Source organism: Saccharothrix sp. ST-888, assembly GCF_000955975.1.
Taxonomy (GTDB): Bacteria; Actinomycetota; Actinomycetes; order Streptomycetales; family Streptomycetaceae; genus Kitasatospora.
The window spans coordinates 1-57671 of sequence record NZ_JYJF01000026.1; the positions used below are offsets into that span (position 1 = coordinate 1).

42 protein-coding genes (1 of these 42 running past the window's edge) are annotated in these 57671 nt (G+C 70.9%); 24 read left to right on the forward strand and 18 right to left on the reverse strand.

The features are described from left to right. Positions 1–731: 731 nt before the first annotated feature. Together UK12_RS41165 and UK12_RS11740 are read right to left on the reverse strand one after the other, a co-directional pair. Positions 732–1568, reverse strand: a complete 837-nt coding sequence (locus UK12_RS41165) for a phytanoyl-CoA dioxygenase family protein (protein ID WP_045302633.1) — start codon at positions 1566–1568, stop codon at positions 732–734. Continuing rightward, entirely contained in the window at positions 1565–3565 is a 2001-nt protein-coding gene (locus tag UK12_RS11740; protein ID WP_045302634.1) for a DegT/DnrJ/EryC1/StrS family aminotransferase, read from the reverse strand. The genes UK12_RS41165 and UK12_RS11740 overlap by 4 nt, the downstream gene beginning before the upstream one ends. 229 nt (positions 3566–3794) lie before the next feature. Here UK12_RS11740 and UK12_RS36520 point away from each other — a divergent pair, with 229 nt between their 5' ends. Both UK12_RS36520 and UK12_RS11750 read left to right on the forward strand, forming a co-directional pair. Then, positions 3795–4736, forward strand: coding sequence for a Gfo/Idh/MocA family protein (locus UK12_RS36520; protein WP_052681811.1), 942 nt, complete (start codon positions 3795–3797; stop codon positions 4734–4736). A gap of 159 nt (positions 4737–4895) precedes the next feature. Continuing rightward, a complete protein-coding gene (locus UK12_RS11750; RefSeq protein ID WP_052681812.1) occupies positions 4896–6860 on the forward strand; it encodes an AfsR/SARP family transcriptional regulator in 1965 nt (654 codons plus the stop codon). Positions 6861–6940: 80 nt separating this feature from the next. Here the strand turns inward: UK12_RS11750 and UK12_RS11755 are convergent, their stop codons facing one another. The 6 genes from UK12_RS11755 to UK12_RS11780 all read right to left on the reverse strand — a co-directional run bounded on the left by UK12_RS11755 (position 6941) and on the right by UK12_RS11780 (position 14603). Then, the gene (locus tag UK12_RS11755; protein WP_045302636.1) at positions 6941–7924 is read right to left on the reverse strand and encodes an NAD-dependent epimerase/dehydratase family protein; all 984 of its coding nucleotides are present in this window, start codon (positions 7922–7924) and stop codon (positions 6941–6943) included. Next, positions 7921–9345 carry a glycosyltransferase family 2 protein gene (locus UK12_RS11760; RefSeq protein ID WP_045302648.1) on the reverse strand — a complete coding sequence of 475 codons (1425 nt, stop codon included), beginning with the start codon at positions 9343–9345 and terminating at the stop codon, positions 7921–7923. The genes UK12_RS11755 and UK12_RS11760 overlap by 4 nt, the downstream gene beginning before the upstream one ends. A 114-nt stretch (positions 9346–9459) precedes the next feature. Beyond that, positions 9460–10149, reverse strand: a complete 690-nt coding sequence (locus tag UK12_RS11765) for a PIG-L deacetylase family protein (RefSeq protein WP_197084767.1) — start codon at positions 10147–10149, stop codon at positions 9460–9462. After that, positions 10133–12097 (reverse strand): hypothetical protein, encoded by a 1965-nt coding sequence (locus UK12_RS41170; RefSeq protein ID WP_197084768.1) that lies wholly within the window; start codon positions 12095–12097, stop codon positions 10133–10135. Before UK12_RS41170 ends, UK12_RS11765 begins: the two co-directional genes overlap by 17 nt. 38 nt (positions 12098–12135) lie before the next feature. Continuing rightward, positions 12136–13449: a hypothetical protein gene (locus tag UK12_RS11775; protein ID WP_045302654.1), complete on the reverse strand. Its 1314-nt coding sequence runs from the start codon at positions 13447–13449 to the stop codon at positions 12136–12138. Beyond that, positions 13446–14603 (reverse strand): DegT/DnrJ/EryC1/StrS family aminotransferase, encoded by a 1158-nt coding sequence (locus UK12_RS11780; protein WP_045302655.1) that lies wholly within the window; start codon positions 14601–14603, stop codon positions 13446–13448. The genes UK12_RS11775 and UK12_RS11780 overlap by 4 nt, the downstream gene beginning before the upstream one ends. Positions 14604–14814: 211 nt before the next feature. Here UK12_RS11780 and UK12_RS11785 point away from each other — a divergent pair, with 211 nt between their 5' ends. From UK12_RS11785 to UK12_RS11860, 16 genes are all read left to right on the forward strand, one after another. Next, positions 14815–15849: a thioesterase domain-containing protein gene (locus UK12_RS11785; protein ID WP_045302656.1), complete on the forward strand. Its 1035-nt coding sequence runs from the start codon at positions 14815–14817 to the stop codon at positions 15847–15849. 5 nt (positions 15850–15854) lie between these two features. Beyond that, positions 15855–17084 (forward strand): radical SAM protein, encoded by a 1230-nt coding sequence (locus tag UK12_RS11790; RefSeq protein WP_045302658.1) that lies wholly within the window; start codon positions 15855–15857, stop codon positions 17082–17084. Beyond that, positions 17081–19399 carry a lantibiotic dehydratase gene (locus tag UK12_RS11795; RefSeq protein ID WP_045302660.1) on the forward strand — a complete coding sequence of 773 codons (2319 nt, stop codon included), beginning with the start codon at positions 17081–17083 and terminating at the stop codon, positions 19397–19399. The genes UK12_RS11790 and UK12_RS11795 overlap by 4 nt, the downstream gene beginning before the upstream one ends. Then, the gene (locus UK12_RS11800) at positions 19396–20418 is read left to right on the forward strand and encodes an ABC transporter ATP-binding protein (RefSeq protein WP_045302662.1); all 1023 of its coding nucleotides are present in this window, start codon (positions 19396–19398) and stop codon (positions 20416–20418) included. Before UK12_RS11795 ends, UK12_RS11800 begins: the two co-directional genes overlap by 4 nt. 11 nt (positions 20419–20429) lie before the next feature. Next, entirely contained in the window at positions 20430–21245 is an 816-nt protein-coding gene (locus UK12_RS11805; RefSeq protein ID WP_197084769.1) for an ABC transporter permease, read from the forward strand. Further along, positions 21242–22021, forward strand: a complete 780-nt coding sequence (locus tag UK12_RS11810) for an ABC transporter permease (RefSeq protein WP_045302664.1) — start codon at positions 21242–21244, stop codon at positions 22019–22021. The genes UK12_RS11805 and UK12_RS11810 overlap by 4 nt, the downstream gene beginning before the upstream one ends. A 19-nt stretch (positions 22022–22040) precedes the next feature. After that, positions 22041–23084: a MupA/Atu3671 family FMN-dependent luciferase-like monooxygenase gene (locus tag UK12_RS11815; protein WP_045302666.1), complete on the forward strand. Its 1044-nt coding sequence runs from the start codon at positions 22041–22043 to the stop codon at positions 23082–23084. 27 nt (positions 23085–23111) lie between these two features. Beyond that, positions 23112–28004 carry a non-ribosomal peptide synthetase gene (locus UK12_RS11820; protein WP_052681813.1) on the forward strand — a complete coding sequence of 1631 codons (4893 nt, stop codon included), beginning with the start codon at positions 23112–23114 and terminating at the stop codon, positions 28002–28004. After that, on the forward strand, positions 28001–29029 hold the full coding sequence (locus UK12_RS11825) for a phosphotransferase enzyme family protein (protein WP_045302668.1): 1029 nt from the start codon (positions 28001–28003) through the stop codon (positions 29027–29029). Before UK12_RS11820 ends, UK12_RS11825 begins: the two co-directional genes overlap by 4 nt. A gap of 13 nt (positions 29030–29042) precedes the next feature. Then, positions 29043–29960, forward strand: coding sequence for an aldo/keto reductase (locus tag UK12_RS11830; protein ID WP_052681814.1), 918 nt, complete (start codon positions 29043–29045; stop codon positions 29958–29960). A 28-nt stretch (positions 29961–29988) separates the two neighbouring features. Next, entirely contained in the window at positions 29989–30939 is a 951-nt protein-coding gene (locus UK12_RS11835) for a JmjC domain-containing protein (protein ID WP_045302670.1), read from the forward strand. A gap of 872 nt (positions 30940–31811) precedes the next feature. Further along, on the forward strand, positions 31812–33059 hold the full coding sequence (locus tag UK12_RS11840; protein ID WP_231591157.1) for a nucleotide sugar dehydrogenase: 1248 nt from the start codon (positions 31812–31814) through the stop codon (positions 33057–33059). A 19-nt stretch (positions 33060–33078) separates the two neighbouring features. Then, positions 33079–33777, forward strand: a complete 699-nt coding sequence (locus UK12_RS11845; RefSeq protein WP_197084770.1) for a DDE-type integrase/transposase/recombinase — start codon at positions 33079–33081, stop codon at positions 33775–33777. Positions 33778–34555: 778 nt separating this feature from the next. Further along, positions 34556–35347, forward strand: a complete 792-nt coding sequence (locus UK12_RS11850; protein ID WP_045302675.1) for a hypothetical protein — start codon at positions 34556–34558, stop codon at positions 35345–35347. Beyond that, positions 35287–36966 (forward strand): Ig-like domain-containing protein, encoded by a 1680-nt coding sequence (locus UK12_RS11855; protein WP_045302677.1) that lies wholly within the window; start codon positions 35287–35289, stop codon positions 36964–36966. The genes UK12_RS11850 and UK12_RS11855 overlap by 61 nt, the downstream gene beginning before the upstream one ends. A 712-nt stretch (positions 36967–37678) precedes the next feature. Then, a complete protein-coding gene (locus tag UK12_RS11860; RefSeq protein ID WP_045302678.1) occupies positions 37679–38743 on the forward strand; it encodes a cobalamin-independent methionine synthase II family protein in 1065 nt (354 codons plus the stop codon). Between the two features lie 423 nt (positions 38744–39166). On the opposite strand, the gene UK12_RS11865 is transcribed toward UK12_RS11860, so the two are convergent. The 8 genes from UK12_RS11865 to UK12_RS37275 all read right to left on the reverse strand — a co-directional run bounded on the left by UK12_RS11865 (position 39167) and on the right by UK12_RS37275 (position 46219). Next, complete coding sequence (locus tag UK12_RS11865; protein ID WP_045302680.1) at positions 39167–39598, reverse strand: hypothetical protein; 432 nt, start codon at positions 39596–39598, stop codon at positions 39167–39169. A gap of 51 nt (positions 39599–39649) precedes the next feature. Further along, entirely contained in the window at positions 39650–40651 is a 1002-nt protein-coding gene (locus tag UK12_RS44360; protein ID WP_082119529.1) for a polymorphic toxin-type HINT domain-containing protein, read from the reverse strand. Positions 40652–40890: 239 nt separating this feature from the next. Further along, a complete protein-coding gene (locus UK12_RS39605; protein WP_156178671.1) occupies positions 40891–41271 on the reverse strand; it encodes a hypothetical protein in 381 nt (126 codons plus the stop codon). A gap of 552 nt (positions 41272–41823) precedes the next feature. Continuing rightward, a complete protein-coding gene (locus UK12_RS11870; RefSeq protein ID WP_045302681.1) occupies positions 41824–42174 on the reverse strand; it encodes a hypothetical protein in 351 nt (116 codons plus the stop codon). Between the two features lie 604 nt (positions 42175–42778). Further along, positions 42779–43030 carry a DUF7848 domain-containing protein gene (locus tag UK12_RS11875; RefSeq protein WP_045302682.1) on the reverse strand — a complete coding sequence of 84 codons (252 nt, stop codon included), beginning with the start codon at positions 43028–43030 and terminating at the stop codon, positions 42779–42781. A gap of 90 nt (positions 43031–43120) precedes the next feature. Continuing rightward, entirely contained in the window at positions 43121–43483 is a 363-nt protein-coding gene (locus UK12_RS11880) for a hypothetical protein (RefSeq protein WP_045302715.1), read from the reverse strand. A 134-nt stretch (positions 43484–43617) separates the two neighbouring features. Continuing rightward, on the reverse strand, positions 43618–44865 hold the full coding sequence (locus tag UK12_RS11885; RefSeq protein WP_045302717.1) for a helix-turn-helix domain-containing protein: 1248 nt from the start codon (positions 44863–44865) through the stop codon (positions 43618–43620). A gap of 715 nt (positions 44866–45580) precedes the next feature. Continuing rightward, the gene (locus tag UK12_RS37275; RefSeq protein ID WP_197084771.1) at positions 45581–46219 is read right to left on the reverse strand and encodes a GntR family transcriptional regulator; all 639 of its coding nucleotides are present in this window, start codon (positions 46217–46219) and stop codon (positions 45581–45583) included. A gap of 174 nt (positions 46220–46393) precedes the next feature. Here UK12_RS37275 and UK12_RS11895 point away from each other — a divergent pair, with 174 nt between their 5' ends. The 6 genes from UK12_RS11895 (at position 46394) to UK12_RS11920 (ending at position 52149) form a co-directional block, all read left to right on the forward strand. Next, on the forward strand, positions 46394–46726 hold the full coding sequence (locus UK12_RS11895) for an SCO3933 family regulatory protein (protein WP_442973789.1): 333 nt from the start codon (positions 46394–46396) through the stop codon (positions 46724–46726). A 97-nt stretch (positions 46727–46823) separates the two neighbouring features. Next, a complete protein-coding gene (locus tag UK12_RS11900; protein ID WP_045302685.1) occupies positions 46824–48233 on the forward strand; it encodes an FtsK/SpoIIIE domain-containing protein in 1410 nt (469 codons plus the stop codon). A gap of 41 nt (positions 48234–48274) precedes the next feature. Beyond that, on the forward strand, positions 48275–49033 hold the full coding sequence (locus UK12_RS11905; RefSeq protein WP_045302687.1) for a DUF2637 domain-containing protein: 759 nt from the start codon (positions 48275–48277) through the stop codon (positions 49031–49033). Between the two features lie 139 nt (positions 49034–49172). Next, on the forward strand, positions 49173–50618 hold the full coding sequence (locus tag UK12_RS11910) for a replication initiator (protein WP_045302689.1): 1446 nt from the start codon (positions 49173–49175) through the stop codon (positions 50616–50618). Further along, a complete protein-coding gene (locus UK12_RS11915) occupies positions 50615–50842 on the forward strand; it encodes a helix-turn-helix domain-containing protein (protein ID WP_197084773.1) in 228 nt (75 codons plus the stop codon). The genes UK12_RS11910 and UK12_RS11915 overlap by 4 nt, the downstream gene beginning before the upstream one ends. Then, on the forward strand, positions 50842–52149 hold the full coding sequence (locus UK12_RS11920; RefSeq protein WP_045302691.1) for a tyrosine-type recombinase/integrase: 1308 nt from the start codon (positions 50842–50844) through the stop codon (positions 52147–52149). The genes UK12_RS11915 and UK12_RS11920 overlap by 1 nt, the downstream gene beginning before the upstream one ends. Positions 52150–52323: 174 nt before the next feature. Here UK12_RS11920 and UK12_RS11925 read toward each other — a convergent pair whose 3' ends face one another. Together UK12_RS11925 and UK12_RS11930 are read right to left on the reverse strand one after the other, a co-directional pair. Continuing rightward, on the reverse strand, positions 52324–52773 hold the full coding sequence (locus tag UK12_RS11925; RefSeq protein WP_156178672.1) for a hypothetical protein: 450 nt from the start codon (positions 52771–52773) through the stop codon (positions 52324–52326). Then, positions 52751–57671 carry the 3' portion of a polymorphic toxin-type HINT domain-containing protein gene (locus UK12_RS11930; protein WP_052681815.1) on the reverse strand. Its footprint extends 2117 nt past the window's final position, so 4921 of the gene's 7038 nt are visible here — the last part of the coding sequence; the start codon falls outside the window, past its right edge; the stop codon is at positions 52751–52753. The genes UK12_RS11925 and UK12_RS11930 overlap by 23 nt, the downstream gene beginning before the upstream one ends.

A 57671-nucleotide genomic window follows, 5' to 3' on the forward strand; every position in this document is an offset into this window, starting at 1 on the left:
CGCCCCCAGTGACACGGCGGCGCTCCGCACCGCCGGGACTCAGGAAGCGATTCCTCCCGGGCGTGAACGCCCGGGGTTCCTCGCTAGATCATGCTGAACGAGGTCCCACCGGCGGTCCCGAAGGCCGCCGCCAGGGATGAACCCTGGCCGCGTCTCGGGGACGCTCGCGTTTCGCGGAGAGGCGGGCCCAGCCGTCAGCGGCTGGACCCGCCCTGACCGGCCGGCCCAAGGATGCCCGCACACCGGCTCAACGACACCCCGACCGGCCGGTTCCGCGCCGTTCGGCCGCCGGGGGTTACTGCTCGTCCTGGTCGTCGTCCACCGCGGCCGGGTCGCGCAGCGGACGCAGGGCCCCCTCGGGCTGGGAGGGAGTGAAGGCGTACCGGCCCAGGCCAGCGCGGGCACGGCCGCCAGCCCGGCCGAGGCCAGCGCCTCGACATCCTCGCCCGCCCGCGGGCTCTCCGCCACGTCGCCCGGCTGATGCCAAGGTCAGCGGCGAGGTCGTGGACCTCTACCTCGCCGCCGCTCTCGTCACGCTCCGCATGCTGATCCGACGCTCAAGGTCATCGCGCACCTCCCTGACGAACTCGCCGTTCCGTTCAGAGAGTTGCGCGATGGCTGCCCGATGACCCGGGGCTACTCCAGGATCCCTGCTGCACCACTCCACCGGACGCCATCCAGACCTACCGTCCGGGCCGACACCCAGCAGCTCGGCAGCGCTCGGGCCCTCGTCAGTCGGCCGCCGCGGCGCCGTCCACCCGGATCAGGCCGAGATCGGCCATGGCCTCCGCAAAAGCCGGGCCGTCCGTCTTGCTCCAGTCGGGGTCGTAGTAGGGGAACCGCTCGGCATCGTACTCGTGGCCGGCCTGCAGGAAGAGGTCGATGTAGTCGTGGGCGGCCCGCCGCTCGGCTTCGGTCTCCGGGACGGCGACGTACGAGACGCTCCACTGGGCCCGGAGCCTTCCGAACAGGGACGCGTGCCAGAGTCGCACGTCGAACACGATGAGGTCGCCCGGACGGCAGTCCAGGCTCGTCCCCGGCCACCAGTCGGCCTCACCGGCTTCGTCCAGGGGGCTGTCCAACGGCCAGGCCGCCCGGTAGTCGGTGAGCCGGTCGCTGAACTCGCCGCGGTGGGAGCCCGGAATCACCCGGAGCGCGCCGGAGTCCGCGGTCAGCGCACTGAAGTAGGTGACCATCTTCACCGCGCGCAGCGCGGGAGCAGCGGCGTCCCGATGCCACGGGGAGGCGTCGTTGTAGAGCATCCCCTTGGCCGGCTTGGGCATGACCGGGCCGTCGAGCAGGGCCTCGCCGAGCTCGACCAGACGCGGGCCGGCGACGAGGCGCCGGCTCGTGGCGCTGCCCTCCCCCATCAGCGGCAGGTAGTAGCCCATGGAGCCGGTGACCACGTCGGGGATCTCGGTGGGCAGGTCGTAGGCACTGGCGAGCTGCGCCCTCACCTCCGCTTCGAGGGAGGCGACGGTTCCGGCGTCGAAGAAGCCTTCCAGCCTGAGGAAGCCGAACTGCCGGAAGGAGGAGAGCTGGCGGGGGGAGAGGACGTACTGGGTCACGATGCCACCTCTGCTGTCACGACCGATGCGGCCGACGTGGACGGTGCGGCCGACGTCGCGCCCGGCACGGGCGATTCCGGCGTTCGGTACTCCGGGGTGGACATGCCGCCCAGCCGGTACCGCAGGGTCGGCATCCCGGTGCATCCGACGGGGATGTCCAGCCGGTGGATCTGCTCCAGCAGGATGTCGTCCTCGCCGACCCGGGCCTGTATCTCCGCTTCGCTCCGGGTGCGCCGGAAGGTCAGCAGGCGCAGCAGATCGCGGCGCAGCAGCCACGCCCCCATGTCGACCATGCCGTTCAGGCCCGCCCCGGGGATCACGGCGCGGTCCCGGACGACCGGGCTGCCGGGTTCCAGCACCCGGACCGCGGACAGGTGCTCGAACAGCTCGGCGGCGGCCTCCGAGGGCGGCAGCCAGGGGAAGCGGTCCACGGTGGCGGGCGAGCCGGAACGGTCGATCAAGGTCCGCCAGGAATGCGCCGCCGGATAGCCCGCGTCGGCGACGGCCAGCAGGGTGGACAGGTGGTCGGGCTCCCATTCGTTGTCGTCGTCGAGGAAGGCGACGAAGTCCCCGGTGCACCCGGCGGCCGCCAGCTCCCGGAGCGCCGCGATCCGCGCGAAGGGCTCGTCCGGCAGCACGCCGTCGGCGCCCAGGGTGACCACGGCACAGCCCGTGTCCGCGACGGCCGCCGGGACCTGGTCCGCGTCCACCCACACCGTCAGCCTGACGTCGGCTTCGACGTCCTGCTTCGCCACGCCGGCCAGGGCGGCTTCCAGGGTGTCCCGCTCTCCCCTGGTGACCATGACGACCTCGATGGTCGGACGGTCCTGCGGCAGTGCGGGCCTACCAGCGGCCGGTTCCCGGTCGAGTGCCCGGAGCGTGGCCGCCAGATCGACCAGCCGGGACTCGTCGGCGAGGAAGGCGTGGTGCGGCACCACCACGTATTCACGGTGCCAGGTCCGGGAGTGGGGCAGCGCTGCGTCGGGGGCCCGCAGGGCGGCGTACTGCTTGATGGTCTCCGGCAGGTACAGCGGCCCTTCGACGACCGGCGGGTACACCGAGTCGAGGATCAGGCCGGTCTGCGCCTCCACGGCCGCGATCACCTCGGCCGGGCTGCCGACACCGGCCGGGACGCGCACCGCGACGCCGTAGAACGATCCGCCGGCGACGGCGCTCCGGTCGGCGGCCATCGACCACCGGCTCCCGTCTAGGGCCCCGGCCAGGATCGCGGCTCCCTCCGCACGGCGCCGCGCCTGCCGGTCGAACCTGGCCAGCTGGTCGACGAGCAGCGCCGCGGCGAACTCGGGCGGCGAGTGGTTGGCCCCGTGGAGCAGGTGCGCCGGTTCCAGCTCGTTGGCAGCGGTGCGCGACACCACGTCGGTGCGCCGGCGCGAGTCCATGACCAGCGACTCCAGCCGGGCGGCCGTCTCCGGGTCGTCGGTGAGGACCGCGCCGCCCTCGCCGCTGGTGATGATCTTCGTGGCCTGGAGACTCAGGATGGAGACGTCGCCCAGCGAGCCGATCCTGCGTCCGTCGGCGGTCGTCCCGAACTGGGTGTGGGAGGCGTCCTCGACCACCGGCACCCCGGGGAACCGGGCCCGGGCCGCATCCACGTCGAAGTGCTGCGCGTACAGATGGATGCCGAGGATCGCCGACGGCGCCTCGGTCAGGGTCGCGAGGTCGCCGCACGGCGATTCGGGGGTGGCGTCGAAGAACACCGGCGTGGCTCCGACCCGCAACACCGAGGTGGCGCAGCTGACCCAGGTGGTCGCGGTCATGGCCACGGTGTCACCGGGCCCGATGCCCAGGGCGTGCAGCGCGGTCACGATCGCGCTCGATCCGCTGGTGACCAGGACGCAGTGCCGGCGGCCGGACATCCGCGCCACGGTGGCCGCGGCGGCGACGTTCTGCGACTTCCAGATGGTCTTGCTGCCGCTGACGGCCAGCCGTCCGCTCTGCAGCGCCCTGATCACCGCCCGCTCGGTGTCCTCGTCCATTTCGGGCCAGCGCGGCCAGCCGGAAACCGTCCGCCCGGGTGACGGAGATGGTGCATTGTTCATCGGCGTCAGGTCCTATCCGTCCGGTGGTGAGCGGAGCCAGTGCACCAGCCACGGATCAACGCCAGATCTACACCGTGTACGCAGGCTGTCGATCCGGCATAGAGATCGCATCCATCGGCGGCTGATTGGCTACGGGAAAAGCCGATTCAGTTTTGGAGTCCTCACGATGAGCACCCAGACCGGCCGACCCCGCATCGCCGTCGTCGGCGGCGGAAGGATCGGCAGCACCCACGCCCGCAATCTCGTCGAGCTCGGAGCCGACGTCACCGTGGTCGAACCCGACCCGGCGCGCGCCGCGGCGCTCTCGGCCGGACTCGGCTGCCGCGTCGTCCCGGACGCGGCCGGGCTGCCCGGTGCGGACGGGGCCGTGGTGTGCACGCCGACCGACACCCATGCAGCCGTGGTCACCGGCCTGCTGCCCCTCGGGATCCCGGTGTTGCTGGAGAAGCCGTGCACGGCGCAGCCGGAGGCCAGCGCACGCCTCGGCGCGCTCGCCGACGCGGCCGGGGTGCCCCTGCGGATCGGCTTCCAACGCCGGTTCTCCCCGGAGTACGCCGCGCTGCGACGGGAGTGCCGCGCCCGGCCCGGCCAGTTCGAATTCGCCGTGTTCACCAGCTTGGACGGGGCCGCGCCGCCCCAGGGGTACCAGGTCGCCGGCGGCAGCCTCGCCTTCGACCTGCAGATCCACGACATCGACCTGGTCCTGTGGCTCTTCGGGTCCGAGGTCGTCGAGGTCTCGGCGTCGCAGAGTGCCGCCGGCGCGGCGGCCGACCTCCTGGTGACCACGTTGACGCTGGCCTGCGGGACGGTGTGCTCCGTGGTGAGCAAGCGGGCCAGTCCGGGCGGCTGCCAGGCCTATGCCGAGCTCATCGGCTCCCGCACGCTGCTGGACACCCGGCCGCTCACCGCTCCGGGCCCGCACCCCGACTTCCGGTCCCGGTTCGCCGCGGCGTACCGCGCCGAGATGGCGGCGTTCCTCGCGTTCGTCCAGGGCGGGCCGGACGAACTGCCGCACTGGCGGGACGCGGTGGCCGCGGAGACGGTCTGCGCCCGGATCGACGAGGCGCTCAGTCCGGCGGGCGCCTACGCCGGGGCGTCCGTTGGCTGAGCGCGGATCGGGCCGCCGCGAGGGCCCCTGCGGCCGCGCGGCCCGGCTCGCGCCGACCGATCCGCCGCACACCCGCTCGCAGGCCGGCGCGGGTGCCGGATGACAGCACCGGGTAGCGCCGCGGAATCCCGCGGCTTGGACGCACGACCGGGACGGGACATGTCCGAGGGCCCCTTCACGTACGACATCATGGGACCGATCCGCGCCGGTCTGGACGGCGCCCCGCTCCCCCTGGGCGGCCCGCAGCAGTGCGCCGTGCTCACGCTGCTGCTGATCCGGGCCGGCGAGTCGGTCCCGCTCCACGAGATCAGCGACCTGCTCTGGCAGGACGACCCGCCGGCCACCGCGGCGAACGTCGTCCACCACCACATCAGCGCGCTGCGGCGCATGCTCGAACCGGAGCTGGGCCGGCGCGACGCCGGACGCTGGCTGCTGCGCAGCAGCGTCGGCTACCGGCTGGACGTCGATCCGGGCTCCGTCGACCTGCACGTGTTCCGCCGGCTCGTCGAACGCGGCCGCGACCGCGCCGCCCGGTCCGACTGGGAGCAGGCGGCGAGCCTGTACAGCGAGGCGCTCGCGCTGCGGCGGGGCGCCGTGGGCACCGGCTGCCCGCAGAGCGTCGTCGACACCCCCTTGTTCCAGGCCGCCGAGAACGAGTACGCCAAGGCGGTGGTGGAGGCCGCGCGGATCCACCACCGGATCGGCCGCGGGCACTGGATGCTCCCCCTGCTCCGGCTCACCGCGGAGCGCTATCCGCTGGACGAACGGCTCCAGGCCGCCCTGGTCCGCGCGCTCGGGGCGGCCGGCCGCCAGGTCGAGGCGCTCGACATCTACCGGCGGATCCGGACCACGCTCTCGGAGGAGCTGGGCATCGAGCCCGGCGACGCGCTGCGCGCCGCCCAGACCGCGGTGCTGCGGCAGAGCGCTCGCCCGGACACCACCGCGGATCCGGAGGACACCGCGCCCGCGCCGACCACCGCGGACCCGCACCCGGCCCCGGCCCCGGCCCCGGCCCCGGCCCAGCTTCCGCCCGGCCTGCCGGTGTTCGTCGGCCGGGACGAGGGGCTGGCCCGGATCCTGGCCCTCGCAGCCGACGCCTCCGGCCCGGTCGTCGCGACGATGAACGGCATGGCCGGCATCGGGAAGACCGCGCTGGCCGTGCGCGCGGCCCACCTGCTGGCCGAGCGCTTCCCCGACGGGCAGCTCTTCGTGAACCTGCACGGCTTCGACGACTCGGCCGCGCCCCTCGCGCCCGCCGACGCGCTGCGCTGCCTGCTCGAATGCCTCGGCCAGCCGGCCGGGGACCTGCCCTCGACCCTTCCGGGTCTGACCGGCAGGTACCGCAGCCTGCTGGCCGACCGCAGGGTCCTGATCGTGCTCGACAACGCCAGGGACGCGCAGCAGGTCCAGCCGTTGCTGCCGTCGGCGCCCGGCTGCATGGCCCTCGTCACGAGCCGCAACGTGCTCGAACAGCTGCTGGTCACCCACCACGCCCATCCGGTGTCCGTGCCGCCGTTCAGCGTGGGAGAGGGCCGTGCCGTCCTCGAGCGGCACCTCGGGCCGTCCCGGACGGCCGGTCGGGCGCGGGCCCTGGAGGCGATCGTCGAGTCCTGCGGCGGGGTGCCGATCGCCCTGGCGGTCGCGGCCGCGCGCGCGTCGTTGAACCCGGGCCGGCCGCTGGAGTCGATCGCGGGAGAGCTGCGGACGGCGGCGAACAGCCTCGACGCCTTCTTCTCCCCCGACCCCGACCTCGACCTGCGCCGCGCCCTGACCTGCTCGTACCGGGTGCTCGACGACGCGACGGCCCGGCTCTTCCGGCGCCTGGGCGAGGGCGCGGTCCGCCGCATCCGGGTCGAGGCCGCGGCCGCGCTCGCCGGGTTGCCGCTGGGCCGCTGCCGGCAGCTGCTGGCCGGCCTGGTCGCCGAGTCCCTGGTCTCCGAGCCGTCGCCGGGCTGCTTCGAGCTGCACCGGTTCGTCGCCGACTACGCGCTCGAAGCCGAGCACCGCGTCGATCCGCCCGCGGCACGGGCCGCGCCGGCGGACTGCGCGGGCGGCCGCGCCTGGCACCGCGCCGCGCCCGCCCGCCGCCCGGCCCACCGGCTGGCGGCCCCGTCGGCCGGTTGACGCCCTACGGCAACCGCCTCTCCCGCGCCCGGCGCCGGCTCGTCCCGGCGCCGGGCGCGGCCGCACGTCGCGCCGGTCCCCTACACGAGCGCCGGCACCGCGCGCTGGTACGCCGCCACGTCGGCGATGATCGTGGCCAGATCGTGGCGCGGCCGGTAGCCGATCTGCGCGAAGGCCTTGGCGCAGTCGGGCGCGCGGCTGGGCACCTCCTCGAAGCCGGGACCGTAGGTCTCGTAGGCCTCCTGGTACTCGACATGCACGATCTCGCTCGACGACCGCGTGACGGCGACGACCCGCCGGGCCAGCTCGGCGATGTCCACCTGTTCGAGGCCGCCCAGGTTGAACGTCCCGCCGTGGGCGGTCCCGTCCTCCAGCAGCGCGACGAGCGCCGGGACGATGTCGAGCACGTGGCAGAAGCAGCGCCGCTGCCCCCCGCCGCCGTAGACCGTCAGCGGCTCGCCCGCCAGCGCCTGGCCGACGAACCGCGGTACGACCATGCCGTAGCGCCCGGTCTGCCGCGGCCCGACCGTGTTGAACAGCCGCACCGTGACCGCCCGCAGCGCGTGCTTGGCCACGTAGCCGTGGGTCAGCGACTCCGCGACCGCCTTGGCCTCCGCATACGTCCAGCGGCTCAGCTGGGGCGGGCCCAGGATCTGGTCGTCCTGCTCGGTCAGCCGCGGCTTGCTGTTCTTGCCGTACACCTCGCTGCTCGACGCCATCAGGATCGGCACGTCGTGTTCGTGCGCGGCGGCGAGGACGTTCTCGGCGCCGCGGATGTTGGTCCGCAGTCCGCCGAGCGGGTCCTCCAGGATGTTGAACACCCCGACCAGGGCGCCGAGGTGGAACACCCGGTCGACCGTGGCGACCTCGCGTCGCACCAGTGCCTCGTCGCAGACGGAGCCGGTGACGGTGCGCAGGCGCGGGTGCCTGCGCACCGACGCCAGATTGTCCAGGCTCCCGGTGGTCAGGTTGTCGAGGACGACGACTTCGTCCCCGGCCGCCAGCAGGTGTTCGGTCAGGTGGGAGCCGATAAATCCGGCTCCTCCGGTCACGAGGCTTCTCATCGCGGTACGCCTTCCTCACCCGCGGGCATGCCCACATCGGTCAGTTCGGTCATCGGCCAGGGAACCGGTGTGCAGCGGAACGCCGCCGGCCCGGGAGTGCCGGCCTCGTCCTCGGTCAGGTCGAACTGGTGCAGTTCCCGGCGCAGCGGTGTGGTGAACTCCCAGTACGGGCGGTCGTACGCCGCCAGCGCCTCGCTCAGTTCGGGGTCCGGCGCGGCCACCGGCGCGGTGCTCACGCCGGACAGCACGAACACCTCCCGGCAGACCCGGTCCAGCTCGGCCAGCACCCGGCTGAAGGTGCCGTCCGGGAAGTGGCGCCAGTAGTCGGTGATCACGCCGAGCGCGTAGTGCTTCCCGGCGCCCGGGAGCCTGGTCCCGAGCAGCCGCAGCTGGTGGCCCGGGCCGCCGGGCGGCAGGTCGGCCGGGTAGCACACGGTGTCCGGGGCGGGCAGGCCCGCCGGCCAGCCCTGCGGCGCGCCGACCAGCAGGACGGGGCCGTCCGCGTCCGTGATCCGGCGGGTCAGCCCGTCCAGGGCGGCCAGGCGGCCGCAGTCCGCGGTCGCGGCGTCCAGGTGGTCGGAGAACCGTTCCAGCGCGGGGATCAGGTCGCGGGAGTGGGCGATGTCGTAGCTGCACACCGCCTCGACGTCCAGGCTCGGGTATGCGCGCACCAGGATGTGTTCGTTGCGCCGGTCGCGCACCACCTCGCGATTGCGGTCGCGCTCGTGCGGCTGGTGCAGGGTGATCGCCGCGGGGGCGAAGACCGTGGGCAGGCCGGCCCGGGCGAGCCGGCAGCCGAGTTCGATGTCCTCGATGCCCTTGACCTCGAACCGGGTGTCGAATCCGCCGACGAGGTCGAAGAACGACTTGGGCACGCCGGTGTTGAGCGTCCAGAAGAACGCCCAGTCGGCCGGGCGGGGCCGGGCCAGCAGCTCGGTGAGGGGATCGTGCAGCGAAGGGGTCCGGGCCAGCCGGGCGAAGACGGCGTCCGGATCGGCGAAGTCCCAGTCCGCTCCGTGCTTCAGCCGCCACTGAGCCGGGGTCAGTTCGCGCCCGGCGCCGTATCCGCAGACCGCGACCGGGCCGTCGGCCTGGGCGTCGAGGTGGGCGCGCAGCAGGTCCGGGTGGCACAGGCAGTCGGCGTCGAGCAGGACCAGCAGCCCGCCGCGCGCCGCCGCCGCGCCCGTGTTGCGGGCCGCGCCCGCGCCCCGGGCGCGCTCGTGCCGCAACAGCCTGATCCGGTCGCCGTCGGCGAACTGCGCGACGGTCTCGCCGACCGGCTCGGTGGAGCCGTCGTCCACCACGATGATCTCGAACGCGCCCGGGTCCAGGGTCTGCCGCTGCAGGCTGGCGAGGCAGTGCTGCAGGGCTCGCGTCCGGTTGTGGGCGGGGATGACGACGGTGAGTTCGGGTTCTGCCATGCCTGGGGTTCCTTCCGGTCGGGGCCGTCGGCTCCTCTCGGAGCCGGTCGGCGGCGTGGGCCGGGCCGTGCGTGCTGGGCACGGCACCGGCCCGGGCGCGGATGGGGACAGCCCCTAGAGGACGGTCCGGTGGACTTCGAACGCCTCCGCGTGCCGCACGCCGATCGCGGCGCCGCGCAGGGTGGCGAGCGCTGCGATCGACTCCTCGCTGCGGATGTGCGGGGCGGGCCGGTGCTGGGACCGGTAGGCCCGCATCGCCGCCAGTTTGGCGTCGAGACGGCCGGTGATGTCGGCGTACGCGGTGGACAGCGGCAGCGGCTCGGACGACCACTGGATCTTGGACGACTCGTAGCTCATCACGTGCGGGACGAGCCACTTGCCGAACTGGGAGCCGATCGGCCGGGCCGCGGCGAAGCCGGCGGCGAAGGTGGCCGCGTGGTCCTGGTCGTAGTCCCGGCCGCTGGGCAGCAGCAGCAGGTCCGGGCGGCGCCGGTCCAGCTGCTCCTGGAACTCGTCGACCAGCTCCCGGCGGGGGAGCGTGTCGAGCCGCTCGTTGAGCTGCCGGTCACCGTGGACGACGGTGTAGCTGAAGCCGAGCAGCGCACTGACCTGTTCGATCTCGGCCAGCCGCGCCTGGTAGGTGACCGGCTCGTCCAGCCCGTAGTGCGCCATCCCGTCCACCGACAGGTACACCACGTGCACCTCGCCGCCCGCCGCGGACACCGAGGACAGCAGCCCTCCGCAGCCGAGCACCTCGTCGTCCGCGTGCGGCGAGAGCACCAGCACGCTATCGAAATTCCTCAAAGTTCCGGCTCCTTTCCTTGTCGCTGTCAGGGCCCCCGCTGCCGTCGGCGGCGTCGGCGAGCAGCGTTCTGATCGATGTGGTCGACACGAACGGGAGGCCGGCCAGCGCGGCGAGGGGCTCGGGCCCCACGGCGGCGAGCGCAGCCAGGTCCTCGGAGGTGGGCGGCGTGTCCGGCTCGTCGGTCAGCGCGTCCCAGGCGCGCAGCCGGCGCCCGAGCTCGACCACCGGCTCCGGGCCGGGGCCGACCGCCGCGACGGCGTGGGCCCGCAGGGCCGCGGGCGTCTCGGGCGCCCCGGCGGAGAGCGCCCCGACGGCGTGCAGGTGGTCGAGCACGGCAACCAGCTGCCGCCGTGACTCCTCGTCGACCCGCGCGCCGGGGGGCCGGCCGAGCAGCGCGGCCACGTCGTACGGCTCCGGCAGCGCGGCCGGAGCCGCTGCCGGCCGGCGCCGCCAGTACGGCGGGGTGAGGTGGTAGAGCTCCGCGAGGTGCCGGCGCAGGCGCGGCCAGGGGTACTCGTCGAGCACGCTCCGGACCTCGACGGTGTCACCGGGCGGCTCGGGCCGGTGCACCTGGACCTCGTCGCGGGCGGCCAGCACCGTCTGGCCGCTCACCGTGCGGCCGTCGCCGGCCGGCGCCCACGCCCGGGGCGGCGGGTGCCGGTCGGCGGTGACGGTGAGCACGACGTCGGCGGCGAACGCCGCGGCGCGGGTCCACCACTCCGCCGCGTCCAGGCTCGCGTCACCGTGCCGGTACTCGATCGAGTCGCCGGCCCGGCCGACCGACCTGGCGATCTTGAGCGCCGGGTGCGCCAGGCGGCGCTTGAGGTCGTCCCGCAGCTGTCTGATCCGCGTCGCGCCCACGGGCGGCGGCCCGGGCAGCGGCTGGCAGAACCGCGTGCCCCGGTGCGCCTCGGCCCGGATCGAGGTGCCCAGGCGGAAGTGCAGCCACTGCCGGGCCTGGAAGTGGGCCAGGTGGGCGGCGTGCAGGGCGGTGTCGGTGCCGAAGGGCACCCCGACGTGGACGTGGCCACCGGCGCGGGTGCTGGTCCAGCCGCCGCAGCCGCGGATGATCGCGCACACCGCGACGAGGTCCTCGTACGCCTGCGGGGTGTCCCGCAGGATCGGCGAGACGACTTCGCCGTCTCCCTCGGCCTCCTCCAGCTCGACCCGCCAGGTACGGCGGTCCTCGCTGTAGGGCTCGGCGCCGTCGGGCCCGCGCTCGGCGCCGTGCTGCCGCACCCGGGCGTCGCGGGCGAGCCCGCGCTCCCGCAGCAGTGCGGCGATCGCGTCGATCTCCGGGGTGCTGAGCAGCGTTCCGTCCGCCGCCCGGGCGCCCTGGCCGGCGTGGAACTCGATCTCGACGCCGCGGGTGACCAGCCTCCCGACGCCGCCGAGCAGCCGCCGGTACTCGGTCTCCAGCGGCGGCAGCCCGGCCCGCAGCCGGCGGGCCACCCGGTGCGCCGCCTCGTCGAACAGCCGGTGGTCGCCCAGGTAGGAGCAGGCCGGCCGGGCGGGCAGCAGCCGGCGCAGCTGATCGCGCACCTCTGCCGTCGTCATCACGGCCGGCCGGCCCTCGGCCGGCTCCAGATGCGGCGGCAGACCGCGGGGCAGCAGCCGGTCCTGGTGGTCGGCGAACCTGGGGACGGCGCTGGCGTGCGGCGGGTGGGACCGCCACGCGTCGGCCCGTTCGTCGGCGCCGTCCGCCCACTTGAGCCGGACGCCGCCGCGCAGGTCGGCGACGACGTAGCCGGGCGCTGGCACGTGCACGGCTTCACCCAGCCGCGCCGCCAGTTCGGAGGCCCACCCCGGCTCCACACCGGGGGCGACCAGACACACCTCCAGGCCCGCACAGCCGTGCTCGCGGAGCAGCGCGGCCACCTCGTCCGGGGCCGGCAGCGGTGCGCCGTCCCGCAGGGCGACCGTGCACAGGCCTTCGGGCCCGGTCACACCGTGCACCTCGACAGCGGACACCGGGCGCGCCACCGTCACTCCGATCCGCGCAGCACGCCCCAGGTGTGGTGGACACACCTGACTCCGCCGTGGATCCGGACGGTGAACCCGCGCTCCCGGGCCCCCGTGCACAGCAGCCCGTCCCAGCCCATCGTCTCCTCCCAGTCGAACAGCACCGGTGTCTGAGAGACGACGGCGTTGGCCCACACGGTGCAGGCGCCGCCGACGCAGCCCACGTCGAGCGGCTCGTGCGGCAGTTCCTCCCACGGGATCGGCGCGCCCCAGCCGCCCTCGGGCACGGCCTTGCCCCCGCAGACGTAGCGCCCCTCGACCCGGTCCCAGGCCGCGGAGACCGCCGCGAGCGGCGTGCCGCCCGGGCGCGAGTACTCCTCGACGAGCCGGCGCACGGCGTCGGCCGGCGGGTCGATGTCGTCCTCGAGCGTCAGGATCAGGTCCTCCTTGATCCTCGGCAGGACCGAGGCGTAGAGGCGGGCCACGTGCAGGTTCCGCTCCCGCTTCAGGTACCACTCGTCCGGCGACGGCTGGTAGACGGTGCCGTCGACGGTGAAGTCGAGGTGTTCGAGCCCGCGGGCGGCCTGGATCCCGACGCTCGCGGCCCGCAGCCGCTCGGTGAACTCCGGGTCGCGGCTGTTGTCCACCACGTAGAGCGAGGTCCGGGCGGGCAGCTCGGCCTTCAGCAGCACCTCCTCCCACTTGGAAAAGGTGCTCTCACGCCCGGCGTGCAGCGAGACGACGGCCAGCGACCGCTTCTGCCAGGCGTCGGCCGTGGCGTCGGCCTCCGGCCGCGGCAGCTGCGGTGCCGCGAAGCTGACGGCGCGCCAGCCGGCGGCGGTCAGATCCAGGCAGAGCGCGTGGTCGAGCGAGGCGGGCCCGTCGCACCGCTCCGGCCACCAGCCCACCAGCTCGGCGGCGGCACGCCGCCAGACCGAGGCCGGCTCGATGCCGTCGGCCACCCGCAGCGCCCAGAAGTCCCGCTCAGCGTCCTCGCCGCCGGGCGACAGCACCGCGACGTCGGACGGTGCGGAGCGCACAGCCTGCTGAGCGGCCGCGAGCAGACCCGCCGGGACGACCGCGTCGACGAACACCGCCCAGCGGGCGTCGGTCGCGGCCCAGCCCGCGGTGCGGGCCTGCGCCCGGCCCGGCCAGTCGCCGGCCAGCACCGTCCAGCCTTCGGGCGCCTCGCGGGGGGCGGCCGCGCCGAAGCCGAGCAGGACCCGCTCGGCGGGCGCCGGGACCTGGGCGTCGACCGAGGCCAGCACCGCGCCGAGCCCGCCGGGACCGCCGGCGTCCGCCGTGACGATGACGGCGATCTCGGGGGCCGTGGTCACGCCGCGCTCACCCCGTGGTCGGAGAGCACCTTGGCCAGGGCGTCGATGCAGTCCTGGATGTCCTCGGGCTCGGCCGCCGGGTGGACGGGCAGGCAGAACGCCGTGCTCGCGCACAGGTCGGAGTTCGGGCAGGTCTCGTTGGAGGGGTTGCCCGCGAAGATGGGCTGGCGGGTGAGCGGGATCGGGTAGCGGCGCTGCGCGGGGATCCCCGCCTGCTGCAGCTCGGAGACCAGCGTGACGACGTCGAGGACGGACGGGTCGGTGGTGAGCCGCAGGGTGTACTTCCACGGCGCGGCCACCCCGCCGGGCACGACCTTCGGCAGCGAGAGGCCGGGCAGCTGCGCGAGGCCTTCGTCGAGCAGGGCGCCGTTGCGGCGGCGCGCGGCGACGAAGTCGTCGAGCCGGCCCAGCTGCACGAGACCGACGGCCGCCTGCGGCGAGGTCAGCCGGTAGTTGTAGCCGACCACGGCGTGGTGGAACAGCCCGGGGCCGGCCGGCACCAGGCCGTGGTCCCGCAGCGTGCGCAGCGAGGCGGCCAGCTCCGCGTCCGCCGTCAGCAGGGCTCCGCCCTCGCCTCCGGTCGTCATCGTCTTGTCCTGCCAGAAGCTGAAGCAGCCGACGTCGCCGACCGAGCCGACCCGGCGGCCGTCGATCTCGGCGCCGTGGCCCTGGGCGGTGTCCTCGATGAGCTTGATCCCGTGTCGGCGCGCCATCTCCGCCAGCTGCCCGACCGGCGCCGGGTAGCCGTTGAGGTGCACGGCGATGACGGCCCGGGTGCGCTCACTGAGCTTGGCCTCGGCGTCGGCCGGGTCGATGCAGTAGGTGTCCGGGTCGATGTCCACGAAGACGGGGGTGGCGCCGAGGTAGGCCAGGGGCGAGGCGGACCCCACGAAGGTGTAGGCCGGCACCAGGACCTCGTCGCCCGGGCCGATGCCCAGGGCCGCGAGCGCGAGGTGGATGGCGCTGGTGCCGTTGTTCACGGCGATCGCGTGCGGCACCGAATGCCACTGCGCGTATGCCTCTTCGAACTCGGCGACGTGACGGCCGGAGTTCTGCGAGAGCTCGTTGGTCAGCAGGACGGCGGCGGCGGCGTCGACCTCCTGCGGGCCCAGCTGAGGCCAGGACGGGAAGTTCTTCGTACGTACGGCGGACACGTCTCTCCCAGCGGGTTCGAAGGTGAGGAGGGGCCGGTTCGCAGTCGGCTCCGTCCCGGCCGCTGAGCTTAGGCACGGGCACTGGTGACGGAGTGAATGCCGTCTGTCGGCGGCATTCAGAACACGGTCAGAGCTTGATCACTGGACTTCCCTAACGTTCTCGCCAGACATCCGAGAGATTGGCGGCTTCGTGGAGCAGGGACTTGCGCCGGTGCCGGAGGGCCCGCGGCGGCCTTACCGGGACCAGTGGGAAGCGGCGGTCGCCGAGGCCTACGCGGACGAGCTCGGCCTCGCCGACGTCTCGATCGACACCGCGTTCAGCACATCCGGCGACGACGGGGCGGCCGACCGCATCGCCGACCGGCTGTTCGAGACGACCCGAACCCGGCTGCCCCGGGCCGAACTCACCGCCCGCGACACCGTCGAACGGGTCGCCGCGTACCTGCGCGAGCGCGCGCCGTCCGACCGCTGCCTCCAACTGCCGGCCGACTTCGATCCGCACGCTCCCTCGCTGTTCTACTTCCACTCCGCCTCCGGCACGGCGATGGCCGTCAGGACGCTGCGCTCGGTCCTGCCGGTGCAGTCGGTCGGCGTGCGCGCCGCCGGGCTGGAGGGCGAACGCGAGGTGCCCCGCAGCATCGAGGAGTTCGCCTCGATCTACCTGGAGGAGCTGCTGCGGCTGCCGGCGGAGCAGCCGTACCTGCTGTGCGGCTTCTCGACCGGTGGCGCGATCGCGTTCGAGGTCGCCTGCCGACTGCTGGCGGCGGGCCGGCGCGTCGCGATGCTCGCCCTCATCGACAGCCAGCCGCCGGACCCCTCGCTCGCCGCGGGGGTGTCCTCGGAGGAGGTGCTGATCGGCGGCAGGCTGCAGGAGCTGCTCCGCCGGATCGGCGTCGACGTGCCCTACACCATCACGGTCGGGGACGCGGGCGTCGTCAGCAGCCTCAAGGAGGCCCGCGTGCTCGCGGAGACGGTCGGACCGGAGGTCCTGCGGCGCCAGCTGGAGGTCTTCGCCCGCACCCTGCGCGCCGACCGGTTCTACCACCCCGGCTACTACGCCGGAGACCTGCACTACTTCAACGCCCACATCGCCGACGACCTGGTCGGCAACTGGGAGCCCCACGCCCGGCGCGTCATCCGCCACCGCGTCGAGGCCGACCACCACGAGTACTCGATCTTCCCCGACCCGGGATTCCGCACCGCGTTCGTGGACGCGGTCCGCGGCGCCTTGACAGAGAGGCCGTGACAGGCATGAGCGAGAGCACTCTGCCCGCGCAGCAGCGGCTGAGCAGCCACGTCGAGTGGACCGAGGCCCGCGTGGAGAACCGCGAGCTGAACCTCCGTGAGTTCGAGCAGCGGGCGACCCTCCTGCGCAGCCTGCCCCGGGTGCTGTTCGTCGAGCTGACCGAGAACTGCAACCTCTCCTGCCCGATGTGCCGCTCGGCCGGCAAGTTCGACCGCTCCCGCAACATGAGCCAGGAGCTGTTCGACCGGATCGCGGGCGAGCTGTTCCCCACCGCCGAGATCGTGGACCTGCGCGGCTGGGGCGAGAGCACGATTCTCAAGAACTTCCCCCGGTTCGTCGACCAGACCCTCGACTACGGCTGCCGGGTCCGCATGGTGACCAACCTGACGGCGTTCCACGAGGCGACCTGGCGCAAGCTCGTGCGTTCCGGCGCCCTGATCTCGGTGTCCTTCGACGCCGGCGAGCGCGAGACGTTCGGGCAGGTCCGCCGCGGCGCTGACATGGACGTGGTGCTGCGCAACCTGGAGGTGCTGGTCGACGAGGCACACGCCAGCGGGGTGGGCACCGGCAACATCCACCTCAACGTGACCGTGCAGCCCGCGGCGCTCGACGAGCTGACCACCATCGCCAAGCACGCGGCCCGGCTCGGCATCGGCATGCACCTCAGCCCGATCACCCTCCCGGACGGGCATCCGGACCAGCTGGTGCACCACCGTCCCGAGGTGGTCCGCGCGCTCGCCGAACTGGCGGAGGTGGCCGAGGCGACCGCGGTGGACGTGCAGCTCAACACGGCGCTGGACGAGCTGTGGGCCGACGACGGCGCGGCGAACAAGACCTGCACGCACCCGTGGATGTACCTGTACGTCAACTACCGCGGCGGCGTGGGCTTCTGCGACCACCTGATCGGCTCGCCCGCGGAGCACCACCTGGTGGGCGATCTGAACACCGCCGGCCCGCGCGAGATCTGGAACAACGAGCAGTACCTGTCGTTGCGCGCCCAGCACGCCGCCGGCCGCGAGCACATCGACCCGAAGTTCGAGGACTGCCGGTGGTGCTACCGCAACCGCTACCTGGACTTCGACCACGAGTCGTACCAACCGTACGAGCAGCACCGGACGCGGCTGACCCGCTCCCTGTGCGCGTCCTTCGTGCCCGGTCCGGCGATCGCGCCGCCGACGAGCCGGCTGCTGCCGTTGTCCGTCCGCCCGGCGCCCGCCGCCGAGGGGGACCGGTGACGGCGCCTCGGGACACGGACGAGCGCTCCCACCTGCTTCCGCTGGAGGGCTCCGACTGGGCCGTGTGGCGGGACGTCGTGCTGCGCGGCGCCGGCTTCCCGGTGACCGAGGCGGGCCGGCTCTCGGCGCCCGGCCTGGCGCAGGCCGCCGGTCTGCCGGACCAGGAGTTCGACGAGCTGTGGAAGGCGGAGCTCGAACGGCTGGCGGACTCGCTGCGCGAGGTGGCGGCCGACCCGCGCTTCCGCGAGGCCGTCGCCTGGCAGAACCCCGCCGCGGTGCGCAGCGCCGTGGACAAGGTCGGCCGGCCGGCCGAGCCGGGCCGCACCACGGAGCTCAAGCACCTGCAGCTCGTCGCCAACTACCTGCAGCGGTACACGGTCAAGAACGACACCATCGGCTTCTTCGGCCCGGCCGCCTGGGGCCGGCTGACCGAGTCCGACCGGCCGATGGACTGTGCCGGCGGGCCCGGCCTGCTCGCCGACCGCACGGTCTACTTCGAGAACTGGGCGATCGACACGCTCGCCCGGCGGCTGTCCGACCGGCCCGGCATGCGTCCGTGGCTGCGGCCGGTGCTCTCCGGCGGGGTGTTCGTGGACGACGACCGGCTGCTGCGCCCCTACCGGGACCCCGTCGAGCCGCCGCCCGGCGTCCTCGCCCTGCTCCGGCTGTGCGACGGATCGCGGACCCTCGCCGAGCTGGCCGCGCAGCGCGGCACCTCGACGGTCGACTCGGTCGTCGAGGAGCTGCGGCCGTGGCTGGACGACGGCGTGGTGCGGATGGACCTGAGCGGTCCGGTCGAGGCGCGTCCCGAACGGACGCTGCGGGAGCGGCTCGCCCTGGTCGGCGACCGGGAGCCGCGCGAGAGCGCGCTCGCCGCGCTCGACGAGCTGGAGCGCGGCCGGGACGCGGTCACCGCGGCGGCCGGCCGGCCGGACCGGCTGATGGCCGCCACCGCGGCGCTGGACGAGGCGTTCCGGCGGATCACCGGCAGCGACGCCGTACGCCGGCACGGCGAGATGTACGCCGGGCGGACCCTGGTCTACGAGGACACCAGGCGCGACGTGGAACTGGAGATCGGACGGCCGGTGCAGGCGGCGATCGGCGGGCCGCTCGGCCTGATGGCCGACAGCGCCCGGTGGTTCGCCGCCCGCGCCGGCCACAACTACCTGGACCTGTTCGGCTCCCTGCTCGACCGGCACAGCCGCGCCACCGGCCGCGACCGCCTTCCGCTGTCCCAGTTGCTGGGGATGGCCACCCGGCAGCTGACCACCCGCAGCGGGCCGCCGGAGCCGGTGGCGGACGCGGTGTCCCGGTTGCAGGCCAAGTGGGCGCGGATCCTCGACGTACCGGACGGCGCGCGGCGCCACGAACCGACCGTCGAGTCGATCCGGGACGCCGTCCGCCGGGAGTTCCCCGCGACCGCCCCGCTGTGGTCCGCGGCGCGGCACCACTCCCCCGACCTGATGATCGCCGCGGCCGGGCTGGGCGCGGTGCGCCGTGGGGAGTTCACGGCGGTGATGGGCGAGCTGCACCTGGCCACGAACACGCTGGAGGCCCGCCCCTTCGTGGAGCGGCACGCGGACGTCGGCCGGCTGCTCGAAGCCGCGGAGCGCGACCACGCCGGCCGCCGCTGGTACTCGGTGCCCAGCAAGGACTCGCCGCTGGTCAACTCCCGCAGCTACCCGGCCGCGCTGCTCTCGCCGCACTTCCGGTACTGGTGCCTGCACGACAGCGACACCGGCGCGCCCGGCCCGGTGCTCCCGTCCGCCGCCCTGGAGGTGTGCCGCGAGGACGGGCGCCTGGTGGTGGTCTCAAAGACCGGCGAGGGCCCGTGGGACCTGCTGGAGGTGCTCGCCGAGCAGGTATCCGCCGCGATCGTGGGCGCGTTCCGCCCGATGGCGCCGGCCCGGCACCTGCCGCGGATCTCGATCGGCCGGCTGGTGGTTCAGCGGGAGACCTGGAGCTTCGAGCCGGCCGAGCTGGAGTGGGCGTTCGCCAGGACCGCGGCCCGGCGGTTCCGGGCGGCGCAGGAGTTCCGGGCGGCGCACGACATGCCGGTGCGGACGTTCTCCCGCGTGCACACCGAGCGCAAGCCGACCCTGACCGACTTCAGCAGCGTCCTGATGCTCGAACAGACCGCGCGCGCGGTGCGCCGGGCGGCGGCGGACACCGCCGGACGCCGGAGCGTGACGATCTCGGAGATGCTGCCGGACCTCGGGCAGACCTGGCTGACCGACGCCGCCGGCGCGCCGTACACGGCCGAGCTCCGGATGGTGCTCGTCGACCCGCTCGCCGCCGAGGGGGCCCGGCTGTGACCCCGGCGGCCATCGAGGCCTCCGGGCTCGGCCGGTCGTTCACCGTGGCGGAACGGGACGCCGGGCTGCGCTCGGCGGTCGGCGTCCTGGTCCGCCGGCGCAAGCAGCAGGTGCACGCCCTCCAGGGCGTGGACATCCGCGTCGAGCCGGGAGAGATCGTCGGCGTCCTCGGCGCGAACGGAGCGGGCAAGACCACCCTGCTCAAACTGCTCTCCGGCCTGCTCCACCCCTCGGCGGGGTCGGTGCGCGTGCTCGGCCACGACCCGGCCCGGCGCGAGCCGGCCTACCTGCGCCGCATGGCGCTGGTCATGGGTAACCGGTACCAGCTGCAGTGGGATCTGCCCGCCGTCGACTCCTTCGAGCTCAACCGGGCGATCTACCGGATCCCGCGCGAGCGGTTCCGGCGGACCAGGGACGAACTGGTCGAACTGCTGGACCTCCGCGACCTGGTGCGCAAGCCGGTACGCAACCTCTCACTGGGCGAGCGGATGAAGATGGAGCTGGTCGGCTCGCTGCTGCACCGGCCGGAGATGCTGTTCCTGGACGAGCCGACCCTCGGCCTGGACGTCGCCATGCAGCGGCGGATCCGGTCATTCGTCGCCGAGTACAACCGGACCGGGTCCGCGACCGTGCTGCTGACCAGCCACTACATGGCCGACATCGAGGCGCTCTGCCGACGGGTCGTGGTGGTGCACTGCGGCCGGGTGCTCTACGACGGAGACCTGTCGCGGCTCGGCGAGCGCTTCGCCGCGCACCGCGACATCGAGGTGACGCCGACCGGTCCCGGCGTGGACCTGAGCGGGTTCGGCGAGTGCCGGCCCGCCTCCGCCGGGCGGCTGCGGGTTCGGGTCGAGGCGGCGCGGGTGCCGGAGGTGACGACCCGACTGCTGGCCGGAGGCGAGGTCACCGACCTCACGGTGACGCGGCCCGCGATCGAGGACGTCATCGAGCACATCTTCACCTCCGACGCGGTCGACCTGCGGGCCGACGGCGCCCCGGCCCCGGCGGCAGCGCCGTGACGGCCGGGGAGGTGGCGGGCCGCGTGCGGGCGCTGGGCGCCTTCTACGCGGCCGCAGGCCGGCAGTCGATGACCCAGCAGCTGACCTACCGCGCCAGCAGCCTGCTGCTGATGACCGGCATGCTCGTCGAGCCGGTGATCTACCTGGTCGTGTGGTCGGCGATCGCCCGCTCCCAGGGCGGATCCGTCGACGGGTACACGCCCGGCACCCTGGCGGCCTACTACATCACCTGGACCCTGGTGCGGAACATGAACGTCGGCTACGCACCGGCCGGGTTCGAGCACCGGATCACCACCGGCCGGATGTCGGGCCGGATGCTGCTGCCGATCCATCCGATCCACTACGACCTGGCCGGCTTCGGCGGGGCCAAGATCGTCTGGATCGCCCAGTGGCTCCCCGTCGCCGCCGTGCTCGTGCTGCTGTTCCACCCGACGGCGCATCCGACCCCGGCCGGCGTGCTGGTGTTCCTGGTGTCGATCTGGGCGGCGTTCGTGATCCGCTCGCTGTTCCTGTGGCTGATCGGGCTGATCACGTTCTGGACCACCAGGGCGAGCGCGCTGTTCGAGCTCTACCTCCTGTTCGAGCTGCTGCTGTCCGGGCGGCTGGTGCCGCTCGCACTGCTGCCGGGGTGGATGCGGAGCGCGGCCGGGTGGTTCCCGTTCGAGTGGACGTTCAGCTTCCCGATCGACGCGCTGATCGCCCCCGGCCCGGCCCCGCGGCTGCTGGCAGGGCTGGGCGTCCAGGCGCTGTGGATCGGCGTCGGAGCGCTGCTCGTGGCGGTGGTCTGGCGGCGCGCCGTGCGCCGGTTCACGGGGGTGGGCGCGTGAACCTGCGACTGGCCGCGCTCTACCTGCGCCTGCTGCTGCTCAACGAGCTGCAGTACCGGGCGAACTTCCTGCTGCGCATCGTCACCTCCGTGCTGTCCCTGGGCACCGCGGTGATCACCCTGGCCCTGGTCTTCCGCCAGGTCCAGCGGCTGGACGGCTGGGACCTGGACCAGCTGGTGGTCCTGGCCGGCGTCTACACCACGCTCAGCGGCTTCACCCAGATGCTGGTGATGCCCAACGCACTGGCCCTGCTGACGGACATTCAGGAGGGCACCCTCGACGCGGTGCTGCTCAAGCCCGCCGGCGCCCTGCTGACCGTCAGCGTCCGCTCGTCGAAGGTGTGGCAGGGGCTGGACGTGGCGATCGGCCTGGCCACGACGGCGACCGGTGCGGCGCTCTCCGGCGGTGTGAGCCTGTCGGCGGTCCCGGTCTTCGCCGTCACGCTGCTGTGCGGGGCCGCGCTGATCTACAGCTTCCTGATGTCGATCGCCATCAGCGCGTTCTGGTTCGTGAAGCTGGACAACGTCGCCGAGCTGTTCTCGGGCCTGTTCCAGGCGGCCCGCTGGCCGGTCGGCCTCTACCCCGGGTGGATGCGGATCGGACTCACCGTCCTGATCCCGATCGGCCTGGCCGTCACCCTGCCCGCCGAAGTCCTCACCTCCCGGGCCACCGGGGCGGGCCCGGCCGCGCTGGCCGCCTTCGCCGCCGCCGGCCTCGCCTTCACCCGGTTCCTGTGGCGGCGCGGTCTGCGGCACTACTCGGGTGCCTCAGCCTAAAACCTCGTACGGAGATCCTGTGGACATCAGCCTCTTCTATTTCGCCGACGATGCGTCGCGCACCGACCAGGGACGCTACGACCTGCTGCTCGACGGGGCCCGGCTGGCCGACGACGCGGGTCTGCACGCGGTGTGGACACCGGAGCGGCACTTCCATCCCTTCGGGGGTCTCTACGCCAACCCGGCGGTCACCGGCGCGGCGGTCGCAGCCGTCACCCGCCGGGTCGGGGTGCGGGCCGGGAGCGTCGTGCTGCCGCTGCACGATCCGATCCGCGTCGCGGAGGAGTGGGCCATGGTGGACAACCTCTCGAACGGGCGCGCCGCGATCGCCTTCGCGTCCGGCTGGCACGCGGTGGACTTCGCCCTGACCCCCGAACCCGAGACCGCCTACCGGGAGCGCAAGACCACGCTGGCGCAGCACATCGAGGTGGTGCGCAGGCTGTGGGCCGGCGAGGAGGTCAGCCGGCTGGACGGCGGCGGCGAGCGGGTCGGCGTCCGGATCTACCCCGCACCCGTGCAGCCGGAGCTGCCGTTCTGGATCACCAGCTCCGGCCGCCCGGACACCTTCCGGCTGGCCGGCGAACTGGGCGGCAACCTGCTGACCCACCTGCTCGGCCAGCGCCCGGACGTGCTGCGGCGGAACATCGCGCTCTACCGGGAGACGCTGGCCGCCCGGCACGGAAGCCCGGCGCGCGGCCGGGTCACGCTGATGCTGCACACCCTGCTCGGCCGCTCCGACGCCGAGGTGCTGGAGCTGATCCGGGAGCCGTTCAGCGGCTACCTGGCCAGCTCCCTGGACCTGACCGGCACGTCCGGGCCGACCGTCGAAGGCATCGACGAGTTGACCGAGGCGGACCGCCAAGCCCTGCTGCGCCGGGCCTTCGACCGCTACTCGCGCGACAGCGGCCTGTTCGGGTCCCCGGACACCGCGCGCCGCACCCTGCGCTCCTTCGAGGACATGGGGGTCGACGAGGTGGCCTGCCTGATCGACTTCGGCGTCGAGCCCGAGGCCGTGCTGAGCGGCCTGCACCGGATCGCCGACCTGGCCCGTGAGAACGCCTGAGTTCCCGAACGAGAAACGAGAAGACCGATGACACTGCACGAACTCGTCGCCGCCGCGGCGCGGCGCGACCCGCAGGCGCCGGCGGTGATCACCTCGCACCGCACGCTCAGCTACGCCGAGCTGGACGGCCTGGCCGAGGCCGTGGCCGGACGGCTGCGCGGATCGGTGCGCCCCGAAGAACTGGTCGCCGTGGCCCTGGACAAGGGCTGGGAGCAGATCGTCGCGGTCCTGGGCGTCCTTAAGGCCGGGGCGGCCTACCTGCCGCTCTCCACCGACCTGCCCGAAGCCCGGCTCCGGCAACTGGTGGAGCTCGGCCGCTGCTCCCACGTGCTCACGCAGGCCTCGCTGCTGACCTCCGCGGCCTGGCCGGCGGACGCGGCCGTCTCCACCCTGGAGGGCCTCGTCCCCGCGCCGGCCGGACCGGCCGCGGGCACCCGGGACAGCCTGGCCTACGTCATGTTCACCTCGGGCTCGACCGGCACGCCCAAGGGCGTGATGGTGGAGCACGGCGGCGTCGCGGACACCGTGCTGGAGATCAACCGGCGCTTCGGCGTCGGGCCACGGGACAGGTCCCTCGCGCTGACCTCGCTCAGCTTCGACCTGTCGGTCTACGAGATCTTCGGCCCGCTGGCCGCCGGCGGCGCGGTCGTCGTACCGGACCCGGAGCGTGCGGGCGACCCGGCGCACTGGGCCGAGCTGATGGAGCGGCACGGGGTCAGCCTCTGGCACACGGTGCCGGCGCTGCTGGAGATGCTCGTGTCCTGGCTGGGCGAATCCGGCACGCCGGCGCCCGGGCCGCTGCGCCTCGCGGTGCTCAGCGGCGACTGGATCCCGGTGGGCCTGCCGGACCGGGTGCGCGACCGGTACCCCGCGGCCCGCGTGGTGAGCATGGGCGGCGCGACCGAGACCTCGATCAACTCCCTCGTCTACGAGATCGGCGACGTCGACCCGTCCTGGACCAGCATCCCCTATGGCGACCCGCTGCCGGGCGAGGGCTTCCTCCTGCTCGACGACGCGCTCGCGCCGGTCCCGGCCGGGACGGCCGGCGAGCTCTGCATCACCGGCACCGGCCTCGCCCGGGGCTACTGGGACGACCCGCGGCAGACCGAGGCCGCCTTCGTCCGGCACCCCGGGCTCGGCGTGCGCATGTACCGCACCGGTGACCGGGCCCGGGTCCGCCCCGACGGCACGCTGGAGTTCCTCGGGCGGAGCGACCTGCAGGTCAAGATCCACGGATTCCGGGTCGAGCTCGGCGAGATCGAGGCCGCGCTGCGCGGCGCCGCCGGCGTCGACCAGGCGGTCGCCGTCGCGCTCGGCCCGAGGACGGCGCGCGACCGCGTCGTCGCCTTCGTCACCCCCGGCCCGCACGCCGCGCCCGACGAGGCGGCGGTCACCGCCGAGCTCGCCGCACGGCTGCCCGGCCACCTCGTCCCGCAGCGGATCCACGTGGTCGCGGACCTCCCGCTGACCACGAACGGGAAGGTCGACCGGGCCGCGCTCGCCGCGACGGCCGCCGCGACGGGCGGCCCGGACGCCGAGCCGCCGCGGCCCGGTACCGAACAGCAGCTCGCCGGCATCCTCACCGAACTGCTCGGCCGCCCCGTCGCGGACCGCTCGGCCGACTTCTTCGCGCTCGGCGGCAACTCGCTGCTGTCCGTCCAGTTCGTCACGCGGCTGCGCCGGCGGCTCGGGCTCGACGTCCCGCTGGGCCTGCCGCTGCGGCGGCGCACGATCGCCGGGATGGCCGAGGCGCTCGCGGACCTGCCCGCCGTGCGCGAGGCCGCGGAGCCGAGGCTGGCGCCGCGCGCCGGCGCCGGGGCGGCACCGGTCTCCTTCGGCCAGGAACAGGTGATCTTCCTCGACCAGCTGGCCGGGGGCGACCGCGCCTACCACTTCCAGTGCGTCATCCGCTTCCGCGGCGAGCTCCGGCCGGACCTCGTCCAGCGGGCCCTGACCGAGGTCACCCGGCGGCACGAGATCCTGCGCACCACCTTCCACCTCACCGAGAGCGGCCCGATCCAGGTGGTGCACGATCCGGCCGAGGTGCCGCTGCACGAGCTCGATCTGCGCGGCGTCCCGGACGCCGACCGCGAAGCGGCGCTGACCGCCGCGCTCCGCGCCGAGTTCGACCGCGACTTCGACCTCGCCACCGGCCCGCTGGCCGTGTGGACCCTGATCCGGCTGGCGCAGGACGACTGGGCCCTGGTCGAGACCGAGCACCACCTGGTGCACGACGGCTGGTCGGTCTCGGTGTTCTGGCGGGAGATCGGCGAGCTCTACTCGGCGTGGGCGGACGGGCGCGAACCCGAACTCGCCGACCTGCCGGTCCAGTTCTCCGACTACGCCGCCTGGCAGCGGGAGCGCTACGCCGTCCGGCGCGGGCAGGTGCTTCCGTACTGGACGAGCCGGCTGGCCGGCTCGGGCACCTTCGACCTGGCCGTGAGCCGGCCGCGCCCGCCCAAGCAGACCTTCCGCGGCGCGGCGATCCGGGTCGCGGTGCCCGACGACCTCTACGCCCGGCTGCGCGCGTGCGGGCGGGCGGAGGGCGTGTCGCTGTTCGTCGTCATGTTCGCCGGGTTCGCCGTGCTGATGAACCGTTACAGCGGGGCCCGCGACCTGACCATCGGCTCCTGGCTGGCCAACCGCGACACCCCGGAGACCGAGAACCTGCTCGGCATGCTGGTCAACATGGTCGGCATGCGGCTGAAGCTGGACGAGGAGCTGTCCTTCCAGGAGCTGCTCGGCCGGACCCGCGACGCCGTGCTGGAGGCGCTGGCGCACGGCGAGGCCCCCTTCGAGGACGTCGTCCGCTCGTTGGACCTGCCGCGCGACCCGAGCCGGAACGCGCTGGTGCAGACCTGCTTCAGCTTCCACGACTCGCCGGTGCCGTCGTTCGACTGGCCAGGGGCTCGGGGCGCGCTGGTCGAGCACAACAACGGCAGCGCCAAGTTCGACCTCAACATCGTCGTCATCCCCCGGGCCGAGCAGCTGCGCCGGGCGGGCGACCCGCGCGAGCGGGAGAAGCTCGCCCTGATGTGGGAGTTCAACACCGACCTGATCGACCAGGACGCGGCGCAGCGCATGGTCGACCACTACCTGCGGCTGCTGACTTCGGCGGTGGAGGATCCGGGCGCGGCGGTCGACGCCCTGGACATGCTCGTGCCCGAGGACCGCACGGCCATCGCCGCCTCGGGCGGTGCCGCGCGGGACTTCCCGGCCGAGGACGACGCCGTCGCGCTCATCGCGCGCCAGGCCGCCGCGCGCCCGGAGGCCCCGGCGGTCACGGCGGGCGGGCGGACGCTGACCTACGCCGAACTCCGGGCGCGGGCCGGCGGGCTGGCCGGCCGGCTGGCCGCGCTCGGCATCGGCCCCGGCCACCGGGTCGGCCTGTGCGTCGACCGCTCCGTCGCCGCCGTGGTCGGACTGCTGGGCGTGCTGCAGACCGGCGCCGCCTTCGTGCCGCTGGACCACCGGCACCCCGCGGCCCGAAACGAATATGTGCTGGACGACGCGGACGTCAAGGTCATCGTGACCACTCCGGAGCTCGGCGGCCTGTTCCCCGGCCGTCACCGGGAGTTCGTCAACGGCACACCCGGACCGGCACCCGAGTACGCCGCCGACCCCGGGAGCGAGGCGTACGTGCTCTACACCTCGGGCTCGACCGGCCGGCCCAAGGGCGTACGAGTCCCGCGGCGCGCGCTGGCCGGGCTGCTGGCCTCGATGCGGGACCGGATCGGCTTCACCGAGGCCGACACGCTGCTGGCCGTGACCACGCTGGCCTTCGACATCTCGCTGCTGGAACTGCTGCTCCCGCTCGTGTCCGGCGGCCAGGTGGTCATCGCCGACGAGAGGCCGGCCTCGGACGGGGAGGCGCTGGTCGGCCTGCTGGCCCGGCACTCGGCGACGGTCATGCAGGCGACCCCGCTGACCTGGCGCATGCTGGTGGCCGCGAAGTGGTGGCCGGCCAACCGGTTCACCGCGCTGTGCGGCGGCGAGGCGATGCCCGCGGACCTGGCGGCGGAGCTGGTCGAACGGGCCGCCGTGTGCTGGAACCTGTACGGCCCCACCGAGACCACCATCTGGTCGACGGCGTACCGGCTCGACGGCGGCGAGTCGCCGGTGCCGATCGGCACGCCGCTGGCCAACACCCTGGCCCGGGTCCTCGACGACCGGCTGCGGCCGGTGCCGCCGGGCCTGCCGGGCCAGCTCTACCTGGGCGGTACCGGCGTCGCCGACGGCTACACCGCCGCCGGACTCACCGAGGAGCGCTTCACCGCCCTGCCCGGCGAGGACGGCCGGTTCTACCGGACCGGCGACGTGGTGCGGTTGCGGAGCGACGGCGGGCTCGAGTTCCTGCACCGCGCGGACCGGCAGCTGAAGCTGCGGGGCTACCGGATCGAGCCGACCGAGATCGAGCAGGTGCTGCTCGCCCACCCTGCCGTGGCGGATTGCGCCGTCGAGCCGAAGGGCGACCCGGCCAGACTGATCGGCTACGTCGTCAAGGCCGACGCCGCCGTGACCTCCGCCGAACTGACCGAGCACCTCGCGGCCGCGCTGCCCGCCTACATGGTGCCGCAGGCACTCGTCGACCTGGATCAGCTGCCTCTGTCGCCGAGCGGCAAGCTGGACCGGGCGGCGCTGCCGGAGCCCGGCCCGTCGGCCGAGACCGCGGACCCGGCCGACCGCGCCCCGCTGACCGGGCCCGAGCAGGAGATGGCCGCGCTCTGGTCGGAGGTACTCGGCGGTGTCGCCGTGGGGCCCGACGACGACTTCTTCGAGATCGGCGGGCACTCCCTGCTGGCACTGCGCCTGGTGTCCAGGGTCCGGGCGAAGCTGGGCGGCGCGATCAGCGTGGACACGGTGTTCGACTTCCCGACGGTGCGGTCGATGACGGCCGAGCTGGGCCGGACGGGCCGATGAGCGCCCGGCAGGCGTTCGCCCCCACACCGGCCGCCGCGGCCTACGTGGGGGAAAGGTTCGGGCTGGCCGGCACCGCGCTCGGCGCGGAGCCGACGGCCCGCGGGCTGTGCGGCCGGATCTGGGAGCTGACGGCCGCCGGCACCCGGCACGCGCTCAAGGAGCTGTTCTGGGACGACGACCAGGACGAGCAGGAGATCCGCGGCCGGGTCCGGTTCGAGACGGCGGCGCGGGCCGCCGGGGTCGGGTGCCCGCAGAGCCTGCCCACCGTGGACGGCGACTACCTCTGCCGGCTTCCCCCTGAACTCGGGAACGTCTACGTCCGGCTCTACAGCTGGATCGACGGCAGGCCCCTGACTCCCGCGGACCATGCCGCCGAGCACGCCGCGGACTGGCTCGGCGACTGCCTGGCCCGGCTGCACCGGCTGGCTCTGCGGGACCCGGGTGCCGGTGCGCCGGACAGCAGGTTCGAGCGCGTGCCGACCGCGGATCAGTGGCAGGAGCTGCTCGACGCGCTGCGCGCGCAGCGCGTCGAGTGGGCCGACGGGCTCGAACGGCTGATGCCCGCGGTCGGGGAGCTGTCCGAGCTCGTCGTCCCCTTGGACCGGGACGCCCTGGTCATGTGCCACCTCGATCTCACGCCCGCGAACGTGATGCGTGAGCGCACCGGCGGGTTCGTGCTCGTCGACTGGGACAACGCCGGACCGGGCTCGGCCGACCACGAGCTCGCCGCGGCCCTGATGGCCTGGCACGCGCCCGACGGCCGGGCGCGGACGGACCGCGTCGCCGCCACGGCGGCCGCGTACGCACGGGCTGGCGGCCCCGGCCGCGTCAGGGACCTGTCGTGCTTCTCCGGGTACCTGGGCACGGTCCTCAACAACCTGTACACGCAGGCGTCGGTCGCGATCGCGGCGGACGCGCACGAAGAACACCGAGAGCTCGCGCGGACCAAGGTCCGGCAGGTGATGGCGAACCTGCCCAGCCGGTCCGCACTCGAACAAGTCGGCCTGAGCGCCGAGAACCGATGAGAGGGACACAGCGATGACGATGAAGTACGGGAAGATCGCCGGCGTGGACCGCGAGGTCTCGCGCATCACGCTCGGCACGTCCGGCATGCGGACGTACGAGAAGGCCGCACCCCTGCTGGAGCACTTCTTCGGGCAGGGCGGCAATCTCCTGGACACGGCCTTCGCCTACGGCGGCGGCGTGTGCGAGGAGGTCCTCGGCACGTGGCTGGCCCGCAACACGCCGGACGAGCCGCCGGTGATCATCGCCAAGGGGGCGCACCCGCCGAAGTGCGCGCCCGAGACGATCACCGAAGAGCTCTCGATCTCCTTGGAGCGCCTGGGCGTCCAGTGTGTGGACGTGTACCTGCTGCACCGCGACGACGAGCAGGTCCCGGTCGGCGAATGGGTGGACGCGCTGGAGGCCGAGGTCCGCGCCGGCCGGATCGGCGCCTACGGCGGTTCCAACTGGCGACGGGCCCGCGTCGAGGAGGCCACCGCGTACGCGCGTTCCACGGGCGGGCAGGGCTTCGCCGCGGTGAGCAACCACTTCGCGCTGGCGGAGATGGCCGAGCCGCTGTACCCGGGGTGCATCGCCGCCGATGAGGACGACCTCGCCTGGTTCGCCCGGAATGACGTGGCACTGATCCCCTGGTCCAGTCAGGCGCGCGGGTTCTTCTCCAGCGTCGACCCCGGCCTGCTCGACCCGAACATGGTGCGCTGCTGGGACACGCCGGCCAACCGCGGCCGCCGCGAGCGCGCCCAGCGGCTGGCCGCGCGGCTCGGCGTCGAGACGATCAACGTCGCCCTCGCCTACGTGCTGGCGCACCCGGCGGCCTTCCCCATCATCGGGCCCCGCGACCCGGCCGAGGCCGCGATCGCGCTCGGTGCCCTGAACATCGAGCTCGACGCCGCCGCGCTCGCCGAGCTGAACGGCGACGGGCGGCTGGGCTGAGCCCACCGGCCGGACAGGGAGGAATACGATGACGAGTCGGGAAGTACTGCCGAGCCTGGTCGGCGACGTCTCGGACTTCTACGCGAAACACTGGCGCACCGCTCCGGCGGTGTTCAGGCCGCGCGAGCGGGAGCAGGCGCCCGACTCGACGGGCCCGATCGGGTCGCCCAGCCCGATCAGCCTGCGGGAGGTCGACGACGCGATCGATTCGGGACTGCTGCGCGTGCCCTACGTGGAAATGGTGCGCAAGTCCACGCCGATCGACGCAGGCGACTACACGAAGGCTCGCACCGTCAACAACGTGCTCGCCGAGGGCTTCGCGGACGCCGAGGGCATCAGGCGCATGATGGACGACGGCGTGACCCTGCTGCTGCGCAATGTGGAGCACTGGCACATGGCCACCCGCGAGGCCGCCACGCTGCTCGAACGGAAGCTCGGGCACCGCGTCGAGGCGTTCCTGTTCGCGACCCCGCCCGGCGAGCAGGGTCTGCCCGTACACCGCGACGACGCCGACGTGCTGCTGGTGCAGATCCAGGGCGGCAAGCGCTGGAAGGTCTACGACGGACCGCGCAACACCGCCTGGTCGCCGGGCCGGGCCGGCAACGTGGGCCCGGCGCTGCTGGCGGAGGTCGTGCGCGAGGGCGAGGTGCTCTACATCCCGCGCGGATACGCACACGAGGCGGTCGGAGAGCAGGACGAGCTGTCCGTTCACCTGTCGTTCACGATCCGGGAGGTCGGCCGGTCCGAGCTGTATTCGGCGTTGGAGCGCCTGTTGCTGGACGGGATGCCGCTCAACCACCGCCCCCGCACCGAGCAGGAGCTGCTGGACGACGCCGAGCACCTGCTGGACCGGTTCCGTGCCGGGGCCGACCGCCTCACCGCCGCCGATGTCCTCGCCGAGGCACGCCGGGCGGAGGCCATCGGCGGTGAACCCGCCCGATCCGCGCTGGCCAGGCGCACAGTGGAGACGCCTTCGTGACGCTGGCATGAACGCCTTGAAGCCCCTGCGGATCCGGCGGCGTGTTCAATTCGGACGGCGTCCACCCATCGAGGCGGAGCCCACCGCGGCGATCGGCGCGGCACCGTTCCAGCGCACCCCGGAGCGCACGCCATCCGGACGGCGCGGCCGGGACTTCCCGGTCACCGCCGGGGAGACGATGTGGTGGTTGACCCGGGCCTTGAACTCGGCGATCTCGGCGTCCAGCAGTGCCTGGTTGATCCGGCGGCGCCGCTGCGGCAGGGACGGCGAGAACCTGCTTCACGATGCCCGTTGTGCTGGTTCAACTACCGGGACACCTCGAGCGACTGGAGCGCCGACTCGCCGCTCCAGGAGGCTCCGGAGCCCACCGGCCCCAACCGGTCGCGGGTCGTGTAGTTGACCGTTGGATCCGCATTCCGCTGTTGTTGACCTGCGGCGATCGCCTCGCGAGCCGGAACGCCCGGCTCGCGGGCTGCGCGCTGCGCGCTGCCGTCACGATCCGCCGGAATGTCCGACAAGTACCGGCATTCGTACGCCGGTTCCACTGCCGGAATTTCGACGTGATGGACGTCACTGTATTTCGTAGCATTACACCGCCGTCACCCAAGGGATGTGTGCGACCATCTTTTCAGAATTCGCAGGTGCCTCTCGTCAATGGGTTGACAGTACAGAGGCCCTTCCTTTCGAGTGGAGGCAGTTTCCGTAGTCGCCGCACCGGCGGTGGATCGATTCATTTTTGTTGGAATTCGGCAGTCGGCGCCATGATCAGTTCCCGCGCCGAGGTGAACCGGACAAGTCATCCACTCTTGAATATTGTCCAAGCGTCATTCTGGGGGGTTGTGCGCACAATGAGCTCCCGTACAAATATTGATTTGGTCGCGGTCGGCCTGGGCTATGTGGGCCTACCGCTGGCCCGTGGGGCCGCTCGGGCGGGCCTGCGGGTGGCAGGCTTGGACCTGAGCCGTCCGGTGGTGGACGGGCTCAACGCGGGGCGCTCCCACGTCGATGACATTTCCGACGCCGACGTGGCGGCGATGCTGGACCACGGGTTCAGGGCCACCACCGAGGCCTCGGTGATCGCCAGCGCGAAGGCGGTGGTGATCTGCGTGCCGACGCCGTTGACCGAGCATGGGGCTCCCGACCTGTCCGCGGTGAACAGCGCGGTCGCCATGGTGGCCGATCACCTGCGAGCCGGGACGCTGGTGGTGCTGGAGTCGACGACCTACCCGGGCACGACCGATGACGTCGTCCGGCCAGCGCTGGAGGCCGGCGGACTGCGCGTCGGGATCGACTTCCACCTCGCTTTCTCCCCCGAGCGCATCGACCCGGGAAATCCCGACTTCGGACTTGAGAACACCCCCAAGGTGGTCGGGGGGTGCACTCCGGACTGTACGAAGTCCGCCCGCCGGCTCTACGAGCATTTCGTCGGGGAGGTGGTGGAGGCCAAGAGCCCGCGGGAAGCAGAGATGGCGAAACTCCTTGAGAACACCTACCGGCACGTCAACATCGCGCTGGTCAACGAGATGGCCATGTTCTGCCGTGAGATCGACGTCGACCTGTGGGATGCCATCCGCTGCGCCTCGACAAAGCCGTTCGGATTCGCCCCGTTCTATCCCGGGCCCGGCGTGGGAGGCCACTGCATTCCCATCGACCCGAATTACCTCTCCTACAAAGTCCGGTCGCTGGGTATTCCGTTCCGGTTCGTCGAGCTGGCGCAGGAGATCAACCAGCGGATGCCGGTGCACGTCGTCCAGCGGTCGGTCGATCTGCTCAACGGCCGGGGCAAGGCGATGAACGGCTCTCGGGTGCTGCTGCTGGGTGTCACCTACAAGCCCGACATCTCCGACCAGCGCGAGACGCCGGCCACCGCGCTCGTGCTCGAACTGCGACGACGCGGGGCGGACGTCCGGTACTACGATCCCAAGGTCGCGACCTGGGGCGTGGCCGGAACACCGGTGGAGCGGGTGACGGACTACCTGGCCGACGCCGAGACGGCCGACCTCACGATCCTGCTACAGCCCCACAGCGACATCGACGTCATCAAGCTCGCCGATCGCGCAGCCCTGCTCTTCGACACGCGGGGGAAGACCCTCGGGCACCCGCGAGCGGTGCAGCTGTGACCATCCCACACGACCAGACGTGTCCCACGTGCTCCTGGCCACCCACCCCGCAAAGGCCGTCCCGGAGCTGGTCGCCACCGCCCCCTCGCAGGTGTTCACCTGGGACATCACCAAGCTGGCCGGGCCGGAGAAGGGCATCTGCTTCCACGCGTACGTGATCATCGACATCTTCAGCCGCTACGTGGTCGGCTACACCGTTGAGCGCGCCGAATCGGCCGAGCGGGCCGAGGAGTTGATCCGCGAGACCATCGAGCGCAACGGCATCGTGCCCGAGACCGTGCATGCCGACCGCAGCACCTCGATGACCTCCAAGAAGGTCTCCCAGCTGCTGATCGACCTCGGCGTGACCAGGAGCCACTCCAAGCCGAAGGTGAGCAACGACAACCCCTACGGCGAGGCGCACTTCCGCACCACCAAGTACACCCCGGACTTCCCCGAGCGGTTCGATTCGCCGGCGCACGCCCGCGAGTGGTTCGACGCGTTCATCGCCTACTACAACCACCAGCACCGGCACTCCGGGATCGGCCCGCACACCCCCGCTTCGGTGCACTTCGGCACCGCCGACGAGATCCGCGACCAACGCGCGGTCACTCTCGCCGAGGCCTACCAGCGGCATCCCGAACGCTTCGCGAAGCGCCCCCAGCCACCCGAGATACCCGAGCAGGCCTGGATCAACGACCCATCCCGACGCGCAGAACCCGCACAACAAGGCTCATAACGCCACAATCGTCTCATTTGACTTGACAATTACCGGGGGGCGCGCCAGGGCCCGACCGGAGCAGACGTGGAAGAGCTGGGCAGACCAGCGGACACCGCACGCCCTCCAGCCCGTCACCCCGACAAAACCGGCGCCGCGATCACCCCGGATTCAGCTCGGTGGATCCGGGCTCAGGGTAAGGGCAATTGCATGTGTGACGGACCCGGCCTGCACCTGTCTGGGCCCTCAGGTGTTGGACCAGGCGGGCGCTGAACGGCAGAGCCCTCAGATGACGGCGGCGCGGTCCGGGCGTGGTGCTGCCCCGGCACGGGCGCCGAGTTGGCGTGCACCGGGGCGGGAGGTCCCTGGTTGGCCTACTCGGACTTGACATGAGGTGAGGCCTCGTCAGTCAGGGCTCTCGGGGGTCATGGGCCGGGTGGGTGGTTCTGATCTGGTGAACGGGTGGTTGGGTAGTGCGCCTGGAACCTGGCGACTTGCATTCGTCGACACGCTGGCGGTCAGCCCATGTTTCCGGCGAGGGGACCCGCCCGTGCTACCCGAGAGAAACTCGCCTGCGCTTCGGCAGGTACCGATCGTGGCGAGGGGAGCGCTGGCTGCCGTCGCCGCGCTCTGTCTGGCCTCGGCGTCGGTGGCCCTTCTGCCGTCGAAGGCGTCGGCGGCCGGCGCCCCGGCGGCTCCGGCGAACCGAGCCGCGAAAGGCGCCGCGCCCAACTCCCGTATCCGCGCAAGTGCTGAGCCCTCGGCGGCAGCAAGGCCAAGCCTCAAAGCCGCCCCGGCAGTGTTCACCATCGACGCGAGCGCAGCCGCCGGCAGCACCGGCGGCAACGAACCCTCCATCGCGATCAACCCGGCCAACCCCGACCAGATCGTCATCACCCGCTTCAACCAGCAGTTCTGGTCCGTCGGCAACGCCGACCTGCTCTACTCGACGGACGGCGGCAGGACCTGGACCGAGGAGCACTCCATCCCCGCGCCGCCCGGTCTCCTCACCGGCAACGCGCCGGCCGACCAGACCGTCGACTACGGCCGCGACGGCACGCTCTACGGCACGTTCCTGCTGTGCCCCAACAACTGTGCCCAGCAACAGGCGGTGAGCGGTTCGACCAGCGATCCCGGCAACCCGGCGTCGTGGAGCTGGAACGGCAACCCCGCCCAGCTCACCAGCGGCACGCGCAACGGTGCCGACCAGCCCTGGCTGCTGGTGAACCGCGACCCAGCCGATGCGACCAAGGACAAGGTCTACGTCTCGTACGAGGACCTCGCCGTCCCCGAGGCGCGGGTCGCGGTTTCGGACGCCGTCAATCCGCTCAACTTCACCGTGGACAACTCGTCAGGCGCGGTTGTGACGAACACGGCGACCAGCGGCGGTATCCGCCTGGCCACCGACCCGCGGAACGGAACGGTCTACTCCATCCGCCAGACCGGCGCCGGGGGCGGCGACCCGCAGAACATCACCTACCAGCTCAACCGGTCGACCGACGGCGGGACGACCTGGACGACGGCATCGCCGTGGCCACGGCCAACACCCACCAGGGCCGAACGTACAAGTTCGGCGGTGTCAACGCACTGATCGGCGGAATCGACCACTCCGCCGTCGACCCGTCCAACGGCGACGTGTACATGGCCTACGGCGCGGATGTCTCGGGCAACAACCAGATCAGGATCCGGCGGCTCACCGACGACGGAGCAGGCAGTCTCAACGTCGGTGCGGAGCACAACGTGTCCACCTCGACCAACGCGGCGCTCCCCTCGGTCGCGGTGCTCAGCGACGGGACGGTCGGCGTCCTCTACACCACCTCCGACGGCACCAACACCGCCGGCTTCCCCACCTTCTCCGCGCACCTCGCCCGGAGCACCGACCACGGCGTCACGTTCACCGACGACGTCCTGCAGTCGTTCTCCTCGCCGGTCATGAACGACGGCACCGTCACGCAGCGCGTCCTGGGCGACTACCAGCAACTCAAGGCGGTCGGCAGCACCTTCTACGGTTCCTTTCCCGATAATACCAGCGGGCTGAACCCGGCCACCACCCCGCCCATCGATGCGATCTTCTTCACTGTTCCGCAGGTCTCCCAGACCTCGCTGACGTCCTCCGCCAACCCGTCGGTCTACGGCCAGCCGGTGAGCTTCACCGCGACGGTCACGCCGGTACCCGACGGCGGCACGGTGAGCTTCAAGGTCGACGGCAACCCGCTCGGCGGCCCGGTACCGGTGGACACCACGACCGGACAGGCGACATCGAGCAGCATCACCACCCTCAGCCCGGGCCCGCACAACGTGGACGCCACCTACAGCGGCAACGGCGACTTCAAGGGCAGTAACGCCACGCCCCTGGTCCAGACCGTCAGCCCGGCATCGGTCACCACGACACTGGCGTCCGCCGGCCCGTCGACATTCGGTCAGGCGGTCACCTTCACCGACACCGTGTGCGCCGCCAGCCCGAGCACCAACCCCGCCGCGCCGCCGAGCGGAACGGTGGCCTTCCGCGACGGCAGCACGCTCCTCGGCACCGGAACGCTCGCACCCGGCGGAGGGACCAACTGCAGTCGGACCCAGGTCAGCACATCGAACCTGCTGCCCGGAACACACACCATCAGGGCCCAGTACAGCGGTGACGGCAACTTCCTGGCGGGCGGCCTCGAGTCCACCACCCAGACGGTGAACTGCACCCGCACCATCACCGGGTCGGTCGTCGGTGCGGTGTTCGCGGGCAGCGGCAGCACCTGCATCATCGGCGCCACGGTCGGCGGCACCGTGCACGGCGCCGCCGGCGGCGCGCTGTTCATCAGCAACTCCACGATCCGGGGCAGCATCCTGTCCTCGGACGGCACTCGGTTCGGTATCTGCGGCGGCACGGTCACCGGCTCGGTGGACATCACCAGGGCCAGCGGGTTCGTCGTGATCGGTGACCCGGGCGACGACGGCTGCCCCGGCAACAGGATCACCGGCCAGGTGACGCTGTCCAACAACCACAGTGGCGCGGAAGTCATCGCCAACCACGTCGGAGGCTCGGTGCAGGTGCAGGGGACGACCGGTACCGGTCCCTTCCCCGAAGACACCCGGGCCGAGATCGAGGGCAACACCATCGGCGGATCCCTGATCTGCTCCGGCAACGTCCCGGCGCCGACCAACGACGGGAACCCCAACTCCGTGACCGGCCTTCGACTGGGCCAGTGCTCGACCCTGTGATCACCACCTGAAACGGGGTGCTTCGAGAGAACTCGGCGCATCCCGAACGAAGGGGCCCGCGTGTGCGGGCCCCTTCGTTGTTTCCAGGCTCAGCCCGTGCAGAACCCCGGCGGCGACAGGCAGCGCCCAGACGCCTCGACCCGCGAGCCGGTGCGGTACGGGTTCACGACTTCGCTGATCCTCAACCGGGGAAAGCCGTCCCGTTCGGAGACCACGACCTCGCCGGTCTGCCAGAGCCATCCATCGAGTGAAACCCCCCTCGCAGCGCCTCGTCGGTGGTAGGCCGGTCGACCAGCGCCTCGGAATGCCGTGCGGTTGCCATGAGTTGCGGTGTGCCGGGCTTCTGGTGAGCTGACGGCGCTGCCGTGGCTGTCGAGGACGGGTAGCGGCAGAGGCCGTCCCGGTCTGCTGTCTCTCGGGCCTTGGGAGATCCGTGCAGCCGTTGGCGCTGTGGCTGTCCCCGGTCCGTCAGAAGTGGTCAAGCCGGAGTCCGGCGTATCACCCGAATCGGTGAATCTGCCGGAGTCGTTCGCGGTTCGTTGTGCCCCCACGCGCCCGCAGGAGCCCGGGCCGGGGCTGGGGGTGCGGGGTGGTGACCTGGTGTGATCATCAGGGGGGTGCGGGCGCTTCGGGGTGGGCGGGGGATGGCTGCCGGCCGGCCAAGGGTGAGGCGTGGTTGCCGGGGGTCGGCGGGGGCTTCTAGGGTCCGGCCATGAGCATCCCCACCGAGGCGATCGGCAGCATCCCCCGACCGCCCGCCCTGCAGGCCGCCCTCGCCGACCACGCCGAAGGGCGCCTGTCCGCCGATGAGTTGACGAAGCTGCAGGAACACGCGACGGCCGAGACGCTGGAGCGGCTGGAGCAGTTGGGCTCCCCCGTCCTGGTCGACGGCGAGCAGGCCAAGCCGAGCTTCGTCACCTACCCCCTCGCGGGCCTGACCGGCCTCGCCCCCGACGGGGCCGTCATCCCCTTCGCCGACGGCCACACCCGCCAGTTGCCCCGGCTGACCGCCGGCCCGTTCCGCTACCGGATCCACGCGGACGCCTACCTGCGCGACGCCCGCCGCCACACCGGCCTGCCGGTCAAGCAGGCGATCATCGCGCCCTCCGCCCTGAGCCTGCTCTACCCGGCCGACGGCATCGCGGGCTATCCGCGTGAGGAGTTCCTGCGCGACCTCGCCGACGGGGCCGAGGCCGACATCCGGCGCTGCCTGGACGCGGGCGCGCACGTGGTGCAGCTGGACTTCACCGAGGGCCGGCTGTCCCTCAAGCTCGACCCCAGCGGGGGCCTGCTCGACGACTTCGTCGCCCTCAACAACGAGGTGCTCGGCCGGTTCACCGAACAGGAGCGCACCCGCCTGGGCGTGCACACCTGCCCGGGCGGCGACCAGGACTCCACACACAGCGCGGACGTCGACTACGCGGAGCTGCTGCCGAAGCTGTTCCGGTTGAAGGTCGGGAACTTCTACGTCCAGCTGGCGGGCGAGGCCGACCCCGAGCGGGTGCTGCGCATCATCGCCGACCAACTGCGCCCCGGCGTACGGGTGTTCGTCGGAGTGACCGATCCCGTCGACCCCGTCGTCGAGACGCCGGAGCAGGTCCGCGACCGGGTGCTGGCCGCCGCCCGGCACATCCCGGTCGAGCAACTGGGCACCTGCGACGACTGCGGCTTCGCACCGTTCGCGGACGACGCCTCCACCTCCCGCGAGGTGGCCTTCGCCAAGATCGAGGCTCGTGTACGGGGCACCGTACTCGCTTCCGAGGCCCTCGGCCTGTGACCGCCCGTCCCCCGCCCACCCCGGGCGGGGGACGTCTCGATGGGAGTCTGACGGCCGTTCTGGAATCCCGGCGGCTACCCGCCTTGCCTGGGTGGGACGGAGGTTGCCTGGCGAGCTGAGAGCACTACGGGCGCACCTAGGAGCGTGTCCTAGGTGGTGAGTTCGGTCGTTCACTTGTAGCAGGTCAGAACCGTGCGCATCGGTCACACCCCGCGCTGACGCGAACCTCACAGCCGAAACAGCAGGGATTCCACTGGCTGTCCGGTCGCAGGCCGGCAGCGTGAGCCCTGACCTACTGGACCCGGCGGTACAGGGGTCACGGCGGAACAAGCACAGGCCAACCTGCCCTACGGGACCCACCACCGGTGCTGATACCAGACAACGCACCGCACACCGCATTGCCACCGCGGAGCTGGGATAACCCTAAGCCGAACCATCGCGGGCTTTCGTCAGGGCAACGCTGGCATTCCTCAATGACTCGGAAAGCTCGCCGCTGCGCAAGCGGATCAACTCGCGGACATGCTCATTGGGCCCCTCAACCGAAGTCGCAGCAAGGAATCTCTCCCATGACTCAAATACCAATCGCGTCTGCTCGCGGCCGATACTGGACAGCTGCGCCAGCTGCCTCGCGTCCCTGCCAGACCCCTTCGCATCCCGAAGAAACCAGACATTGAACAGCGAGTGTTCTGTGACGAACCTGCCCACGAGTGCGCAGACATCGTTACCCAAGATATCGCACGAGAGCATCTTAATTGCGAGATTCAGCGCGGTGGAACTCGCCGGGCCTCGCAACTCCTTAGGTGGCTCCCAGGTGGGCAGCTCATCGAGCCACTCCCAGCCTTCAGGAAAGGCCATGTGCCATCCTCTCTTCAAGTTCGTATCAGGTGCACCGAGAGTCGCATCACATCATCCATGCGCCTGTAGCAGCCACTTTATCCCACTCATGGTTTCTAGAGGGATGTCACTGACTCCGCCCGCCCGGAGGACTTGCGCGCAATAGGTGACGCAACTCTGGTTGTCCAGATCATATCTCGGATACACGCCTCGTGCGGCCTTCGCCATTTGCACCTCGGCGAACGCCATCGCACCTTCCGGATTAGGAAGCGGAATTCGAACGTTGATCGTAGTAGGCGAAAGCTTCGCCGGATCGAATGTGGAGACACCGTTCGTCGGTAGATCTACCCCACCGAATTGATGGGTACTGAGAACCTCATCGCCGGACTTGATTGTAATCAGAGCATGCCCCGCAGGGCGATCCAAATGCACGGTGGCTTCACCCGGTATCGGGCAGTTATGTACCAGCACCGGCGTGGTCCCTGCCAGCACATAGTACGTGTGGAGGTTGTCGATGGTGAGGTCGTGTGCGGTCTGCGGGCCGGTCTGGTAGTTGCGGATCGATACGACCGTGACCAGGGTGCCGTTGGCCGTCCGGAGTTGGTCGCCCGCCTGGAGCTTCGCCGCGTCCGTCCAGCGGTGAGTGGTGACGTCCCAGTAGGGGTGGTGCTGGGTGGAGACAAGGTCGACGGTGGAGGGGTTGGCGTTGTCAGAGGCCAGCGGTGCCGCTGACCCGTTGGCTGCGGAGATCTTGAGGTCGGTGAACTCATGATCCCCGGGGGTCGTGATGGTGCCGATGACCTGCTCGGGTGCGGTGACCCCGGTCTGCGGGTCTGTGACGGCGACCTTGTCGTTGGTGGTCAGCTGCTCGATGGGCTTGGAAGTTCCGTCTGCCAGCAGTACCCGGGTGCCAGTCGGGAAACTGTGGCAGACAGCCGACAGGACCTCGCCGGCCTTGGCGAGGAGGCCTGATGTGACGGCACCGGTGAGGGCACCGGTGCCTACCGCCTCCAGCTGGCCTTGGGTCGAGTGGTCGGCGTTGCCGTCGAGCAGGTTGTTCAGCCCCGCGCCGATGGCGCGTTAGCGAGCCACCGACCAACCGGCAACGCCACCAGCCCCTGAACCCCGCAACCCACACCACGGCACCGGCGCGGGCGCAAGATCAATCCGACGTTCCCGTGAAACACTGAGGCGGGGCCTGCCGCACACTTGGCGGCAGGCCCCAGTCGAACCAATATCATCGCAGCCGCGATGACGTCAGACAGAATCTCCTGCCGGATCAGTCTCGCGAGCGGTCCTTCGGTTCTGGACCCTTATGGCCCGTTCCCCCACGGAGCGTCAGGCGCCCTGCTAAGCCATTCTTCAACTTTCAGAACTACTGTCGCAAGGATCCCGACGAATTCATCTTTCGGCATGCCGCCCGATTTCCATTCAACCCACGCAGCCTCGAGCTGATCCATGACCTCGGCATATTCCATGATCAGCTCTACCGGATCACACCAGAGCTTCGAAGATCCACCGCCACGCTTAATGGCCTGACTGTACCACCAATTAAAGCGCAATTCCCCCGAGAGCGCCCGAATTGCCAGGTCATCGGCTGCGAAACCAAGATTTGGCTCATGCGTCACAACGTCGATCATTGCAAGTTTCAGTTCTGACATATTTGCGCGGTGTTTCTGATTCTCGCTAGCCATCGAAGCTCCCCCGAGCCCATCGCAACAGGGCACCGACGCCAGTCGGCATGTCACTACCTCCCGTATTGGCAACCCTGGAACAGTACACCAGGCAGCTGTTCCTTCGGAGATCATAGTCGCCTTGTCCAGTACTGCCACGGTAGGAAGATCGTGCATACCTGATTGCCGCATCGGCATCTTCCAGGTCGAACGTGCTGGATCCGACATGAGTCAACCCGTTCGGGATACCCCGAAATCGCATAGGCTTCAGGATGCCACCGATTTCGTTGGCGTGTGCATGCTCATAGGCACCACTCTGACTGCTGACCTCGATACTGAAATGCGGCCCTTCATCTCCGATATACGCATGCACCGTGGCAGTCCCTGGGCAGTTGTGTACCAGGACCGGCGTGGCCCCCGCCAGCACATAGTACGCGTGGATGCAGGCAAAGCAGCTGGATTAGAGCATGGCAGAGTGAAGCTGCGATGATGCGGGGACCGAGTCAGAATCAGCTGTGGCGGCCCGCCAGGCAAACTGGCGGGCCGCCATAGAAGGGGAAGCTAAACTGTCAATTAAGCGTTATCCAACCAAGGGGCTCTGGGGAGTGTTCCCAGCAGAAACTCAACCCGCCGCACAACATCCCGCATCGCGACTGTGAGTTCATCAGCCGAAATTTCACCGCGCTTCTGCGCATTGTACGAATTGAATAGCTCCTCATGCTGCCCGAGAAAGCTATCAAGGAGCTCGAGGTCTTCTTCCGATGAATCACCGCTGGAAAGCTTCCCCACCACCGAATACCACCAGGACAGGCGTACGTCAGCCACGATGATGCGCGCTGCAAGCTCTCGAGTCTGATATCCTCGCCCTTCCTGTGAGGCCAGCAGCTCGATCATCATTTTAGTGAACGACGGAAGCTCGCTCATGGGCGCACTTTTCCTTCCTTCTCGAGTTTCAGCCAAAGTTTTGACGAATCCAAGGGATTAGACCCCGACCGCTAGGCAGGGCCTCACCGCCGCCAGCCTGAATTACTCTGCTGCAGTACGTCAGGCAGTTGTTTGTCAATGCGTCATAATCGCCCTGACCAGCGCTTCCTCGGGCGGCCTTCTTGGCGTACGCGATTGCGGCCTGGGGGTCCGGGAGATCGATATCCACCGATCCTCGGTGAGCGCCGACGAAGGAGGAAGTGTGCGGCATTGGCTTTAGGGTGCCACCTGGATCCATCGCATGAGTATTGTAGGACTCTCCGTTTGCCGTCCTGATCTCAAGGGTGTAGTGGGGTCCGTTCTCCAGGTCATACTTGTGAATAGTGGCCGTGCCGGGGCAGTTATGCACGAGGACCGGGGTGGCCCCTGCCAGCACATAGTACGTGTGCTACGCGACCCCTCCCTACCTGCCTTTTCGCAGGCCAACGATGGTTTGACGGTCCGTCGGTGTCCGTGAATGTGCGCTGAAGTCCGTGGTTGTTGCCGTCTCTACTGCCGTCAGAGGTGTAGACCAACCGTTCCGCCACCGACTGCGCGCGTGATCCTACTGCCATGCTCCGGGCTCGGCGCGGACGATGGTGCGGGTGGTCTGCTCGTACGACTGGTGGCCAGTCTGCGCACAATGTCCGGCGATCCAGCGTGTCAGTTCCTCCGGGCTGTGCAGCTCTCCGGACGCGGCGCCGCAGTCCTGTTCTTCGCCGGTGACGCAGACGGCCTCGAAGGTCGGCACCGCCAGGGGGTCGATGACGGTGGTCACGTGGTACTCGCGGAAGCGGTAGCGGCTGGTCGTGCCCATCAGCGCGCCCCTTGTCCGAGTCGTGCCATCTGGTCCCCAGGGTCGTTCGTCTCGCTGAGGTCGCCAGCCAGCGTGCTGATGCTTACGGCGTCAGGCATCCTCGGTCCCCTCCTGTGGGGCCGCGATGCGCTGGCCGCGCGAGTCCGCGACCCTGAGCGCGTCCGACAGCGCCTCGGCCAGCCGGCAGGCCAGCCAGCGGTATTCGAGGGCCGGCAGCGCCCGCGCTCCGGGGGCCAAGTCCTTGCGGGCGTAGTCCAACAACTCCTGGCCCATGCTGAGCTGCACCGCCTCGATGCCGTCGGCGAGCGTGGAGAGGTAGCCCCTGCCGTCAGTGCTCAGGTAGCACGGGTTCCCGTCCGGGGTGGTCCACGGCAGCAAGCGGGGGCCCGCCACGCCCGACGCCGCGTCGTACAACTCCCTGCGGCGCAGACGGTCTGCGTCGCTCCTCGGCATGCTCACAGTGGGCTCCCGGCCTCGGTCGCTGGATGGGGACTCGGCGACCGTAACCGTCTGACTACTCGTCAATCCACGGATGCCGCAGCGCAGATCGCGACGCTCGGTCGGCAAACTGCCACGCTGCGTGGCACCTATCCGACGACGCCCAGGTAGGCGGCCATCTCGCGCATGTCGCTGGTCAGGGTGCGCTTGCGCTTGCTCAGGATCTCCTGCATGGTCTCGGCGGCGGAGTTCTGATGCCTCAGCCACTCCGGCGCGGCTTCGCGGGCGAGGGCCAGTTCGTCCATGGCTGCCGACAGGTCACCGGTCCGCGTGTGGGCGCGCGCCAGGTCGAGGGTGAAGCGGTTCCCGTCGTTCGTGCTGGGCCTGCCCAGACGCTTCCACGCCTTCGGTGACAGCTCCGCCTCTTCGCCCACCTTGCGCACCACTGCGCGGGCGTCCCCGATGACCATGGGATCTTCGAGCGCCTTCAGGGCCACGGTCACCGGTCCGAAGACGGACCAGTGACGGGAGACGTTGCGGTGCGCCGTGCCGACAGCTGTTGCCGCCACCCGCGCCGCCTTGCGGTACTCCTTGGCCTCGTCCGGACGGTTGTTCCGCGCCGCTGCGGCGGCAGCCTCCATCGCCAGACCGCCCCACACCGCATAGTGGTCGGGCTCGGCCCCGGTGATCTTCGGCTCGACCACGTCCATGCTCTGGGCGGCGATCCGTTCTGCCTCGTCCAGCCGGCCTTGCCGTACCAGCAGCCAGCACATGCCGCCGACGCCGGACCCCGCCGCGAGCATGTCCCCGGCCTGTCGGGCGTCCGCGATGGCGCCACTCAGGGCCGCGTACGCGATGTCATACTGCCGGACCTGGGTGAGGTAGGTCCCGGCCAAGCGCAACGTCTCGGCGCGGGCCAAGAGGGCCTGCCGGTGCTCTTCTCCGCTGCCGTAGTAGGCAACGGCCCGCGTGGCGTCTCGCAGCAGGCCCGGCAGTTGAGCGGCGACGCTCTTGTAGCTGTCGGAGAAGTACAGCACCCTCGCGTCTCGAACCGTTCGAGCGTATGCACGAAGGTTCGGTTCGTCGCCCACAGCCTCGGCCTCCTGGTCGACAAGCCCAACGGCCGGAGTCAGCTCGGCGCGGAGCTGAATGAGGTTGAGCCGGTTCGGCTCCTCTGTCTGTCCTACAGGTTCCGGGGCGTCGGAAGCGATCAGCGCGGCGGTGGTCACGCCCAGAGCGCGAGCCAGGGCGTGAAGCGTCTCCATGCGGACTGTTCCGCCTTGCTCGACCTTCCGGACGGTTGCCGGCGACATGCCCGCCGCGTGGGCGAGTTCCTCCTGGCTCATCCCGGCCCGACGCCGGTACTTCCGCACGTTGTCAGCGAGTTCCGTAGTCATCTGCTCACCTACCTTCAGCGCCACGGTACGCCGGGCAGGCGAACTGACCGGGGCCATCCGGCAGATACCCACCCCGAGCGGTGACCCACCACCGCGCGGCGTCGGGCACGCGGCCGGCCGAAACGGCGCGGGGCCGGGGCCTCCGGCAGGATCGGGGCCTGAGCGGGAGGGATCCCTCGTCGGTCGGGCAGCTTTGCCGCACCAGGGTTCCCCGGGGGCCGCCACAGTTCGCCAGGTGACGCTTGCGCTCGGCCTTGGCGGCCCCCGGGGGTTCCTGGTACGCCTCCGGGGGCCGGGCGACGAGGGAGCCGTCCCGCGACCCGCGACCACTCACCACGACGAAGCCGCACCCGTGCCTCGGCCCCTGTCCCTCGGAGGGAGGGCCGGGGTCTGGGGCAGAGCCCCAGGATGGTTCGCTGCGCTGACTGCTGCGCGCCCGGACCGGCGGGGCCGCCGCTGAGCGGGGCGGAGACAGGAGCGGGCGGCGGCCCCACCGGGCCGGGCGCGCGCGGCCCGCGACAGCGGGCCGCCTTGATCCAGTAAAGAAACTTGATCCAGTAAAGAAACTTGTAACAGCTCCGGCTCTGCACAGCTCTGCCGGTCACCACCGCGAACACGCCTGGAGCTGCTGCGCGCGCTTGGCATCTTCTCGGGATGGGGTGCTCTCCCACTCGTCCGGCGAGCGCACGGCGGAGGTTCTGGCGGCGGGGGCCCCTCACTGAGGTGTGTGCGGTTCTTGGGCCTGACGTTCCCGAGCCTCCCGCCGGTGCAGCAGTTCCTCTGTGAGCTGGCGGGCCGTGTCCTGGGCCTTCTGGTAGATCTCCTCAAGGCGTCGGAGTTCGCCGGTCAGGGCAACCGCCTGCTGGGTCAGCTCGTCCTCGGTCAGCTCCCTGATCCGCTCGGTCGTCGTCTGCTCGGGGGCCGGCTTATCCTCAGCGGCCTCCACGGGGCTCTCGGGCTTCGGACGCGGCTGCCCCTGGACGAGGTAGGCGGGCTCCGGGCGCCCAGCGTGGATGAACTCCTGGCTGAATCCCAAGTTGTGCATGATCTCATCCATGACTTCGGTCATGAACGGCGTCTTCTTTACAACTTCCTTACCGGGATTGGCTTTTGCACCAGCACGCTGACGTACGTAACTTCCCCGGCTCTGGACCGAGTAGATCAGCCCTTCGTTCTTGAGCACGCGCAGGGCGCTCTGGATGGTCGAGCTGGCCAGTCCGTACTTCTCTTGCAGCTCGCGCGCCGTCGGGAGCTTGTCCCCGGGGGCCAGCCGGCCTTCAAGGATCTCCTTGCGCAGGGCAGCGGCGGCCTGCATATACGGGGGCCGGGAGTCCTCTTCAAACGGCAGCGTCATGCCCCCGAGGGTAGCGGGCCCTAGCACAGATGACACACGAACCGGGGCTTGTTCCGGCTGTAGCGATACCAGCGCTTGTTCCATGTGTATCGCTTGTTGCGCTTGTTCTAGTTGTGCGACTAGGGTTCTGGCAGGTCGAACAAACGACCCCCGAACAAGGGAACTGCCATGGCTATGACCAGGATTCGCGTTGGACTGCTGCCCTCTGCCGTCTGCATGACAGGCACCGACGCAACGCCGAAGATCAAGGACCCGCAGACCGGAGAGATCGCCACCGACCGCGAGACGGGCGAGCACCTGTTCACGGTCACGGTGATGCTCATGGAGGAGGGGCGCGCGGAGATCATGAAGCTCACCGTTGCCCAGTCCGGCCTTCCCGAGGGGCTGAAGCCGGGCGTCATGGTGCGCCCGGTGGACCTGTTCGCCACGCCGTGGGCGCGGATCTTCAACGGCCAGCTCTCGGAGGGCATCGCCTACCGGGCGGGCCGCTTGGAGGCAGTCAAGTGATCTGCACTGTAGGGATGTTGACCTACCCGCTACCCATTTCGACCGGCACCGACAGCCGGTTCGCCCTCGGATTCATCTACGACGTGGAAGGTGTGAAGTGAAGGACGTGAACGAGATCGCCCCGGTCCTGATCGGGGCGATCCTCGCCCTGGCGGCCCTGTGGGCCGTGGTCAGCCTGGTCCGGTACCTGCGGGTGGACTGTGAGACCTGGGCGAGCATCCGGCAGGGGATGCGCATCCGGTTCGGGTGGGAGCGGCTGGCCAAGATGGCGGGCCTGTCGGTGACCGACAAGACCCCGACGTTCCTGGCCGAGCTGGTCAGCCGTGAGGGCGAGGTGCCCAAGCCCCGGGTCCTGGTGCCCCGGATCAAGGTGAAGCCGGACCGGTTCGGGGTGGCGGTGCGGGCCAAGTGCCTGCCGAAGGTGGGGCTGGAGGAGTTCCAGCGCTCGGCGCGCTTCCTGGCCGACGCCTGGCGCTGCACGCGGGTGTCCGTGCTGCCGGACGGTCCCGGGCGGGTGGTGATCCGGGCCGTGCGCCTGGACCCGCTCATCACGCCGACCGAGCACCTGCCCACGGGAACGGTGCCGGGGAGCCTGGACACGTGGGGGCTCGGGCTGGACGAGTACGCCGACGACGTCAGCCTGCCGCTGGCGAACGTTCCCGGCGTGACGGTGGCCGGCCTGCCCGGCTTCGGCAAGACGTCACTGATCAACAAGCTCATCTGCGACCTGGCCCCCTCCGACGCGGTCCAGTTCGCCGTGGCGGACGGCAAGGTCTCCACCGCCCACGAAGGGGACTACGCCGATCTGACGCCCCGCCTGTTCGCCTTCGCGGGCGACGACCTGGCGGAAGCCAACGCGCTGTTCAAGCGCATGGTGAAGCTGCGGCGGGGCCGGTCCTCGTCCATCCGCACCGTCCTGGGCGTGAAGAACATGTGGCACGTCGGGCCGTCCCGCATCTGGCCGCTGACGATCCTGATCATCGACGAAGCGCACACCTACTTCCGCGAGTACAGGGGCAACGACGCCGAGACGAAAAAGCTGGCGGCCCTGTCGGCTGAGAACGCCCGACTGGTCGAGGACCTGGTGAAGAAGGGCCGCAGCATCGGGATCATGGTCATCCTGGCCACCCAGAAAGCGACCGGCGACGCGATCCCGACGTTCATCCGGGACGTGTGCCCGCTGGGGCTGTCCTTCGCGCAGAAGACGGCGGAAGCCGCCGTGGCCGCGCTCGGGGACGACATTCGCAACTGGCCGGACGCGAACCCGGTCAACCTCCAGGACCCGGCCTACGTCGGGGTGGCCTCCATGGGAGTGCAGGGCCGTCCGGGCTTCACCCGCGTGCGCACCCCGTACGTGTCTGACGCCGACGCGGCCAGGATCGCCGACGACACCGCCCACCTGACCGAAGACCCGGCCACGTACCTCGACGTCTACCCGGGCCCCATCGACTGGAAGCCCGCCTTCATGGACGACGACGCCGACACCCTGATCACAGAAGCGGCCTGACGACCCATGTAACTCGCTATCAAGAAAGGAGAGTTGGCCTGATGGCCGAGGATCGCCTCACACAGCGCACCGTGACCGTGGTCATGGCGGTCATCGCCCTGCTGGCGTTCGTCTTCTCCTTCGGCAACGTCTGGGCGCTGGCCCTGCGCCTGGGGGTTCCCCGCCCGGTCGCGCCGCTGATCGCCCCCATGGTTGACCTGTCCGTAATCGGGCTCCTCGTCGGTCTGCGCTCGCTGTCCCTGCGCGGCGTCCCGCAGGAGGAGCTGACGGCCGCAACCCGTCTGATGCACCTGTGCGGCCTGCTGACCCTGGCCCTGAACGTCGCCGAACCCCTGGTAGTCGGACACTACGGCCGCGCCGCCGTCGATGCGGTCGCGCCGCTACTGCTGCTCGGCTGGGGCCAGGTCGGCCCGCAATTCCTCCGCCACTTCCACGCCCTGAGCGCCCCGAACCCGGCGCAGGCCCCCGTCCCGGTTCCGGCTGCGGAACACCTGCCGGACCCTCTCGCATCGCTCGACCCCGCACCGGACCCCGTCCTCGTACCGCCTTCCGGGCCGGCGCCTGCCCCGGCTGTGATCCTCGCCGCTGAGCCTGAGCCTGAGCCTGCTCCCGTGCCGGCCAAGACGACCGCGTCCGCCGCGCTCCCGGCCGTCCCTGAGGCCCTGCTGACGGCTGCCCGGCGCATCGCCGAGACGCATCACGCCGAGCAGGGCCAGCACATCACGCCCGGTCAGCTGAAGGCCCGCCTGGGCGTCACGCTGCCGTTGGCCACCGCCGCACACGCTCAGCTCTCCGCCTGAGCCCGCTGCCCCTTCCCCACCTGACCGACCCCGCCCGACCGGGCTCGGCTTCCCAGGCCCCGAGCAGCACCAACACGCCTTCCTGCCTGGCTGGTTGCTGCTCGGGGCCACCCCACCCACAGAAGGGACACGCCCCGACATGGTCGCCCTGGACCTGCGCCACGTGGCAAGCCCCGCCGTGCGGGACCTGGTCGAACTGGTCAACCTCGACAACTTCGACCGCCTCCGCGAACAGATCGAACGGCTCGGCGGCTGCACCGAACCCGTACGCCTCATCGGCCACACCGCCACCGTGGACACCGCCACCGGCGAAGTCCTGCGCTCCTACAGCACCGCCGACGAACCCACCGGACGCCTGCTGACCGCCTGCGGCAACCGCCGTGCCTCGCGCTGCCCCTCCTGCTCCCGCGTCTACGCTGCCGACACCTTCCATCTGATCCGCGCGGGCCTGTCCGGCGGCAAGACCGTCCCCGAGAGCGTGCGCACGCACCCCCGCGTCTTCGCCACCCTGACCGCCCCGTCCTTCGGCCCGGTCCACAACCGCGCCAAGGACGGCAACCAGGCGTGCCGCTGCGGCAAGCACCACGCCAAGGACGACAAGACCCTCGGCACGCCCCTCAACCCGAAGACGTACGACTACTGCGGCGCGGTGCTGTTCAACGCGCACGCCTCGGACCTGTGGCGACGCTTCACGATCTACCTGCGCCGCGAGATCGCCGCTGCCCTCGACATGACGCAAAAGGCCCTGCGCGAAGAACTGCGGGTGTCCTTCGCCAAGGTCGCCGAGTACCAGAAGCGCGGCCTGGTCCACTACCACGCCGTGATCCGCTTCGACGGCTCGGAAGGCAGCAGCGAGCCCCCGCCCGGGTACGCGACCGCCGAAGTCCTCAGCCACGCGATCAAGGCCGCTGCCGAGCGCGTCACTCTGACCGTCACCTCCGACGCCGTGGGGGAGCGCGAACTCGCCTGGGGCACACAGATCGACGTCCGCGAGATCGCCGCCTTCGGCACCGACGCCGAACTCACCGATCAGGCCGTCGCCGCGTACGTGGCCAAGTACGCCACCAAGTCCGCCGATGCCTCCGGCACCCTGGACCGCGCGCTGTTCTGCCGCCCCTGCCAGGGGCGCGGCATGGCCCTGTCCGCACAGACCGGCGTGCCGGTGGAGTGCCGGACCTGCTCGGGTACCGGTCAGTCCCGACCGCTGCCCCGCCTGGCCGTGGAACGGCACGTGCGGCAGATGATCCGCACCTGCTGGGACCTGGGCCGGCACCCGGAGTTCGCCAGCCTCAAGCTCTGGAAGTGGGCGCACATGCTCGGCTTCCGGGGCCACTTCTCCACCAAGTCCCGCTGCTACTCCGTCACCCTCGGCGCTCTGCGCGACGCCCGCCGCACCTGGCGCACCGAACAGGCACGCGCACACACCGACCTGCCCGACTTCGACCCGAGCACGACCCTCGTGGTCGGCCACTGGACCTACCACGGCTCGGGCTACAGCCCCGGCGAAGAACTCCTCGCCGCCGCTGTCCGGCACGACCGTGCCCATCAACGGCAGCTCCGGCACGAAGGTGATGACCGCCCATGACCGCTCCCCCGAACCTCGCCGCAGACCGTCACGGGTTGGCCGCCTCGCAGGAGCTGCTGACGGTCCCTCAGGTCATGGCCCGTCTCAAACTCGGCCGTTCCGCCGTCTACGACCTGCTCCGCACCCGGCAACTCGGCTCGATCACCCTCGGCCGCTCCCGCCGCATCCCGGCTCTCGCCCTCACCGATTTCATCCGCACCCGACTCGAACAGGAAGCCGCCTGATGACCACACCCCGCGACACCCCCGCCTCCCGCCGCAGCCGCGCCAACGGGGACGGCACCGTCTACCAGCGCAAGGACGGCCGCTGGGAAGCCGCCGGATACGTGCTGGCCGTCGGCGACACCCGCAAGCGCGTCCGCGTCTACGGGAGCACCCGCAAGGACGCCTTGGCCAAGCTCACCGAGAAGATCGCCACCAGCAACCGCGGAGTCCCCGCCCCCTCCGCGCAAGGCAGCGTCGCCGCGTTCCTCACCTACTGGCTGGAGACCGTCGCCGTCCACCGCCTCCGCGAGAACACCCACACCCGCTACACCGCCTGCGTCCGCCTCTACCTCATCCCCGGCCTCGGCAAGAAGAAGCTCTCCAAGCTCACCGCCAAGGACGTCCGCACCTGGCTCGACCAACTCCGCACCACCTGCCAGTGCTGCGCACGCGGCCTCGACACCGCCCGCGACCAGCCCCGGTGCTGCGCCATCGGAACGTGCTGCTCCAAGCGGCTGTCCCCGCTGACGCTGGCCTACGTCCACTCCGTCCTCAAGTCCGCCCTGGAGCACGCCGTCCGGGAGGAGGAGATCCCCCGCAACGTCGCCCGCAACGTCCGCATGGGCACCCCGAGGCCCCGCCGCTTCGAACCCCTCACCGCCCAGGAAGCCCGCGCGTTCCTCGCTGCCACCCACGGCCACCGCCTCCACGCACTGTTCGAACTCGCTCTGCGCACCGGGCTCCGCAAGGGCGAACTCCTCGGCCTGCGCTGGGAAGACCTCGACCTGGCCGGCGGCACCGCCAGCATCCGCCGCACCCTCCAGCGCACCAACTCCAGCGGCCTGACCGCCCTGCCCACCAAGACCCAGAGTTCCGAGCGGCGCATCGCCCTGCCCACGCCGTGCCTGCGCTCACTCGAACAGCACCGCACCCGGCAACGTCAGGAACGCGAAGCAGCGGGCGCGGGCTGGAAAGCCAGCGGCTACGTCTTCACCCGGCCTAACGGTGCCCCGATCGAGGGAGCGACCCTCAGCCGGCACTTCAACGCCCTGCTCCGCCGGGCCACGCTCCGACGCATCCGGTTCCATGATCTCCGCCACTCAGCGGCCACTCTGCTCCTGGAACAGGGCGTCGAACTCGTCGTGATCAAGGAACTCCTCGGCCACGCCCACATCGGCGTCACCGCCACCGTCTACGCCCACGTCCGACTCCGCCTCCAGCGCGACGCCATAGACCTCCTCGGCAACTCCCTCCGCGACCCCGCCCAGCCCGCCATCCGGCCCGACGACGGCGACGAACCGCCACTTTGTGCAGCACCCGTCCGCTGACGTTGCCGTCAACTACTGCCGTCAGAACCCAAAGAGGCCCCGCTGGAACCAAATCCAGCGGGGCCTCATGGGCATTTGCCGCACCGGCGCTACGACTTACTTCACCGGTGGCCACACCGTGTCGGCGCTTGCCAAGGGAAGGAGCCGATCACTATCGCCGTGGCAAGTGTTCAGCTAGGAACTAGCACGCTGTACTCGCTCCCGCAGCTCCGAATCCAGAACCTCCGAATTTACCATCCTGCCGAGAAGCTCGCGGATGAATTCACGGTCGAAATTTGGCTGCTTCACCATCTCAACGACCCAGGGGGCGGCTAGCTGCATCCAATACGAGCGGCCAGAATTCCACGCCGCTCCAACGGTCAGCTCGATCAGCTTCTCGGGAGTTGACACACCGCCCCCTTTGAGAGATTCCCATGCGCGGGAAAACTCCCCAAGGCAAGCAGGGAGATCGCGCTCCATGAAGGGCCACATGGGAACGAACCCAGAGCCCTCAAGGGTCGCCCGGCCCTCCAGCTCAACGCCTACGCCGATCCGACCGTCGGGCATGATTCCAATCCATGCCCCGTCGCCGCGGTACACCACCGGAGTCCATTCGGTCATCTCAGCCCCATGGCCTGTAGTCATACTCAATTCCATGCCCATTCAAGAATTCTTGAAATTGCTGGCGTGTCGCATCCGTCCACCTGTGACCATAGTGCCCACTATTTTCCGTGAATACCAAGCGGCCATTATCGCGGAAGACGGTACCACCCAGCACGGTACTCTTATCGGCACCCATGGATTCTGCTAGCTGCTCATGCGGACTGAGCCCCCCGGGAATTCGCTCACGGTCGCCTGCCAAGAATTTTCCTGCATCGGAGTCGAATACGAATTCAGTCTCCGGCTTCGGAGAGGTGAAAGAGGACAAAGCGTCGCCGGACTTGACCCCTCGCCCCAATGCAACGTCGCCACACCCGCTGTTATGTACGAGGACCGGCGTCGAGCCCGCGAGTACATAGTACGTGTGCAGGTCTGCGACGGTGAGGTTGTAGGCGGTCTGCGGGGTGGTGCGGTAGGAATCGACGGCGAGTATCTGGATGGTCGTGCCATCGGGGCGACGGAGTTGGTCGCCGGGCTTGAGGTCGGCGGCGTTGGTCCAGCGCTGGGTGGTGATGTCCCAGTACGGGTGGTGTGCCGTCGAGGTGATGGTCTGCGGGTCGGTGGGTGGGGCGCGGGGCCCTGTTGTCGCGATGGTGAGGTTGGTGAACTCCTGGTCGTCCGGGGTCACGATGGTGGCCGTGACCGGCCGGGGCACGGTGGTACCGGTCTGCGGGTCGGTGGCGGTGACTTCGTCACCTAGTTGGATGCGGTCGACGGACTTGGTGGAGCCGTCGGCCAGCTTTACCTGAGTACCTGCCGGGAAACTGTTGCAAGGCGGGTTTGCGCCGTCGGTGCTCGGGCGGGCGGCCTTGCTGGCCGCCGTGGCCTCCTTGGCAGCCGGCTGTGCCGCGCGGGCACTCACGCCGCCGGCGGCCTGCTCGGCCTTCTGCGCGGTCGCAGCCGCCACCGCGCCACCCACGCCGAGGCTTGCCAGTGCTGCACCGCCGAGGGCCACGGCGCCTTCGGCGGTGGCAGCAGCCGCAGCGCCGATGAGGGCGCTCGCCACTCCCGCCTCTGCGCCGGTTGTCGTGGCCACGGCTGCGCCGAATAGCACGGCCCCGCAGGCTCCGACGCTCACGATGACGCAGGCTGCGGCTCCGACGACGACGGCCGTGACGACCATCGCGGCGATGACCGGATGCTCCTTGACCACCTTGACGACGGCGTGGGTGGCGCTCTTGGCCGTGCACTTCAGCCAGCCGCTGAAGCCACCGCATTTGCTCTTTGCGTGGCCGCCCCCGCCTCCGCTTCCTCCGTGGCCTGAACCGTTACTCCCTGTTGTGGCCACATGGGTGACCTGTGCATTGCGTTCCTCAGCCTGGGCTACGGGTGACAGTGGGGTGCCGTTGCGCGGCCGGTCCGTCGCCCCGCAGGTGTCCATGCACATCCACGCGAGTCCCGAGGGATCGGTCTTGTCGACCGGTGAGTTGTCGCTGTAGGCATAGCCGTTCCATTGCTGGGGGTCGAACTCCGCGAGTAGCGGGTCGGGGTTGATGAACCGTCCGTGGGCGGGGTCGTACTCGCGGGCGCCGAGGTTGGTCAGGCCGGTTGCGTCGTCCTTGGTGCCGCCGACGAATCCCTTGTCGCCGGCCCAGGTTGAGGCGTCGGGTTGGGTGCCGCGCGGGTTGCCGAACGGGTCGGTCGGGCGGCGGGTGGGGGTCTCCGCGGCGTCGGTGTCGATCTGCACGCTGTTGGTGCCGTGCGGGTCGGACGCCTGGTAGACCAGCTTGCCGCCGCCGGTGGCCGCCGTGACCCGGGTGATGGTCAGACCGCCGGGTGAGGGGTAGTAGCGGACGTCGGACATGGACCCGGACGAGGTGTCGAGGGTGAGCTCGTCGCTTCCCAGGTTGAGCGTGGTCTTGCCGGGGTCTCGGCGGATCAGCTGGCTGCCGTCCACGTCGTAGAGGTAGGACGTGGACTGCGACTGGCCGCTCTTGGCGAGGGAGTCGAGCTTGTCCTCGCCGTTCCATGTGAGGGTCGTGGTCCCGGCCGTGTCGGTGATGCCGGTGGTATTGCCGGCGACGTCGTACTGGTAGGAGGTCACCTTGGTGCCGGCGGCCGACTTGACCGAGGAGGTCAGCAGAGCGTGCGGGCCACCCGTACCACCGCCCGTGTTCGGGGCGCTGGTCGAGGTGTTCGGCCCACTGCCGAATGCCTGGGAGGTGGTGACGTCCTTGCCGGTGTCGCCTGTGACGTCGTGCTGGACCAGGCTTTTGCGGTTGCCGGTGGCGTCGTAGCCGTACGTCTGCCAGTACGGGGCGGGGCCGCCGACGCTCGGCTTGGACGGAGTTCCGCTCATGGCCGGACCGTCGCTGTTGGTGCAGGCACCGATACCGGGAACGGACACCGCGGTGCCCGCGCCGTGGTTGGCGCCGGAGCTGTCCGTCCAGGTGCCGGTGGGCTTGGTGGTGGTACCGCCGGTGTCGGTCCAGGCATTGGTGAGCCGGCCGAGGTAGTCGTAGCTGAAGCACTGCTGGTCGGTGGCCGTCGTGTTCTGCAGATCGGTGACCGAGGTGATCTGGCCAGCCGGGTTGTAGGTGTAGCTGATCTGGTCCAGCGAGGTCTGGCCCACCTGCTTGTCCAGGAAGGACCGGATCACCCGGCCGGTGGCCCAGTCGTACTGCTGGGTGGAGACCACCTGGCTACCGAAGTCGCCGAGGGTGGTCTTGATCGCCCGACCCAGCGGGTCGTACTGGACATCCTGAACCAGAGTGCTCATACCGCCGGACGCGATCAGCAGACCGGTGTTGCTGGGGCTGTAGTCGACACCCTCCGCAGGTAGCCCCCCGAGCGCCGGGAAATCCGTGTGGATCAGCGAACCCAGGATCGGCGAGTACTGATTGCTGGTGGTGTAGGTGCCCTTGAGCGCCCCTTCCGATGCCGGGATGGTGGTGCTGGTCACCAGCGGGCGGTACATGGTGTCGTAGCTGGTGACGGACTGGGTGTACGCCGAGCCCGAGGTACCGCCTACGTACCGTGTGGATGAGGCGAGTTGGCCCTTGGCGCCCGGCACCGTGTCGTACGTCCAGCCGGCGAGCTCGTTGGCCGGGGCCACATCGCCGGCGTACATGCCGGTCTTGCGGCCGAGCACGTCGTAGGTGTAGCTGAGCTTGTTGCCCTTGGCGTCGGTGGTGGAGGCGATCCGCGAGTTGACGTCGTACGCCGTCGTCGTGGTGCCGCTGTCGGGGTCGGTCACCGAGGTCTGCCGGCCGCGCAGGTCGAAGAGGTACGACCAGACGTTTCCCACAGAGTCGGTGCGCTTGTCCGGCTGGCCGGCCGGCGTGTACGAGTAGGACGTCAAGTTCGCGTCCGAGGCGGAACCGGTGGCGGCGGCGGTGCGGTACTGCCACAGCTGGGTGGTACGGCCGCGGGCGTCGGTGATGGTGCTGCTCGGCTGGCCGCCGGGCGGCGGCGCCGTGTCGGTCCGGTCCACGCCCGGGTAGACGGTGGTGGACGTCCACTGCGGCTGTCCGTAGGAGACGAACGCGTCGGAGGTCACCCGGCCCTGGCCGTCGTAGGTGATCCAGTCCTGGGCAGGCACCTGCGAGTCCTGCGAGACGAATATCGTCGCGTTCGGCTCGTTGGCGTTGTCGAAGTGTGGCGCGGACTTCTTGACGGGCCAGCCGTGGGAATCGTAGACGACGTCCGCGATCAGGCGGCCGGTGCCCGGGCCGTTCGCCCCGTTGGCCTGGGTCTGGCGCAGCCGTCCGAGACCGTCGTACAGCTCGTTCTTGACCGAGTAACTACCGTCCTCGTTCAGCGACTTGGAGGTCACCACCGAGGGGGCGGTGAGGCCGTTGACGGAGTACGAGAAGGTGTAGTTGGCCGGCTGGTTGGTCGGGTTGTCGGGGTTCCAGGCCGCGGTGAGACGGCCGAGCCCGTCGTACTGCCTGGTGGTGCTGCGGCCGTTGGCGTCGGTCGACACGAGTGGCTGGCTGCGGCCCGGGTCGAAGGTCTGGGACGTGGCCCAGTCCTGGCCCATCGGGCCGGTCAGGGTGACCTTGGTCGGTATCGCGCCGCTGGCGGGGGTGAGATCGGTGGTGGTCACCTTGCCATCGGGGCCGGCCGAGGTCTTCGGGCGGCCGTAGGCGTCGAACGTCGCTGTGGTCAGCGTGGCGTAGACCGGTTTGCCGTCGGTGTCGTAGGAGTCGATGGCCTGAGTGCTGGTCGGGTCGGCGGTCGCGCCGGCCTGGCCGAACGGCTGGCCGTCGAAGAGGGTCCGGGTGTCCTTCTGGGTGTTGGACGTGTTCGGTGTGGTGCCGCAGGGGCCGGTGACGATCAGCTCGCGTGCGACGACGGTGAGCATCATCGGATTGCTGCCGGACGCGTAGCTCTTGCTGGCGCACACCTCGGGCGTGGCGGCGGTGCCGTCGCCCTTGTCGTCTACCTGGACCGCCCGGTTGCCGTGAGCGGGGTCCGTGGTTGCGGCCGTGGTGGTGGTCCGCCAGGAACCGTCCGCCTTCTTCCCCCAGGAAGTGCTGTCGCTCCGGGCGGAGTCGTAGCGGGCGACGAGGTCGGGCATGCCCTTGGACTGCTTGCGGGTAGCGGTGGCCACATCACCGGACGGGACGGTGGTCTCGGCGGAGACTATGTCGCCGCCCGCCTTGTCGGAGGTCTGCGTTCCCAGGACGGTGCCGGCGAGCCAGTCGTCGTCGATGCGGGTGACAGCCGTGGCGCCGGGGTACGGGGTGAAGGACGCCGAGACGCTGCGGGTGCTGCCGTCGGCCTTGTGGTCGCCGTTCATGCCGCGCAGGTAGGTGCTCACCTGCTGGGTTTTGGGGGCTTCGCCCGGGTAGGCGCTTCCGGTGGTGGTAGTCACCGTCTGGTAGCCGCGGAACTCGTCCCAGGTACGGGTCTTGTCCTCGGTCAGCTCCGAGTCGTTG

Coding starts and splice junctions, on each gene's coding strand:
- UK12_RS11740 (WP_045302634.1), bottom strand. CDS start 3,565: ATGGACGAGGACACCGAGCGGGCGGTGATCAGGGCGCTGCAGAGCGGA.
- UK12_RS36520 (WP_052681811.1), top strand. CDS start 3,795: ATGAGCACCCAGACCGGCCGACCCCGCATCGCCGTCGTCGGCGGCGGA.
- UK12_RS11750 (WP_052681812.1), top strand. CDS start 4,896: ATGTCCGAGGGCCCCTTCACGTACGACATCATGGGACCGATCCGCGCC.
- UK12_RS11755 (WP_045302636.1), bottom strand. CDS start 7,924: ATGAGAAGCCTCGTGACCGGAGGAGCCGGATTTATCGGCTCCCACCTG.
- UK12_RS11760 (WP_045302648.1), bottom strand. CDS start 9,345: ATGGCAGAACCCGAACTCACCGTCGTCATCCCCGCCCACAACCGGACG.
- UK12_RS11790 (WP_045302658.1), top strand. CDS start 15,855: ATGAGCGAGAGCACTCTGCCCGCGCAGCAGCGGCTGAGCAGCCACGTC.
- UK12_RS11820 (WP_052681813.1), top strand. CDS start 23,112: ATGACACTGCACGAACTCGTCGCCGCCGCGGCGCGGCGCGACCCGCAG.
- UK12_RS11825 (WP_045302668.1), top strand. CDS start 28,001: ATGAGCGCCCGGCAGGCGTTCGCCCCCACACCGGCCGCCGCGGCCTAC.
- UK12_RS11830 (WP_052681814.1), top strand. CDS start 29,043: ATGACGATGAAGTACGGGAAGATCGCCGGCGTGGACCGCGAGGTCTCG.
- UK12_RS11835 (WP_045302670.1), top strand. CDS start 29,989: ATGACGAGTCGGGAAGTACTGCCGAGCCTGGTCGGCGACGTCTCGGAC.
- UK12_RS11860 (WP_045302678.1), top strand. CDS start 37,679: ATGAGCATCCCCACCGAGGCGATCGGCAGCATCCCCCGACCGCCCGCC.
- UK12_RS11865 (WP_045302680.1), bottom strand. CDS start 39,598: ATGGCCTTTCCTGAAGGCTGGGAGTGGCTCGATGAGCTGCCCACCTGG.
- UK12_RS39605 (WP_156178671.1), bottom strand. CDS start 41,271: ATGGCTAGCGAGAATCAGAAACACCGCGCAAATATGTCAGAACTGAAA.
- UK12_RS11870 (WP_045302681.1), bottom strand. CDS start 42,174: ATGAGCGAGCTTCCGTCGTTCACTAAAATGATGATCGAGCTGCTGGCC.
- UK12_RS11875 (WP_045302682.1), bottom strand. CDS start 43,030: ATGGGCACGACCAGCCGCTACCGCTTCCGCGAGTACCACGTGACCACC.
- UK12_RS11880 (WP_045302715.1), bottom strand. CDS start 43,483: ATGCCGAGGAGCGACGCAGACCGTCTGCGCCGCAGGGAGTTGTACGAC.
- UK12_RS11885 (WP_045302717.1), bottom strand. CDS start 44,865: ATGACTACGGAACTCGCTGACAACGTGCGGAAGTACCGGCGTCGGGCC.
- UK12_RS37275 (WP_197084771.1), bottom strand. CDS start 46,219: ATGACGCTGCCGTTTGAAGAGGACTCCCGGCCCCCGTATATGCAGGCC.
- UK12_RS11895 (WP_442973789.1), top strand. CDS start 46,394: ATGACCAGGATTCGCGTTGGACTGCTGCCCTCTGCCGTCTGCATGACA.
- UK12_RS11905 (WP_045302687.1), top strand. CDS start 48,275: ATGGCCGAGGATCGCCTCACACAGCGCACCGTGACCGTGGTCATGGCG.
- UK12_RS11910 (WP_045302689.1), top strand. CDS start 49,173: ATGGTCGCCCTGGACCTGCGCCACGTGGCAAGCCCCGCCGTGCGGGAC.
- UK12_RS11915 (WP_197084773.1), top strand. CDS start 50,615: ATGACCGCTCCCCCGAACCTCGCCGCAGACCGTCACGGGTTGGCCGCC.
- UK12_RS11920 (WP_045302691.1), top strand. CDS start 50,842: ATGACCACACCCCGCGACACCCCCGCCTCCCGCCGCAGCCGCGCCAAC.
- UK12_RS11925 (WP_156178672.1), bottom strand. CDS start 52,773: ATGACTACAGGCCATGGGGCTGAGATGACCGAATGGACTCCGGTGGTG.